This is a genomic window from uncultured Sphingomonas sp., from assembly GCF_946477935.1.
Classification (GTDB): Bacteria; Pseudomonadota; Alphaproteobacteria; order Sphingomonadales; family Sphingomonadaceae; genus Sphingomonas.
On record NZ_CAMLAC010000009.1, the window covers coordinates 1 to 40,776 of the forward strand.

A 40,776-nucleotide genomic window follows, 5' to 3' on the forward strand; every position below is an offset into this window, starting at 1 on the left:
GCGCCTGCAATATCTCCACCACCCGCTTGCCGATTCTGACCGCTGCCTCCTCCGGCTCCTCCCGCGCTCGCCGCGGCAAGGTCTCCGGATCGAAGAGGAAGATCGGATCGATATCAGACGAGTAATTGAGTTCGCCGCTGCCCTGCTTGCCCAGGGCGATGGCGACGAACCCTTGGGGCTCGGCATCCGGCACCCGCTCGCTGATCGCGGTGCGGATCGCGGCGTCCAGCGCGTGATCGGCAAAATCGGTCAGCGCACCGGTGACCCGGCTGAGATCCAGAACTCCGGCAAGATCGCCCAGGGCGACCGTCAGCGCCAGCGCACGACGCTCCAGCCGAAGCCGCCGCCCGATCGGTTCGTCCCCGGGCCGCAGGATGTCGAGGTTCAGTCGCCCTGCAAATGCCTCTGCCGCGCGCTCCGGCTCCCGCTCCATCAGCATGGCCAGAAAGGGCGAATGATCGCGCGCGCGCGCGGCAGCTTCGGCGATGGCTGCATGCTCGATGCGGTGGGTCATTCCTCGTCCCATGCTGTTTTATGTCTTGACATTCCGGCAGGAAACTTGCGCCGCATCCGACCGTTGAGCTGGTATGGCACCGCAAGCATCCGGAATGAAGCATGGGAACGGCATTGTCGTCGCGCGGCCACGTGTGACCGATGCCATCGGCGCGGCGTTGCGCGATGCCTATACCGCGCTGCCGACCGGCAATGGTGACTTCCTCACCCTCCTTCGCCAGCTCGACATCGCCTCGACCCGCGCGAACTGAAAAAGGCCACCGCACGAATGTGCAGTGGCCTTCCCTATCGACAACACCGATCGATCACCGGCCGCGGCTGAGTTCGTCCACATCGCCCATGATCGTGTCCAGCGCCGTCTTGCTGCTGTCCGTTTCATGCTCGCGACGCGACGGCAGCGTGCCATCGCTCAGAATCGATTCCAGTGCCACGCGACCACGCGCAACCCGGCTCTTGATCGTCCCGACTGCGACGTTGCAGATTTCCGCGGCTTCCTCATAGGCAAAGCCGCCGGCGCCCACCAGGATCAGCGCCTCGCGCTGCGGCTGCGGCAGATGCATCAGCGCGCGCTGCATGTCCCCCAACTCGACATGACGGTCTTGGCTGGCCGGCGCCGCCAGAATGCGATCCGCGACCAGATCGTCCCACTCGCCCTTGAAGCGCGCGCGACGCATCTGCGAAAGATACAGGTTGCGCAGGATGATAAAGGTCCAGGCGCGCATGTTGGTTCCGGCCTGGAAACGCTTGCGCGCCGCCCAGGCCTTCAGCAGCGTTTCCTGCACCAGATCGTCGGCCAGATCACGGCTACCGGACAGCGATCGCCCGAACGCACGCAGATGCGGGATGACTCGGGCAAGCTCCGCCTTGAACTCGGAGTCAGGTAGAGCAACGTGCTCGACCGGCGCGTCGCCTGGGAAATCGTCCCGCGGCTGTGGCTGGGTCATGGAAATCCGATCATCCGAAGACGCTCGCAATCGAACGCCGTCGCTACATAAGGAACCGGCCGGCCGAATGCCAGCGGTGTGCGTGAAGACGGTGGAAGTCAGCGCATCACCAGAAAGGCGAAGATGACAATCACCAGCACGAGCGATACGGGCAGGATATACCGCGTCATATGCGGTGTGCTTCCTGCCCGAGCGCGCTCGCCATCAACATGCATGGGTTCGTTCGGATCAGCCATGCACGGTCAACGCACAAACATCGTTTTGGGTCCGTAATCGTTTAAATTGCCGGAACCGTGCTTTCGTCGAAGAAAAGCGCCTGGCTGATCGCGGCCTTCACCGTCGACCGCTGGAACGGCTTGGTGATGAGGAACGTCGGCTCCGGCCGCTCGCCCGTCAGCAACCGCTCCGGGAATGCGGTGATGAAGATCACCGGCACTTCGAACTCGGCCAGGATGTCCTTGACCGCATCGATGCCCGAGCTGTCGTCGGCCAGCTGGATGTCGGCCAGCACCAGACCGGGACGGTCCTCCATCGCCAATGCCACCGCCTCGTCGCGGGTCACGGCAACACCCGTCACTTCATGACCCAGGTCGCGCACGATCGTCTCGATATCCATGGCGATGATCGGTTCGTCCTCGATGATCAGCACGCGCGCACGCGTCTGCTTCTCGATCTCGGCCAGCGCCTCCGCGACGAGCTTTTCGACCTCGCTGGGATCGACGTCGATCAGATAGGCCGCATCTTCCGGCGTGAACCCTTCCATCGCGGTCAGCAGCAAAGCCTGACGGGACAGGGGAGTCATACGGGCAAGGCGGGCGCGCGCGACGGCCTCGCCGCCATCGGCGCTGCTGGCGTCGTTATCCAGCTCGTCATAGTTCGCGGACGACCAGATCCCCTGGAACATGCGGTACAGGCCAAGCCGCGGATCGACGTCCCGCGGAAACTGGTCGGGTGCGGCGACGATCGCCTCCAGCGTGGCGCGGACATATTTGTCACCATGGCTCTGGCTGCCGGTCAGGGCCCGGCCATAGCGCCGCAGGAAAGGAAGATGAGGCGCAAGTTGCTGTCCAAGCGACATGGGTATTGGGTACTCCCTGACGTGATCGCGGGCCTGTCATGTGTCCGGGGGCCCGCCGGTTTTCAATCCCGTTCGTCGAAATTGCCGCCCGACGGCGGACGAACCATCGCCGCGCGGATTTTTCGCGTTGCGGCTGGAACCATCGACATCCAATTTGGTTTCCTCGCGTTATCAACTATGGCTCGCACACGTCGCGGAAGCACGGCGAGAACCGTTACCGCAACGTCTGTTGCCCAGTTCCTTGGGTCGTGCAGGGGGAATTTTTGAGTTTGGGCACCGAGACGAAGAAGACCACGCCGTCCAGCAAACCGCGCCAGCTCGGCGATTCAGGTCAGCAGGGTGCGGACAAGGACCGGGACATGGGGGGCGCGCTGCGCTCGGTGTACCAGAAGGCGGTCGATGAAAAAATTCCGGACGAGATGCTTGATCTCTTGAGCAAGCTCGACTGAACAGGGGCCTTATGGCCACTGACAACGCTATCGTATCGAACAACGATGCATCGCCCTCGCGTCTGCCGGCATTGGCCAGGTTGACGACGGGGTCGAAACTCGTCCTGATCCTCAGCGTGGCGCTGCTGCTGCTCGCGCTGATCGCCATTTTCGCGACGCTGCAGACCACGCGACTGGCCGATGCGGAGGCGCGCGGTCGCCTGCGCGTCGCCGCGAACGAGGATGCGCGTGCGCTGGCGACCGAATTGTCGGGCGACATGACCGCGCTGCGCGTTGCCGTCAGTGCCCTGGGCAACGACCCGCTGGATCTGCCGAGTTGCGCACGCGCCCAGGGTGTCTTTGCGCAGCAATCCATGTCCGGCGCCCGCTTCCAGATCGTCGACCGTCGCGGCCGCGCGCTGTGCGGGGACGCTCTGCCCGCCGCCATGCCCGTTCGAGACCGGGCATCGCCGGTCGGCGCCGACATTCTGCCCGACCAGGGTCTTGTTCTTTCGATCGAGGCCAGCGATCGCCGAACCGCGGCGCGGGCATTCTTTCCCCAGTCCTTCTTGCGCGCGCTGGTGACGCGCAATACGCGTACTGATCCAGCGGAGAACGTCCTGCAACGGGGAGAGGAGGCGCTGGTCCTCGACAGGATCGATGCCCGCGGTCCGCTCGATCGGATGGAGACGCTGACCACCGATCTGGGCATCGCCGGCCTGTCGCTGCGCACCAGCATGCGCAGCGCGCCGATCACCTCCTCGCTGGTCGTGGCACTCGCCCTGCCGATCCTGATGTGGATCGCGGCGGTGGGCATCGGCTGGCTCGTGGTCGACCGGCTGCTGATCCGTCCGCTGCGGCAGTTGCGCCGCACGGTTGCTGCCTATGAACCCGGCGAAGCGCTGGACATCAGCGCCGTGCGGGCCGCGCCGGCACAGGAAATTCGCGACCTCGCGGAAACCTTCCAGGCGATCACCCAGACGGTTGCGATGCACGAGGAGGGCCTGGCCGAAGGTCTGGTGCGCCAGACGAAGCTGACCCGGGAGGTGCATCACCGGGTCAAGAACAACCTTCAGGTCATTTCCAGCCTCATCAACTTCCACGCACGCGGCGCGAAGACTCCGGAGGCGACTGCCGCCTACTCTTCGATCCAGCGTCGGGTCGATGCGTTGGCCGTGGTACACCGCAACCATTTCGCGGAGCTCGAGGAAAATCGCGGGCTGAACCTGCGCACGATGATTGGGGAACTGGCCGCGAACATCCGTGCCACCGCGCCCGAGCAGTCTCACGGCCTTGGGATCACGCTCGATGTCGATCCGGTACTGGTCAATCAGGACGTCGCCGTCGCAGTGGCCTTTCTCATCACCGAGACGATCGAACTGGCCATGGGCTGCGACCCAACCGCGCAGATCCGCCTGGTGGTCAAGCCGATCGCCGACGAGCCCGACCGGGCCAGGCTGCGCGTCGTGTCGCGCGCACTGGTCGAGGACGACACGCTGCGAGACCTTGCGACCAATCGCTACGGCCGCGTCATGGAGGGGCTGGCGCGCCAGCTTCGGGCCAAGCTTCATCATGACCCGCTCAGCGGGGCCTACGAGATCACGATCGCCATTGTCGGCCGCGACTGATCACCGGCGTCGAAGCGCTAGAAATCCCGAACAGAATTTTTTCCGAAAAATTTTCGGCACTTCTGGAACCCTCAGCCTCGTTGCCTGTTCTACTCCCCGGATAGCGATCTTGTGCCCCCCCGCTCTCGCTGTCCACGACATGGGCCTGGAAGCGTCAACCCTCCCCCCCCGGTGGCGCTTCCAGGCCTACATTCGTTTAAGCAGCAGGGCATGGTCGGCGGGGCGAGTTTCCCTCGTACCTCCCGTTCATTTCTTCTTCTCGTAACATCGGCGGAACGAACGCTCCGGCTCAGGCATTTGCGCTGAGGCATTTACGCTGTTCAGGAGGTTCTTATGCGTAAGTTTGTTGGGCTGGCGCTGGTCGCTGGCGCGCTCATGGTCAGCGCTTGCAACACGGTGGAAGGCGTCGGCCGCGACGTAGGTTCGGCGGGCGATACGGTTGCCAAGACGGCGAACGACGCCAAGTAAGCCCTACCGGCTTCAAACAGAAACGGCCCCACCGCGAAAAGCGTGGCGGGGCCGTTTTTTTGCGTATCGAGTTCAAACAGTCGGCTGATTATCCGGCCGGTGCCTCAAACGGTTTCGATATCCTGCCTGGCTTCCTTGGCGCGCTTGCGCTCGGTAAACCAGATGCCGATCAGCGCCAGTTCGTACAGCAGGCACAGCGGCACCGCGAGCAGGATCTGGCTCATCAGATCGGGCGGGGTCAGCACCGCGGCGATCGCCGTCGCGCCGACAATGGCGTAGCGCCGCGCCCCCACCAATTGCTTGCGGGTGACGATCCCGGCCCGCTCCAGCAGCATCAACAGCACCGGCAGCAGGAACGCCAGTCCGAATGCGAACAGGAACTGCATGACGAACGACAGGTAGTTGCCGATCGCGGGCAGCGCTTCACGCCGCACGCCACCGACCATCCCGTCAAATCCCATCGAAAAGTGCAGCGCCATCGGGATCGCGACATAATAGGCCATCGCCGCACCCATCAGGAACAGCATCGGCGTCGCAATCAGAAAGGGCAGCAGCGCACGCTTCTCCTTGCGATACAATCCCGGCGCGACGAACTGCCAAAGCTGGTTTGCAATCACGGGAAACGCGATCATCATGGCCGCAAAGAAGGCGACCTTCACCTGCACGAAAAAGGCTTCGAATATCTCGGTATAGATCACCCGCCCCTGGCCGACCTTCAACAAGGGCCGGGCGAGGAAGCCAAAAATGGACTCCGAGAAATAATAGGACACGGCAAACGCCAGCCCGATGGCGAGCATGCAATATAGCAAGCGCCGGCGTAGCTCGATCAGATGGTCCAGCAAGGGTGCGCGGCTGGCATCCAGTTCGTCGGTCTCGGTCAAGACGGGGCTCCGTCCCGCGTATGCGCAGGCGTATCTGGCGCCGCGGGCACGATATGGGGCTTCTCGACAGTCACCGGGCGGTCGGTGGTGTCGTCATGAGCGGGATCGGTATCGCCGTGATGATCGGACGGCTTGTCCAGCGACACCGGTGACGCGGGCGTATCCTCGTCGAGTGCGACCGGCGGTGCCGGCGGATGCTCGCGCATGATCCGCTCATTCTCCGCGGCCCAGCGCTTCTCCATTTCTTCCAGCTCCGCCTCGCGGACCATGGTGTCGAAGCCCTGGCGGAACTGGCGCGCGACCCCGCGTGCCTTGCCGACCCAATAGCCGACGACCCGCATCGCTTTTGGCAGATCTTTCGGACCGATCACGACAAGCGCCACGAAGGCGACCAGCATGAATTCGGTCGGCGCGATATCGAACATGGCGGCGCCGGACTATCTGATAAGATCAGCGATCGTCACGCACGCGTTCGCCGTCACGGTCGAACGCAGGCTCGGCCGCCTTCTTGGCCTCGATGCGCGCCGACGGCTTGGACGAGGACTCGTCCTCTTCCGCCATGCCCTTCTTGAAGTTCTTCACGCCCTTGGCGACATCGCCCATCAGGTTCGAAAAGCGGCCGCCGCCCAGCAGCAGGATCGCCACGACGGCGAGGACGAGAAGATGGATCGGGCTGAAGCTGCCCATGGCACGTCTCCTGAAAACGAAGTTTCATGTAAGCGCTGCACGCGCCACGGGCAATGGCCGATGGGGCGCGGTTGGCGGATGAGGGCGCTTTCGCCGTGGCATCTTACATCTGCGTGACAGCGGATCAGCCATCGTCATCCTCGGGATCCTCGGCGCGCATCTCCATCCGCTCCGCACCCGGGTCGACGGGGTCGAGCAATCCCGCCGCACGCAGATCGGCAAGGCCGGGCAGGTCGCGCAGGCTTTCCAGCCCGAAACTAGCCAGAAAGTCGGGCGTGGTGACATAGGTCAGCGGTCGCCCCGGCACCTCGCGGCGCCGGCCGGGCCGCACCCAGCCCGCCTCCATCAGCACGTCCAGCGTTCCCCGCGACAGCGCCACGCCGCGGATCGCCTCCACCTCCGCGCGCGTCACCGGTTCATGATAGGCGATGATCGCCAGCGTCTCGGTCGCCGCGCGGGTCAGCCGCCGAGGCTCGTCGCGCTGCCGGCGCAGCAGATGCGCCAGATCGGGCGCGGTCTGGAACAGCCAGCGGTCGCCGCGCCGGGCAAGCTGGAAGCCGCGTTCGGCATAATGGTCCGCCAGTCCATCCAGCGCGTCACGCACATCCGCGCCGCTGGCATCGCCGCCGATATGTCGACGGATCGCCTCCACGGTCAACGGCTCGGCCGCAGCGAACAGCACCGCCTCCACCGCGCGGAGCAGGTCGCTCACGCCGACGCCTTCAGATACAGCGGCGCGAACGGCGCATCCTGCCGCATCGCCACCCGCCCCTGCCGCGCCAGTTCCAGCGCCGCCACGAAGCTCGACGCCAGCGCCGATCGCCGCAGCCGCTCGGTCCCGTCCGGCAGGAAGCGCTCGATCGCCGTCCAGTCGATCCGCTCGCCCACCATCCGCGACACCCGCGCCAGCGCCGTCTCCAGCGTCATCACCTGCCGATCCGCCACCACATGCATCACCGGCCGATTTCGCGCCGTGACATGCCCGTAAGCGGTTAGAAGGTCGTAGATTTCTGCGCGCCAGCACCCCTGCCGCTCGACGCGCAGCCCTTCAGGCGTGCCGCGCGTGAAAACGTCGCGCCCCAGCCGATCGCGCGCCATCAGCCGCGCTCCTGCCTCGCGCATCGCCGCCAGCCGTTCCAGCCGTAGCTGCAGCCGCATCGCCAGGTCTTCCGGATCCGGTTCCGCCTCGGGCGGCCGCGGCAGCAGCAGCGAGGATTTCAGTAACGCCAGCCACGCCGCCATCACCAGATAATCGGCCGCCACCTCCAGTTGCAGCGCCCGCATCCGGTTCACATAGTTCAGATATTGCTCGACCAGCGCCAGGATCGAGATCTGGCGAAGGTCCACCTTCTGCGCACGCGCCAGCGACAGGAGCAGGTCCAGCGGCCCTTCCCAGCCCTCCAGATCCAGCGTCAGCTGCTCGCCCGCCACGTCACTCCACCAGCGACAGGAACGCGTCGCGCGTCGCGATCAGCGCATCGAAATCGCCCTCCCCGGCGCCGACGCTCGCCATCGCCCGGTCCAGCCGCGTCCGCGCCGCCGCGCCGATCGGCTCCAGCCGCCCGGCAATCTCCACCATCTCGTCCATCCGCGCCCAGCAATCGAGCACCAGGTCGCACCCTGCCGCGATCGCCCCCGCCGCCTTTTCGCCGGCACTGCCCGACAGCGCCTTCATGTCGATGTCGTCAGTCATCAGCAACCCGTCGAACCCGATCTCGCCGCGGATGATCCGCTCGATCACCACCGGGGAGAGCGTGGCCGGTCGCTCCGCATCCCACGCCTCGAACACGATGTGCGAGGTCATGCCCATGGGCGCTGCCGCCAGTGCACGGAACGGCGCCAGATCGTCCTCCAATGCCGCGGCATCGGCGACGACAGTGGGCAACAGATGATGCGAATCGACCAGTGCGCGGCCATGCCCCGGCATGTGCTTGACCACGCCGACGACGCCGCCCGCCGCCAGCCCCTCCAGCATCGCCCGGCCCAGCGCCGCCACGCGCTTCGGCTCCCGGCCATAGGCACGGCAGGCGATCGCCTCGGTCGTGTCGGCCTGCACCACGTCGAGCAGCGGCGCGCAGTCCACGGTGATCCCCACCTCGCGCAGCATCAGCCCCAGCGCCTGCCCATTGGCGCGTGCCGCCTGGATCGCCGACATCGGCGCCACGTCGTACAGCGCATCGAAGACCGGACCGGCGGGGAAAGCGGGCCATTCGGGCGGCCCCATCCGGGCCACGCGCCCGCCCTCCTGATCGATCAGGATCGCCAGATCGTCGCGCCCGGCCAGCGCGCGCAGGGAGTCGGTCAGCGCGCGCACCTGCATCCGATCGACGATGTTGCGCTTGAACAGGATGTAGCCGGCCGGCTCGACGCTTGCAAAGAACGCGCGTTCGTCGGCGGTGAGAACGGGGCCGGACAGGCCGAAGATGACGGGCTTCATATCACGGGTCTAGCGTGACGACGAAGCCCGCGCCACCAACCTCAGCTTGCGACGAAGCAGCTTTCGCCCGCCACGCGCAGCCGCCCGCAGATATCGGCGGCCTGGTTCGCGCTGCCCGCATTCACGCGCAGCCGGTAGAGCGTGCGGCCGTTGATCGACACCGTCTCCACCGATTTGCCCAGCGCCGCGATATAGGAGAAGCGCTTGGAAAAGCGGCCCCATGCCTCGTTCGCCACGGCTTCGCTGGGATAGGCGCCAAGCTGTACCAGCGAACCGCCGGTGCCGCCCCCTTGTACCGGCGCGCGCTTCACCGTCACCGGGGCCGCGGCAACCAGCCGCCCGCCCGATTCCGGTACCTGCGCCACCGCATTGCGGCCACCGCCGGCCTCGCTCGGCTTCTGGACGACGCGCGTGCCGTCGACTGGCTTTTCCGGAACCGCCGCCAGGTCGATCGCGCCGTTCCCGGTGCCGCCCTTGCCGGCGCTGGTCGCGATGGCGCTGTTGCCCTCGCCCTTGACCTTCAGCCCGCCCGGATCGTTCGGGCGCACCTTGTAGTCGCCTTCCTGCGCGGCGATCACCGTACCGTCGCCGCCCTCGCCACCGCGCGTCTGCAAGCGGTAGATGCCGAAGACGATCGCGGCCAGCACGCCCAGCCCCAGCACGACCAGCGCGACGACCTTGCCGATGCCGACCCCTTCGGGCTCATCGGGCTCCACCGTCTCCAGCCACGGCAGGCGATCTTCCTCGCGCAGATCCATCTCGTCCGCCATTCACTTCATCTCCGAGACGGCCTCGACGCCCATGATGGCGAGGCCATTGCGCACAATCTGCCCGATCGCGGACGCCAAGAAAAGCCGTGCGCGCGTCGCCTCGGCATCCTCCACCACCAGGAAGCGGCGATCGGGGCGATCGTTGCCGACATTCCAGAGTGCATGGAAGGCAGCGGCCAGATCATAGAGATAAAAGGCGATCCGGTGCGGTTCCCGCGCCGCCGCCGCCGTCTCCACGATCCGGGGGAACTGCGCCGCCAGCTTCACCAGCGCCAGTTCCTCCGTATCAAGGCGGGACAGGTCGGCCTCGCCTTCCGCAATCCCCGCCTCGCTCGCACGCCGGTGCAGCGACGCGATCCGGGCATGGGCATATTGGACGTAGAAGACCGGGTTGTCCTTGGACGCCTCCACCACCTTGGCGAAGTCGAAGTCCATCTGCGCATCGGCGCGCCTGGTCAGCATGGTGAAGCGCACCACGTCGCGGCCCACCTCACGCACCACATCGGCCAGCGTCACGAAATTGCCGGCACGCTTGGACATCTTCACCGGCTCGCCACCGCGCAACAGGCGCACCATCTGCACCAGCTTCACGTCGAACCGCGTCTTGGCCTCGGTCAGCGCCGCCACCGCCGCCACGATCCGCTTGACCGTGCCGGCATGGTCCGCGCCCCAGATATCGATCAACTGGTCGGCGCTCTGCGCCTTCTGGAAGTGATAGGCCAGGTCGGCACCGAAATAGGTCCACTGCCCGTTCGACTTCTTGATCGGCCGATCCTGATCGTCGCCGTAAGCGGTGGAGCGGAACAGCGGCAGCTCCACCGGCTCCCAGTCTTCGGGTGTCTCGCCCTTGGGCGCGTCCAGCACGCCGTCATAGACGAGACCGCGCGCGCGCAGCTCGGCCTCCGCCGCCTCGGGCTTTCCCGCCGCCTGCAATTCGGCCTCGGACGAGAAGACGTCGTGATGGATGCCGAGCAATGCCAGATCCTCGCGGATCATCGCCATCATCGCCGCCACCGCGCGCGTGCGGAATGTCGCCAGCCACTCGGCTTCGGGCGCCGCCACGAAGCGATCGCCGAACTCCGCTGCCAGTTCGCTGGCAACCGGCACCAGATAATCGCCGGGATACAGCCCCTCCGGGATCGTCACCGTCTCGCCCAGCGCCTCGCGGTAGCGCAGGTGGACCGAGCGGGCGAGCACATCCACCTGCCCGCCGGCATCGTTGACATAATATTCGCGGATCACCTTGTGCCCGGCGAACTCCAGCAGACTGGCCAGCGCATCGCCCACCACCGCGCCGCGGCAATGGCCCATGTGCATCGGTCCCGTGGGGTTGGCCGAGACATATTCGATGTTGACGGTCACGCCGTTGCCTCGTGCCGAGCGGCCATAATCCGCCCCTGCCGCCGGGATCGCGGACAACTCGCCACGCCACGCATCGTCGGTCAGCGTCAGGTTGATGAAGCCCGGCCCCGCCACCGCGACCTGCGCGACATCGTCCAGCCGGCCGAGCTCGGCGGCCAGCGCCTCGGCCAGCACGCGCGGATTGGTGCCGGCGGGCTTAGCCAGCACCATCGCGGCGTTCGTCGCCAGATCGCCGTGGCTCGCATCGCGCGGCGGCTCCACCGTCACGTTCCGGCGATCCAGCCCGCCGGGCAGCGTGCCGGCGGCGACCAGCGTGTCCAGCGCCGCATCGATATGCGCGGCAAAGCGGGTGTAGAGCGTCATCACCAGGTCCGATCGAACAGAAAGCGGTGCGCTCTAGCCGAAAGCCCGCCGCGCTTCAAATCCCGCCCGGCGCGCTTCCTCGAAGCGTGCAAAAGCTGCAACCGCGCAACCGCGCCTTTGCATTTGCCGCTGATGCTGCACCGCAATATCCCGTCTGCAACCCTGCGGAGGCTGTTGCGGCCACCCGCACAACCAGGAGCATCGACGATGCGCAAGACCATCCTGCTGGCCGCTGCGACGGCCGCCACCTTCGCCACCGCCGCGGTCGCCGCCGACGAGCAGCGCTTCACCCATGACGGCCAGACCTATGTCTATACCGCCACGCCCGCCAAGTCCGGCCAGGTGATCGAGGGTCGTCGCTATCCCGGTGGCGAGCCGTTCCGCCTGGTGGTCCGCGACGGCCGTGTTTCGGGCTTCTCGGGCAAGACGCCCGGGTCCTTCCGCGCCGCCGACGCCAAGGGCGCGGTCAGCCGCGGCCTGGAAACCAGCGCACGCTGATCGTCACCCGGTCACCAACAGAAAAGGGCCGCTCCGGCGACGGGGCGGCCCTTTTTTTTGCTGGATCATCCTACGTTGAACCTGCGTCCGCACATCCGTTCGGCTTGAGCGAAGTCGAAGCACAGGTTCCGCACAGTGCGATAACGAAGCTCGGCTAAAACCCCTCCGGTAGATCGATCGGCCCCACCAGATCGCGGTATCGCGCCACCGCAAACCGGTCGGTCATGCCCGCGATGAAATCCGCGATATGCCGGCTGCGATCCGGCTCCTCTGCCGGCAACCGCTCCCGCCATTCGTCGGGCATCGCGGCGGGATCCGCCGAATAGGCCGCATACAGACCCGATACCACTGCATGCGCCGCCGCCGCCGCCTCCAGTTGCCGGGGGTGGTGATAAAGATTGGCGTACATGAAGCGCTTCAGGTCGCGCTCCTCCTCGCGCATCTGATCCGAAAACGCCGCCAGCGCGCGCCCGGCACCGCGTACGTCCTCCACACTGCGCACGCCGCTATCCTCGATGCGCCGCTGCGTTTCGGCCACAAGATCGTTGACCATCGCGCCGATCTGCGCGCGGATCAGTTCGCTCGCCAGTCGCTTGGCCGGCACATCGGGAAAGCGCGCGCACGCCGCCGTCCACCCCCGCGCGACCAGCGGGATCGCAAGCAACTGGTCCAGCGTCAGCAGCCCGGCGCGAAGCCCGTCATCGATGTCATGATTGTCATAGGCGATGTCGTCCGCGATCGCCGCCACCTGCGCCTCCAGCGAGGCATGGCTTTGCAGATCGAGCGGAAATTCCGCATCGGCTGCCTGCAACGCCCAGCCGGGATGCCGCACCGGGCCGTTATGCTTGGCCAGTCCCTCCAGCGTTTCCCAGCTCAGGTTCAGCCCGTCCCAGCGGGGATAGGGCCGCTCGATCGCCGTCAGGGTGCGCAGCGTGTGGCCATTGTGATCGAACCCGCCCACGCCGGCCAGTGCCGCCTTGAGTGCATCCTCCCCCGCATGCCCGAACGGCGGGTGCCCGATATCGTGCGCCAGGCACAATGCTTCGGTCAGATCCTCGTTCAACCCCAGCGTGCGCGCCACGGTGCGCCCGATCTGCGCCACCTCCAGGCTGTGGGTCAGTCGAACGCGGAAATGATCGCCGTCCGGCGCCATGAAGACCTGCGTCTTGTGACGCAGGCGGCGGAAGCTGATCGAATGGATGATCCGGTCGCGATCGCGCTGGAACGCGTCGCGCGGTCCCCGCTCCAGTCCGCTTGCCTCGCCGTGCAGCCGGCCCCGTGTGGCGGCGGGGTCCGATGCCCAGGATGCACGCACCATCATTTGGTGGGTAGCTTGGTGACGACCTGTCCGGCATCGCTGGTGAAGGTGAAGGCACTGACACCCTGCTTGGACAAGGTGTTGACGAACGCGCGCGCCTCAGCGTCGGTCTTGAACGGCCCGGTCAGCACGCGATTGGTGGCGCGCAGCGGCGTCGAATAGCCCTGTTTGCCGGCAAAGGCGCTCGCCGCCTTGCTCTTGGTCGCGCTCCAGGCCTTTGGCAGATCGTTCGCGTTCGCGCCGCCCGCCACCTGCACCCAGATGCGGGCCGGGTTGGCACGGGCCAGCTTCTTTTCCTCGGCCGCCTCCTTGGCCGCGAGCGCCTTCTTCTCCGCGGCGGCCTTCTTCTCGGCCACGGCCTTCTTTTCCGCAGCCGCCTTGGCCGCCGCGGCCTTCTTTTCCGCCGCCGTCAGCGGCTTGGGCTCTTCCGCTTCCGGCTTTGCGGGCTTTTTGGAGGCGGCCGCCGCGATCTTTGCCGGTGCGGGCTTCTCATCCTCGGCATCGGGGATCAGCGCTACCGCCTTCGCCCGCGTCGCCACATCCTGCGCCGAACGCGCCTTCGCTTCGGCCAGCACCTGCTCCGTCGCCTCGCCCACCGGCGACACCGCCCGCACCGGCCCCTCGACCCCCAGCTCCGCCGCCGGAATGGACAACCCCGCCACGATCCGCGCAAGCACCGAATCGTCACGAACCGCCGTCGCCGCACTGCTCGCCGCCGTTGGTGAGGCGGCCGCAGCCGTGCGCGGCGGATCGGCCCGCGGAAGCGGCTGCACCATGGCGGTTTGCACCGGCGCGGTTCGCACGGGTGCGACTGGTACCGACTGCGCCGCGGCGCTTCGCGTCCCGTTGGTAGAAACCGGAGCGACTGGCGCGGTCTGCGCCACCGGCGCGGGCGACGTCTGTGGCAGAGGCTGCACCGTGGCGAGTTGCGCGGGCGCCGTGGTGGTTCGAACCGGCGCCGATGGCGCGGCGATGCTTCGCGTGGCGACCTGCGGCAAAGGCTGAACTATCGTCATCGGCGTCGCAGCACGGGTGACCGGTGCCGCCGTTGGACGCGCCGTCTGGGCCGCCATCTCGACGCGACGGGCGCGCTGTTCCTCCCGTTCGCGGCGACGGCGCTCGCTGCGGCTTTCGGAGCGGGCGGCGGGCTGCTGCACGGCCGCGAGCGCGACGGGCGCCGGGGTCGCGACAGCCGCCGGCAGCGGGGTCAGCGCGGGCGCCAGGCGCGCGTCCGCGATCCGCTCCGGCGTCGGCAGCAGCTCGCCGAAATGGACGGCAAAGGCCCGGTCGACCGCGTTCAGCGTCGGCAGGCGCTGGAAGAAGGGCTGAATACCCTGCGCAAGTTGCGGCGGCATCATCGTCGTCGCGATCTTCACCGCGCCGGCCTGATCTCCGGTCATTGCCAGAATGAAGGCGCGGGCACGCCATGCCGCGCGGTCGCTGCTGCGGAGCAGCGGGTCGAGTACCGCCAGGGCTTCGTCACGCTTGCCGGAAATGCCGAGCGAAAGCGCATAGCGTCGCCGCGTCTCGTCCTCCGGATTGTTCTGAAGCGCGGTACGGTAATCGCGCTGCGCCCGCTCCTGCTCGCCGATCAGGTCATAGGCGAAGCCGCGATCGGCCGCCATCCGTGCGACGGGCAGTCCCATCGACTCGGCCTGTGTGAAGTAGCGCAGCGCCTCGCCCGGCCGCTCCGACCGCACCAGGATCGACGCCATGCCCGCCTTCACCCTTGGATCGCTCGGCGACACCTTCTGCGCCCGCGCGAACAACGATGCCGCCCCACTCATGTCGTCCAGGTGCAGCGACATCTCCCCCGCCTGCACCAACGCATCGACGTCCGTCGGCCGCGCCGCCACACGCCGCATCACCTCGCCCAACCGATCCGCCTCGGTCGTACCGGGCAATGGCTGGACCACTTCCTGAGCCAGCAGGGGAGACGGCGCCGCCAGCGCCAGCGCGAGCGCCAGAGCGGCGCGAGAGAGCATCGATGACGTCATGGGACCGGCATCGCTAAAGCATGATGCGCCTCGCTTGACCAGCCCGTCACCGTACCGGAGAACGGCCATCGGCCCGGTCCTCACGCCGAACGGCAGGCGGAGCAACAAGGAAGGGCCGGATCGCGCATTCGGCGCGCCCGGCCCTTTCCCCTGTCCTGTCCGGCAGCGGGTCCAGCCCGCGCCGATCTTACTGGTTGTTCTGACGGTGCAGGAAGCGCGGGATATCCATCGGCTCGGCATTGCCGTTATCGCCCTGGGCCGCACCGCGCGCAGCGTTCGACATCCGCTCGAACAGCGTGCCGCCCATCTTTACCCGCGGCGCCGGAGCGGCTGCCTGATCGGGGGTGCCCTCCCCACCCGGCGCCAGCCAGCGCCGGCGAGACGGATCTTCACCGGCGGCAGGCGCAATCGGTGCGGCGGGTGCCGGCGGTGCGGCAGGCGTATCCTGCGGCACGATCGTGTCGCTGCCCAGCACCAGTTCGTCCTCGTCGGCGGCGGGCGCCGGCGGGGTCGGAGCGGATGCGGTCCGCGGTGCCACGGCGGCAGCGGCTGCCGGTGCCTGCTCCGGAGCCAGCGGCTGAACCGCCTGTGCAGGTGCGGCGGGCTCGCTCGGGCGGAAGGACGGCGTCTCGTCCGACTTGCGGCCCATGCCGAAGCTGAAACCGCGCGACGATTCGGACGGAGCCGGCGTCGGCGCCGCCTTCACATCGGCATCGATACCGGTCGCCACCACCGACACGCGGATGCGACCCTCCAGCTCGGGATTGAACGCCGAACCCCAGATGATATTAGCGTCCGGATCGACCAGGTCGCGGATATGGTTCGCCGCCTCGTCCACTTCCAGCAGGCGCATATCGTCGCCGCCGGTGATCGAGATGATGACGCCCTTGGCACCCTGCATCGACACGCCGTCGAGCAGCGGGTTGGCGATCGCCTTCTGCGCGGCTTCGAGCGCGCGGTTGTCGCCCTCCGCCTCGCCGGTGCCCATCATCGCCTTGCCCATCTCCTGCATCACCGACCGCACGTCGGCAAAGTCCAGGTTGATCAGGCCGGGCATGACCATCAGGTCGGTAATGCCGCGCACACCCTGTTGCAGCACCTCGTCTGCCATCGAGAACGCTTCCTTGAAGGTCGTGTTCGCATTGGCGATCAGGAACAGGTTCTGGTTGGGGATGACGATCAGCGTATCGACGAACTTCTGCAGCTCCTCGATCCCGCCGTCCGCCGCCTTCGACCGGCGATTGCCCTCGAACGCGAACGGCTTGGTGACGACGCCGACGGTCAGGATGCCCATGTCGCGCGCCGCCTTGGCGATGACGGGCGCCGCACCGGTGCCCGTGCCGCCGCCCATTCCGGCGGCGATGAACACCATGTGACACCCCTCAAGCTGCTTGGCGAGGCTCTCGATCGTCTCCTCGGCCGCCGCGCGACCGATCTCCGGCCGGGCGCCCGCGCCCAACCCTTGCGTGATCTTTGCGCCCAACTGGATGCGGTTGGGTGCGTTCGACTGCTTCAAGGCCTGCGCGTCGGTATTGGCGACCAGAAAGTCGACCCCCTGCACATCGGCCCGCATCATGTTCGCAATGGCGTTGCCGCCCGCACCGCCGACGCCGATCACCGCAATGCGCGGCGTCAGTTCGTCGACTTCCGGTGCGATGAATTCGATGCTCATCCAAAATTCTCCGCCGTCCCGAAACGATACGCTGGGTTCGGGCCCCTGATTAACCTTTGTGCACTAAGCTATTGCCCGGTGCCAATCGAAAAGCACGCGATTCGCGCGATCGCGTATCAATAATTTGCGCGTGCAGCCTGTATAAGCTTCCGGAAAATTCCAATGCCGCTCGGCCGGTGGACGGTTTGCCCCGCCGGGGCAACGCTGCGCAGGTCGATCGGATCCGCCGCCGCATAGAAAGCCAGACCTGCAAGCGTCGCGAAAGCCGGTCCCCCATGCGCTTCGGGCAGTCCGGTCAATCCGCGCGGCCGGCCGACCCGGACGGAGCGTCCCAGCGCCTGCTGGGCATAGTCCGCCACGCCCTTCAGTTCCGCACCGCCGCCCGTCAGCACCACTTGGCGCCCCACCGGACCCTCGAATTTAAGATGCTGGAGCGCCTTGCGAATCTCCCCCATCTGATGTTCCAGCCTTTGGCGGATCACGCCGATCAACTGCGCCTTGGTGATCTGCATCCCCTCGCCCGCGCCATCCTCGGCCGAGATCGGCACGACCGGGATCATGTCGTGATTGTCGCGCGGCGACGCATTGGCCGAGCCGTGGAAGCATTTCATCCGCTCCGCCTGTTGGCGGCGCGTACCGAAGGCGGATGCCACATCGTCGGTGATGTCCGCCGCCCCCATGGGCAGCGAACACAGCCCGACCAGCATGCCGCCCGCGAACAGCGACACGTTGGTGATCCCCGCCCCCATCTCGACCAGCGCGACGCCAAGCTCGCGCTCTTCTTCCGACAGGCAGGCGAGCCCGGTGGCGACCGGCGAGGCGATGATCGACTTTACCTCCAGATGCGCCGAGCGTACGCACAGGTCGAGATTGCGCACCGGCGATCCGTCCGCGGCGACGACATGGATGTGTACGCCCAGCCGGTCGGCATGCAGCCCCAGCGGCTTCTTCACGCCGGTCAGCCCATCGAGCGTGTAGAGCGCGGGCTGCGCGTGCAGCACCATGCGCCCCTGCGGATCGATCGAGTTGCGCCCGGCCTGGAGCAGCGCGTCGATGTCGCCCTGTTCCACGCGGTGGCCGCCCAGTTCGAATTCCACCTCCGCCACGTCGGACACCAGCCCGCCCGCGGAGAATCCTACCCAGACATTCTCGATGTTCAGCCCCGCGATCCGCTCGGCCTGTTCCACCGCCTCGCGCACCGCGGCCTCGGTCGCGCCCATGTCGGCGATATAGCCGCGCTTGACGCCCCGGCTTTCGCGCTGCCCGGTGCCCAGCACGATCAGTTCGCCGCCATCGCCCTTCCTGGCGATCATCGCCGACACCTTGGACGATCCGATGTCCAAGGCGGTAATCAGGCCTTCCGGTGCCACCTTTGCCATTGCCGTGCCCCTTTATGCGCCATCGGCGCTTGCGGTCATCGCCGGGATACCCCCTTGCGGCTCGGCGATGGCGTGATTCTGATTCATTCCCGGCTTGCGCGCAACGAGCTTTGCGGGGTCACGCATGTCGAAGCGCACCCATCCCCGGCCCAATAGCGGCCGCGCGCCATCCATTTCGGCGAATTTGACCAGCGCGGTCCCCGCCCCTTCTTCGGGCAGCGCCAGCGTCTCGCCGCTTTCGAACGTCAGGTCCCAGCGGCGATTGCCGACCCAGGTCGCCGCCTTCACCCGGGGCTTCAGCGCGGGCGCCGCGGCGAGCAGCGCCTGATACGCCGCTTCCTGCCGGTCGGCGCCCGGCCCGATCACCAGCGGCAGGTCGGGGATGGCGGTCGCGCTCACCGGCTCCAGCAGCACGCCCTGCGCATCGATCAGCGTCAACTGGCCATTGTCCTGCCACACCGCCGCCGGCGTCCGCTCCTCGATATCGACCAGCAGCGTGTCCGGCAGGCGGCGCGAGACATGCGCGTCCTTGATCCAGCCATAGCGGAGCAGCTTCTGGCGCACCGCCTCCAGATCGACCAGCGGCATCGCCCGGCTCTGCTGGTCGAGCGCGACAGCATAGACCGACATCCGGTCCATCCGCTTCAGCCCGGTCACCTCGATCTGTTCGACCCGGAAGCCGGCACGTCCGACCTGTTCTGCAAGCGCGGTGCCGATCATCCCCGGCACGCCGATCCATGTCGCCAGCGCGAGCGCCGCGATACCGGCGCTCCCGGTGATCGTCCAGGTGACGACCTTCTTCACCGTCTCCTCGCTCACCGGCACGCGTGCCAGGATGCGCTGCGACAGCGGCACCTTGCGCACCGGCTGTCGGCGGCGGGGCGCCGGCCGCTTGGGCGGTGGCCCGCGCTTGATCGTCCGGCTCACGGCGTCTCAGCCCCGGTGCCCGCCCCCGTGCCGGACAAAGCCTCGTCGACGATCGCCTGCACCAGTTGCGGGTAACTCATGCCCAGGTGGCGCGCCTGTTCGGGCACCAGGCTGAGCGGCGTCATGCCGGGCTGGGTGTTCACTTCCAGCAAAAACAGGCCGTCGACGCCGCGCTGGTCGTCCCAGCGGAAGTCGGAGCGGCTGGCGCCCTTGCACCCGAGCAACCGGTGCGCCTCCAGCGCCAGCGATTTGCAGGCGTCCGCGATCTCGTCCGGAATCTGCGCGGGGCAGACATGCTCGGTCAGGCCATCGGTATATTTCGCGTCGAAATCATACCAGCCGTTCTTCGGCTTCAACTCGGTCACGCCCAGCGCGCGATTGCCGAGCACCGCCGTCGTCAATTCGCGCCCGCGGATATAGGGCTCGGCGAGCAATTCCTCGAACTCGCCCCACGGCCCCACGGCCCCACGGGCGATCGGGTTGCCGTAATTGCCCTCGTCGGTGACGATCGCGACCCCGACCGACGATCCCTCGTTCACCGGCTTCAGCACATAGGGGCGCGGCAGCGGGTCGCGCTCGAACAGGTCGGCAGACTTCACGATCCGGCCACCCGGCATCGGCACGCCATGCGGTACCAGCGCCTGCTTGGTCAGCACCTTGTCGATCGCGATCACCGAAGTGGCCAGCCCCGAATGCGTGTAGCGCAGGCCCATCAGGTCCAGCATGCCCTGCACCGTGCCGTCCTCGCCGGGCGATCCGTGCAGCGCGTTGAACACCAGATCGGGCTGGGCCTTGGCCAGATGCGCCGCCACGTCGCGGTCCATGTCGATCCGGGTGACGCGGTGACCGAGCGACTCGAGCGCATCCGCGACGCCATTGCCCGACTGCAACGACACCGATCGCTCGGCGGACCACCCGCCCATCAGAACGGCGATATGCATCACTTCACAACCCCTACGCGCTGGATTTCCCATTCGAGCGTCACGCCCGACTGCGCCCTTACCCTGTCCCGCACCGTCTCGCCCAGCGCCTCGATGTCCGCGGCGGTCGCATCGCCCAGGTTGAGCAGGAAGTTGCAGTGCTTCTCCGACACCTGCGCACCGCCCAGGGTCAGCCCGCGGCACCCGGCCGCGTCGACCAGCGCCCAGGCCTTGTGCCCGTCCGGGTTCTTGAAGGTCGAACCGCCCGTCTTCGACCGCAGCGGCTGCGACGCCTCGCGCGCTGCCGCGATGCGGTCCATTTCCGCGCCGATCGCGGCCGGTTCGCCCGGCTCTCCCCGGAATACGGCTTCCACCACGACCGCGCCCTCGGGCAGGGACGAGTGGCGATAGGTATAGCCCAGCCGCTCGGCGGGCCACACCCCCAGCGTGCCGTCGCGCGTCACCACCGTCGCCTCGACCAGCACGTCGCACACCTCGCGGCCATAGGCGCCGCCGTTCATCCGCACGAAGCCACCGACGGTGCCGGGGATCGAGCGCAGGAACTCGATACCCGCGATCCCCGCATCACGCGCGGTGGAGGATACCAATATGCCGCTTGCCCCGCCGCCACAGCGCAGCGACACGTCATCGATCCGCGCAACCTTGGCGAATGGCTTGCCCAGCCGCACCACCACGCCCGGCATCCCGCCGTCACGCACGATCAGGTTCGACCCCAGCCCCAGCGGATAGACCGGCACCGAAGGGTCCAGCGCAGCCAGGAAGTCGGTCAGGTCCGCGATATCCGCCGGCTCGAACAGCCACTCCGCCGCCCCGCCCGCCTTGAACCAGACGAGCGGTGCCAGCGGCGCGTTCGGGGTCAGCCTGCCCCGGACCGCGGGCGGCGTCACCATGCGCTCACCACGGTCCGGCACCCCATAGCCGTATCCACGCACTCCACGCAGCGACATTGGCCTCGGCCGCGCGCCGCGTCGCTTCCTGCGCCTGCACCAGCGCATCGCCCGCCGCGGTGGCATGACTGCCCGCCTCCAGCGCCTTGCGCTGCGCGTCCAGCATCTGCCGCTGGAGCCGGATCGAAGTGTCGAACCAGTCGCTCATCACGCTGTCTCCTGCTGCCCGGCGATCGCGGTGGCCAGCCCGGCCGCCCATTTGGTGATGTCGCCTGCGCCCAGGCAGACGATCATGTCGTCACGCCGGATCGTGCCCGCCAGTTCGGCCGCCAGCGCATCGGCATCGGCGACCGTGGCGGCGGAGCGATGACCGCGCCGCTTCAGCCCCTCGACCAGCGCATCGGCATCGACACCCTCGATCGGCGCCTCGCCCGCGGCATAGACCGGGGTTACCAGCACGCGGTCCGCATCGTTGAACGCGGTCTGGAAATCCTCCATCAGATTGCCAAGCCGGGTGAAGCGATGCGGCTGCACCACCGCGATGACCCGGCCCGCCGCGCCCTCGCGCGCCGCCGCCAGCACCGCGCGGATCTCGACCGGATGGTGGCCGTAATCGTCGATCACCACCGCCTTGCCGCCATCGACCGCGATCTCACCCACCTTGGTGAAACGCCGCTTGACCCCGCCGAACTTGTGAAAGCCCTTCTGGATCGTCGCGTCATCGATGCCCAGCTCCAGCGCCACGCCGATCGCCGCCAGCGCGTTCTGGACATTGTGGCGCCCGGGCATCGGCATCTCGATATGCTCGATCGAACGGGTGGAGCCATCGCGGTTGCGCACGATTGCCTCGAACCGGTTGCCGCCCGGGATGGGCGTGACGTTCACGCCGCGCACGTCCGCCTGTGCGGAAAAGCCGTAGGTCACGACGCGCCGGTCGCGCACCCGCGGCAGGACGTTCTGTACCTCGGGATGATCCAGGCAAAGCAGCGCCGCGCCGTAGAAGGGCACGTTCTCGACGAACTCGACGAAGGCGTCCTTTACCCGCTCGAAACTGCCATAATGGTCGAGATGCTCGGGGTCGATGTTGGTGACCACCGCGATCGTGCCGTCCAGGCGCAGGAAGCTGCCGTCGCTCTCGTCGGCCTCCACCACCATCCAGTCGCTGGCGCCCAGCCGGGCGTTGGAGCCATAGCTGTTGATGATCCCGCCGTTGATGACCGTCGGGTCTACCCCGCCCGCATCCAGCAGCGCGGCGACCATCGAAGTGGTCGTCGTCTTGCCATGCGTGCCCGCCACCGCGACGGTGGATTTCAGCCGCATCAGCTCGGCCAGCATCTCGGCGCGGCGCACGACGGGGATGCGCCGCTCCAGCGCCGCCTCGACCTCCGGGTTGGACCGGGTGATCGCGGTGGAGGTGACGACCACCGCCGCATCGCCGACATTCTCCGCCGCATGCCCGATCGCGACCGGAATGCCCTTGTCGCGCAGGCCCTGCACGACATAGCCCTCCGCCACGTCGGAGCCCTGCACGGCATAGCCCAGATTCTTCATCACCTCGGCGATGCCGGACATGCCGATGCCGCCGATGCCGACGAAGTGGATCGTGCCAATATCGGTGGGGACGCCCTTCATGCGCCCGCTCCCGCGAGCACCGGCTTGGCCCGTCCGACCGGCAGCTTCACGCGCGGCGCGTCCAGGCTCTCGACCAGATCGGCCAGATCGCTTGCCGCATCGGGGCGCCCGCACGACCGCGCCCGCCCTGCGGCATTCTGGAGTGCTGCCGGGTCCAGCCCCAGCTTCTGCATCTGCTTGGCCAGTTCCACGGCGGTGAAGTCCTTTTGCGCGATGGTGCGCGCGCCGCCCGCCAGCGTGATCTCGCGGGCATTGGCGGTCTGGTGGTCGTCGGTGGCAGAGGGCAGCGGCACCAGGATCGCCGGCCGCCCCGCCGCGGTCAGCTCGGCCAGCGTCGAGGCACCGGCGCGCGCGATCACCAGATGCGCCCAGGCAAGCTGCTCGGGCAGGTCGGGCAGATAGGTCGCCAGCTCGGCCGGGATCTGATGTTCGGCATATTTGGCGCGCACCGCGTCGATATCCTCGACCCGCGCCTGGTGCGTGACCTGCAACCGCCGGCGGAAGGTGACGGGCAGCATGGCAAGGCCATCGGGCACCACGTCGCTCAGGATGCTCGCGCCCTGGCTTCCCCCGGTGACGAGCACGCGGAAGATGCCGTCCTCCTCCAGCAGCGGATAGGGTTTGGTCCTGAGGGTCAGCACGGCATCCCGCACCGGATTGCCGATCAGATGCGTCTTTGCCGCGTGCTTGGCCGCCAGCCGCTCGGTCTTGTCATAGGAGGTCGCGATCGCATCCACCTTGCCCGCGACCAGCCGGTTGACGCGGCCCAACACCGCATTCTGCTCGTGGATTGCGGTAGGGATCTTGTCGGCGAACGCCGCCAGCAGCGCCGGCATCGCCGGATAGCCGCCGAACCCGATCACTGCGGCCGGGCGGAAGGTACGGTACAGCTCGCGCGCCATTGCCCGGCCCCGCCACATCTCGCGCGTCGCCTTGGCCCAACCCAGCGGCCCGCCTGCAAAGCGCCCCGCCGGCAGGACATGCGTCTGGATATCCTCGAACAGTCCCGGAAAGCGCACCCCGCGCGCGTCGGACACCAGCGCGACGCGGTGACCCCGCCTGGTCAACTCGGCGGCCAGTGCCGCTGCGGGGACCATGTGGCCGCCGGTGCCCCCGGCGGCGAGAACGAAATGCCGGCTCATTCCCCGCTCCACCGCACGACATAGGGGCTTCGCGTCAGGAACGGGTTACGCCGCGTAAAGGCGAGCAACAGTCCCATGCCGATCGACAGTGCGATCATCGACGAACCACCATAGCTGATAAAAGGCAACGTCATTCCCTTGGATGGGGCCAGCCCCGTATTCACCGCCATCGACACCAGCGCCTGCGCCCCGAACTGCACCGCCAGCCCGGATGCGGCATACAGCTTGAACTCGTCCTGCTCGTCCAGCAGCTTCACGAACACGCGCACCACGATCGCCAGAAAGACGAGCGCGACGATCGAACAGGCGATCAGGCCGAACTCCTCGCCGATGACCGAAAAGATGTAATCGGTGTGCGCCTCGGGCAGTCCGAACTTGGCGCTTCCGCCACCGGGGCCAGTGCCGGTCCAGCCGCCGGCGGTCAGCGTGTTGTGCGCGGCGTTCACCTGGAAATGGTCGGACGCGCCCTCGCCTTCCGCGTCGGGGAAGATGAACGCGTTGATCCGGTTCCGCGCGGTGCCGTAGAACATATAGGCCGCGACCAGCCCGGCCGGCGCCAGAGCCGCGATCCCCACCAGATAGCGCGTCGGCGTGCCGGAGATCATCAGCAGCGCCATCCACACCGCGCAAAAGATGATCGTCTGCCCGAAATCGGGCTGCAACATCAGCAGCGTGGCCACCAGTGCGGTCAACCCGCCGGTGATCCAGAGTACCGGCAGCGTCTTGTCCTTCGCGCGCAGCGACAGCAGCCACGCCGTTGTCACGATGAACAGCGGCTTCAGGAACTCGGACGGCTGGAACTCGGCCACGCCCAGGCTTATCCAGCGCCGCGCGCCATTATGCTGCGCGCCCAGAAACGGCGTCGCGAACAGCAGCGCGATGCAGATGCCCGCGCCGACCAGCGCCATTCGCCGCGCGGTCGGCACCGGCAGCATCGACACGCCGAACAGCACGGGCATCGACACGCCGACCCACATCAACTGCCGCCAGAAATAGTAAAGCGGGGTCAGCTTGTGATGCTCGCCCGAATAGCGGACGGCGGTCGCCGGGCTGGCGGCGGCAACCGCGATCAGCCCTATCGCGACCAGAAATAGCGTCAGCAGCAGCAGCACGCGGTCGATATCCCAGAACCAGGTGCCCAGCGGCGAGCGATCGCCGCGACCGCCCCGGCCCTTCATCGACGCGACCAGACCCGGCGTGCGCGTCTTGCCCCTTGCCATATCGGTCACGAAAGCGCCTCCACTGCCGCCCGGAACGCCGCACCCCGCGCCTCGAAATCGCGGAACTGGTCGAAACTAGCACAGGCCGGCGACAACAGCACGACATCGCCGGGCAGCGCCGCGGCCGCCGCATGCGCCACCGCCCGCTCCAACGTCACCGCCTGCTCCACCACCGGCACCCGCCCCTGCAACAAGTCGAAGAACAACGGCCCCGCCTCCCCGATCGTGTAGGCCGCCGCGACATTGCCGAAATACGGCGCGCACGGCTCCAGATCGTCACCCTTGCGCTTGCCGCCGACGATCCAGTGGATGCGGGCAAAGGCGCCCAGCGCAGGCGCGGCGGATTCGGGGTTGGTCGCCTTGGAGTCGTTCACGAAGATCACGCCATCGCGCTCGGCAACGCGCTCCATCCGGTGCGCAAGCCCCTGAAAGCTGGCAAGGGCCGCCGCGATCGCATCTTCGCCCACCCCCAGCGCACGCGCCGCGGCAATCGCGGCAAAGGCATTCTGCGCGTTATGCGGCCCCTTCAGCGAAGGCCAACCCGACTGGTCCATCGCCACGTCGGCCGGGATAACGGTCAACCGCTCCGGCGACAGCGTGGCCGCGATCGCGGCGGATGCGGCATCCCCCGTCCCGACGATCGCGACATGCCCGTCCGACTGCATCGCGAACAGCCGCGCCTTGGACGCGGCATAGGCATCGAACCCGTCATAGCGGTCGAGATGATCGGGCGTGACGTTCAGCAGCACTGCCACGTCGCAGTCCAGGCTCTGCATCAGGTCGATCTGGTAGCTGGACAGCTCCAGCACATAGACCCCGCCCGCCGGCAAAGGCTCCTGCGCCAGGATCGGCAGGCCGATATTCCCGCCCATCCGCGCCGGGACGCCGGCGGTGTCGAGAATATGGTGGATCAGCGCGGTCGTGGTCGACTTGCCGTTGGTGCCGGTGATGCCGACCACCTTGTGCGGCGGCAGGTCGGCCCGGCCTTGTGCGAAGAGTTCGATATCGCCGATGACCGGAACGCCCGCTTGTGCAGCCTTCGCGGCCAGCGGATGCGTATTGAGCGGGACCCCCGGCGAAACGACGAATGCGTCGAAGTCACGCAAATCCTCGATCGGAGCGATACGTAAAACCCCTCTCCCCCCCGGGGAGAGGGAGGGGCCCGTCGCGCCAGCGATGGGAGGGTGAGGGGCAGCCCCAAACGCCACGCTGCTTGGCACCTCCTCGCCGGCCAAGGCTTCCCGCTTAGCCGCGTCACTATCCCAGGCCAGCACCTTCGCCCCGCCGGCCAGCAGCGCGCGCACCGTCGCCGCGCCCGAGCGCGCCAGCCCCAGCACCGCGAACCGCTTCCCCGCCCAGGCGCGCGACGTGATCACCGCAGCTTCAACGTCGAAAGCCCGGCCAGCGCCAGCACGAAGGCGATGATCCAGAACCGGATGACAACCGTCGGCTCCGACCAGCCGAGCTGTTCGAAATGATGGTGGATCGGCGCCATCTTGAACACACGGCGGCCAGTGCGCTTGTAGAAGAAGACCTGCACGATCACCGACATCGCCTCGACCACGAACAGCCCGCCGATGATGCCCAGCACGATTTCGTGATGCGCCGACACCGCGATCGTCCCCAGCGCACCGCCCAGCGCCAGGCTGCCGGTATCGCCCATGAACACCGCGGCCGGCGGCGCGTTGAACCACAGGAAGGCCAGCCCGGCGCCGATCACCGCGCCGGTGAAGATCGCCAGCTCGCCCACCAGCGGCACGTGCGGAATGCCCAGATAGGCGGCAAAGCGCGCATTGCCCGCCAGATAGACGATCACGGTGAACGCCATCGAGGCAATGATGACCGGCATCGTCGCCAGCCCGTCGAGACCATCGGTCAGGTTCACCGCATTGCCGAACGCCACGATCGTAAAGGCCGCGAACAGTGGATAGGCATAGCTCAGGTCCAGATACATGCGCTGCGTGAACGGCAGGTACAGGTGCGGCCCGTTCTGCCCCATGATGATCCACGCCGCGATGCCGGCGATCAGAAACTCCAGGATCAGCCGCGTCCGCCCGGAAACGCCCGCCGTGGAGGCTTTGCGCACCTTGTCGTAATCGTCGAGGAACCCGATCGAACCGAAGCCCAGCGTCACGAACAGGCACGCCCAGACATAGGGGCTGCGCGGGTCCATCCAGATGAACACCGCCAGCGCCATGCTGGTCAGGATCATCAACCCGCCCATCGTCGGCGTGCCGCGCTTGGCGAGGTGGGTCTGCGGACCGTCGGCGCGGATCGGCTGCCCCTTGCCCTGCCGGACGCGCAGCCAGCCGATGAACTTCGGCCCGATCAACAGGCCGATCAGCAGCGCGGTCGCCACCGCGGCCCCAGTCCGAAAGGTCTGGTAGCGAATAAGGTTCAGGACCCCGGGAAACCCGAGTTGCTCCGCGATCCAATACAACATGCGTTACGTCCCGCCCCGCAGGGCCGCCACGATGCGTGACAGCCCCACCCCGTTCGATCCCTTGATGAGCACCGCGTCACCCGGTGCCAGCCTGTCCGCCAGCACCGCCTGGGCCGCGCGTGCGTCGGCCACATGAACGAAATCGACGCGTCCCTCAAGCGCGTCCGCCAACGGCGCCATCGCCTCGCCGACGAGCAGCGCCATTTCGACGCGCGCGGCGATCACCGGTTCGGCCAGCGCCGCATGGTAATCGGCGGACGCTTCGCCCAGTTCGCGCATCTCGCCCAGCACCGCCACGTGCCGGCCCGGTTCATGCGCCAGTACCGCCAGCGTGGCGCGCATCGACGCTGGATTGGCGTTGTAGCTTTCGTCGATGATCAGCGCGCTCTCGCCATCGCCCAAGGGCGCGATGAACCGCGCTCCGCGTCCCGCCAGTCCGCCGAGTTCCGCCAGCGCCAACCCGGCCTGCCCCAGATCTCCGCCCGCCGCGTCGACTGCGGCCAGCACCGCCAGCGCATTGGACACCCAATGCGCCCCCGGCTGCGACAGGGTAAAGCTCAACTCGCGCTCGCCCACGCGCGCGGTGACGAAGCTGCCGCCGGTCGCTGCCCGCATGCTTTCGATCGCCCGCACATCGGCAGCCTTGTCGAACCCGAAGGTGACGATCCGCGCGGCATAAGGCTGCGCCGCGGCGATCAACCGGTCGCGGTGCGGGCTGTCATAGGGCACGATCGCGACACCACCGGGCTCCAACCCCTGGAAGATCTCGCCCTTGGCATCGGCGATCGCCTCCTCGCCGGAAAAGAAGGCGGTGTGTGCGGGCGCAATGGCCGTGACGATCGCGATATGGGGGCGCACGATCCGGGTCAGCGCGGCCAGTTCGCCCGCATGGTTCATCCCCATCTCGAACACGCCCGCGCGCATGTCCTGCGGCATCCGCGCCAGGCTCAGCGGCACGCCGGTATGATTGTTGTAGCTCTTGACCGAACGATGCACCCGCCCGCGCCAGCCGCGATCGAGCGCGGCGAACAACGCCTCCTTGGCGCTCGTCTTGCCGACCGATCCGGTGACGCCGATGATCGTCGCATCGCTGCGTGCCCGGGCGGCGCGGCCGAGATCCTGAAGCGCGGCGAAACTGTCCGCAACGCGCACATGCGGATGAGTGGTCGCCTCCGACACAATCGCGCCGGCGGCACCCTGCGCAAAGGCTTGGGTCAGGAAATGATGCCCGTCGGTTTCCTCGCCCTTCATCGCGACGAACAGATCGCCGGGGCCGACCTCACGACTGTCGAAGGCGATGCCTGCCGCATCGAACGGAGCCGACGCGCTGCCGGCCGTCGCTATCGCAATCCCGGCGGAGGTCCACAGCGTCACGGCTTGTTCCCCGGCGGCGGAGACGGCTGCGTCCCCGCGGCACCGCCATATTTCAAGCCCAGCTTGGGGCGCACGGGCTTCGCATCGCCCATGGCGTCGGGCGCACGCGCCGGCGTTTTCGGCGCACCGCTCATGCCGCACACTCGCGCGCGACCGTCACATCGTCAAACGGCAGCACCATGTCGCCTACAATCTGTCCCTGTTCATGCCCCTTGCCGGTAATCAGCACGATATCCTCCGGCCCCGCCTCGCGGATCGCCGCGCCGATCGCGCTGCGCCGGTCGCCGATTTCCGCGGCACCCGGTGCCCCGCGCAGCAGCGCGGCACGGATCTGCGCCGGGTCTTCGGTGCGGGGATTGTCGTCGGTCACGATCACGCGTTCGGCATGCATCGCGGCCACCTGCCCCATCGCCTCGCGCTTGCCCGGATCGCGGTCGCCGCCGGCGCCGATGACTGCGATCAGGCGTCCGCCCGCATGCGGCTTCAGCGCGGCGATCGCCGCCTCGATCGCATCGGGCGTATGCGCATAATCGACATAGACCGGCGCGCCGGACCGCGCGATGGCGGCGCGCTCCAGACGGCCGCGCACCGGCTGCAACCGCGCCAGATTCGCGACCGTCTGCCCGATATCGCCACCGGTCGCGATCACCAGCCCCGCCGCCACCAGCGCGTTCGCCGCCTGATATCCGCCGATCAGCGGCAGTTGCACGCGGTGGGTGGCGCCATGTTCGTCCTCGATCACCAGCCCCTGGCCCAGCAGCGTCGGATGCCGCTCGACCAGCCTGAGCGTACTGCCGCGCGTGCCCACGGTGACCAGGGTGTTGCCCCGCGCCCGCGCCAGATCGATCACCCGTGCCGCCTCGACGTCGTCCGCCCACACCACTGCCGTACCGGCCGGGTCCAGCACCTCGGAAAACAGCCGCATCTTGGCGGTCAGATACGCGCCCATGTCGCCGTGATAGTCGAGATGATCGCGACTCAGATTGGTGAAGGCGGCCGCCGACACGGTCAGCCCCTCGGTCCGGTACTGCGTCAGCCCATGGCTGGACGCCTCGAACGCCAGATGCGTCACCCCCTCGCGCGCCAGCCCGGCGACGTTCGACAGGAACGTCACGACATCGGGCGTGGTCAGCCCGGTATGCACCCGCTCGTCCGCGGTGGTGACGCCGAGCGTCCCGATCGATGCGGCATGCTCGCCCGCCATGCGCCACAACTGGCGCGTCATCTCGACGGTGGAGGTCTTGCCGTTGGTGCCGGTCACTGCGACGTTGGTCGCCGGGAACGGCGCGAAGAACCGTGCCGCCAGCCGGGCAAAGGCAGCACGCGGCTCATCATCGGCGATATGCGCCGCGCCCTCGACCTTCACGCCGGGCCGCGCGACCACCGCCACCGCACCGGCGCTCACCGCATCGGCGATGAAATCCTCGCCGTTCACCCGCGCGCCCTGAAACGCGCCGAAGATCGTCCCCGGCGCCACCTTGCGATGGTCGATCGCGAAGCCGGTGACGATGCCCGTCTCGTTGCCGCCGGTCAGTTGCCCCAGCTTCATCGAACCATGCTCAATGTCCGCTCGCCGGTCGACGGCTGGGGTCGTCCCACAAGGTCGGCGTGATGTCCGATACGTCCACGTCGCGCGTCTCGTCGGGCACCACGCCCAGCATCGCGCCGATGCGCGTGATCGTCCGCCCGACAACCGGGGCCGCGTTCCATGCTGCGGTCTTCCATCCAGATGTCTCCTTCGTACCGAGCGGCGAATCGAGCATCGCCAGCACGACATAGCGCGGCGCATCCATCGGGAACGCCGCCGCAAAGGTCGCCACGTTGCGCGACCGGTCATAGCCGCCTGCCACAGCCGCCTCTGCCGTACCAGTCTTGCCCCCCACCCGGTACCCGGGCGCGTCACCCTTGCGGCCGGTACCGCGCTGCACGATCAGGCGCAGCATCTGCCGCATCCGCGCGCTGGTCTGCTCGCTGATGACACGGCGTCCGACCGGCACATGGCCGGGCTGTACCTTCAGCAGCGTCGCCGGGCGCCAGATGCCGCCATTGACCAGCGCGGCATAGGCATTGGCCAGATGCAGTGGCGTCACCGCGATGCCGTGGCCATAGGCGGTGGTCATCGTCGTCGTCCGCGCCCAATAGGTCGGCAACAGCGGCCGGCCCTTTTCGCGCAGTTCGATATCGGGCTTGGTGTCGAAGCCCAGCTTGCGGAACATCGCCTGCATCCGCTGCGGGCCGATCTCGTCGGCGACGCGCGCGGTGGCGATGTTGGAGGAATAGATCAGCGTTTCCGCCATGTTCAGCCAGCGCTTGGGATCGCCGCGCTCGTCATGGATGGTGTAGCCGCCGACATGCAGCGGATGCGTCGCATCGAAGCGCCGCTCGAACGAGGTGACGACGCCGGTGTCCATCGCGGTCGCCATGGTGATCGGCTTGAAGGTCGATCCCAGCTCGAACACGCTCTGCGTCGTGATGTTGCGCAGCTCCTCGCTGCCCGCCATGCCGACCCGATTGGGGTTGAACGTCGGCAGCGACACCATCGCGATCACTTCGCCGGTCGCCACGTCCAGCACGATGCCGCCGCCGGCACGCGCCGAAAAGGTGGTCATCGCGCGGCCCAGCTCGCTTTCCATCGCTGCCTGCACGCGCGTGTCGATGGACAGCGCCACGGGTTTGCCGCTGGTCGCGGGGTTGGTCAGCCGCTCGTCCAGCACGCGCTCCATGCCGCTCATGCCGTGTCCGTCGGTCGACAGGAAGCCCAGCGCATGCGCCGCCATGGTGGATTGCGGATACAGCCGCTGCGTTTCGCGGTCGAAGACGATCGCGGGTTCGCCGATCGCGTTCACCTGCTCGACCAGCGCGGGGCTGGCGCGACGCTGCAGATAGGTGAAGTTCACGTCCTTGGTCAGCAGGCCGTAGAAAAAGGCCTGATCGCCACGCTCGGGCATCAGCGCGGCCAGCTTGGCGGCGATCTCCATCGGATCGCCGATCAGCTTCTTGGGGTGAACCGCGATCGTCCACGCGTCGATCGTGCGCGCCAGCGGGGCGCCGTTGCGGTCGACGATATCGCCGCGCGCCGCCAGCGTCGCACTGCGCGTCGCCGCATCCGCCGGCCCTTCGAAGATCGCGAGCAGCGCCAGTCGCCCGATCACCACCAGCACCGCCGCGGCGAACAGCAGCATCAGCATCATCAGCCGCGTATGCGCCGTCGCGACCAGCGCCTGCCGCTGCCCCGACGACCGCCGCGCCGTATCGGGTCGGGCGACCAGTACGCTCAACGCAGGCGCTTCGATTCGGCGCGGGCACCGGTCAGGATGTCGCCGAGCGTCGTATCGGACAGCAGCTTGCGGTCCAGCATCGCCACCGCCTGCGGCCGCACCTTGGCAACCGCAGCGGCGCTGCGCACGACGGCCACCTCGCGCGCCTTGGTGGGGGCGATCGTATTGGCGACGGCCGCACGCACGACCTGGGGCTTGGGCGTGGGCAGCGACGCCATCTGGACGATCGCGGCGCGAGCGGCAGGCTTGGCAGCAGCAGGCTGCACGGTGACGGTTGCGGGAGCGGCGGGAGTGATGGCGGGCGGTGCGGGCAGGGAGGGGACGAGCAGCGCGGCGGTCTGGATCGCGCCACCGGGCTGGCCGCGCGTCACGTCCAGCGAGGCGAGCGCCACCTCGTCTGCCACGAACTGTCCGGCCACCGGTGCGGTCAGCGCCAGCGTGTCACCGTTCCACTTTTCCAGCTGGACGAGGTTCGCCCGCGTGTCGAACTCGGTCTCCAGCGCCCGGATGTCGCGCTCGGCATTGCGGATGCGCGCGTTGACGTCATCCAGCTTCTTGCGCTCGGCCGCGACCTGCAGCGACACCAGGTAGAAGCCCAGCACCACTGCCACGCAGCTGCCGAACCATCCCAGACCTTTCAACCGATACGCCGCCGTCATTCGCCCAACTCCCGTGTCCCCCAACTGCCCCATGCCGGCGCGGTCGTCCGCCGCGCCGCCCGCAAGGTCGCCGATCGTGCGCGCGGATTGCGGGCCAACTCGGCCTCGCTCGCGCGGATCGCCTTTCCAACCATTTCGAAACTGGGCGCTTTTGCCTGAACCTGCGCTGGCAGGTGGCGCGACCCGCCCGGCATGGCACCCGATCGTTCGCGCAGGAACCGCTTCACCATGCGGTCCTCCAGGCTGTGAAACGTCACCACCGCCAGCCGCCCGCCCGGGCGCAGCACACGCTCGGCCGCCGCCAGCCCCTCGGCCAGTTCGTCCAGCTCGCGGTTGATATGGATGCGGATCGCCTGAAAGGCGCGCGTCGCCGGGTCCTTCTTCTCGTGCGGGCGATGGCCCAGCGCACGGCGCACCACCGCGGCCAGCTCACCGGTGCGGGTCAGCGGCCGCGCCGCGACGATCGCGCGCGCCACCCGCCGCGACTTGGGCTCGTCACCATATTGGTACAGGATGTCGGCGATCTCGCCTTCGTCCGCCGTGTTCAGGAAATCCGCCGCCGATGGCCCGTTCTGCGCCATGCGCATGTCGAGCGGCCCGTCCGCCTGGAACGAGAAGCCACGCTCCGCCTGATCGAGTTGCATCGACGAGACGCCGATATCCATCACCACGCCGTCGACGGGCGCAGCGAGCGCGGCTTCCATGCCCGAGAAGTCGGCATGGACCAGCGTCAGCCCCGGCTCGGCCGCCTCAAGCGACCGGCCGTTTGTGATCGCATCCGGATCGCGATCGAACGCGATCACCGCCGCCCCGCGCCTCAGCATCGCGCGAGTATAGCCGCCCGCGCCGAACGTGCCGTCGACATGCGTCTCGCCGGGCAGGATGGCGAGCGCGTCGAGAACCTCGTCGAGCAGGACGGGGATATGCGGTGCATCGTGGAGCATCGCGGTCACAGCGCGATCCCCTTTTCCATGCAGTGATACTGCGCCGCGGAAATCATCTTGGCCGGCAGGCCCGGCGTGTCGACCAGCGTCTTGGGGTCCCAGATTTCGATATAGTCGAACGTGCCCCAGAAAAAGGCGTGGCCCTTTATGCCGGCATGGAAGCGCGGAAAGCCGGGCATGATGAAGCGACCGGACCCGTCGAACGGGACCGATTCGCCGTTCGCCAGATCGCGCTTGATGTTGTAGTCGATGCGCCCGTCGGCCCCGCGCGACAATTCGGTTCGGGCGTCGAGTTCCTTCTTCAGCACGGCAATATAGGCGGGGTCATAGGCGATCAGGCAGCGCTCGGTTTCGTGAACGGCGATGATGATGGTGCCGCCATCCTTGCCATCGGGGCGCGGCGCGTTCTGGGCCAGGGTGGAGCGCAGGGCGTTCGGAATCGCGACCCGGCCCTTGTCATCGACAAGTCCGATACCGCTTCCCTGATACAAACCCCTTTCGGACACGCGAACCTCGCACTGGCGCGCACGGCCTCACCATGCCGAAAACCGCGTTTCGACGTGTTGAAATAGCCAACAGTGAGCCTGCCCCTCTGCTGATCTGGATTTACTATGCGCGCTGCGGGGAAGCAACGGGATTTTTGGGGATGACCGGGGAAACGCCCTTAAAACGGGCTGGGATCAGACGGCATTTTGGGGAGGGCATCACAAGATGGGCAGGCAACAGACGTGCAGAAATGCGCAAACCGGCCAATTTTCGGCCACGATCCCGCGCTTTCCCCGCCTATCCCGCTTCTGTTGAGAGACAACCGACGCAACCGCTCGAGCGCGTCCGGTCGAACCGCGTCAACGATCGTCGACGGCGACCTGCGCGTTCACGCTGGGGGAGATACCCAGTTCGGCCAAGGGCTCGTTGGGCAGGGCCGTCTCGTTCCCGGCCGTGACGTTCGCCGCGATGTCGGGCTGCGCCGCGACACCGGCAGGCTGGTCGCGGCTGAGCGACGCAAGGATCGTGCTGGCAAGCGCGATCAGCAGCACAACAGCAGCCAGGCCGATCATGCCGACCTTGACGCGCTGCATCGCTTGATGGGGATCGGGAGACTTCATCTGGTCCGACCAGACTAACGCATCATCGCCTGTCTGTCGATTCTTCCAGCGATGCACGCAGGATCGCGCTCCTTCTTAAAGCCCTTTGGCAGCACGCCATGCCGGATCGTGCAGCGTCGACAGATAGCGGAAGCCGGTATCGCACAAAATGGTCGCGATTCGCTTGGCCGGTCCCAGTTGCCGCGCCAGCGCCACCGCCCCCGCGACATTGATGCCCGACGACAGGCCCAGGCACAGCCCTTCCTCGTCCAGCAGCCGCCGTACCCAGTGCCAGCCCTCGCCGTCCGAGATGCGGAACTGCGTATCGACGGGCGCGCCCTCCAGATTGGCGGTGATGCGCCCCTGCCCGATCCCTTCCGCGACGGACGATCCTTCCGCCTTCAACTCGCCACAGGCGTAATAATCGTACAGCGCCGCGCCATGCGGATCGCTGAGCGCGATGCACACGCCCTCGTCCCGCGCCTTCAAGCCCAGGCCGACACCGGCCAGCGTGCCGCCCGTTCCCACCGCGCAGGTGAAGCCATCGATCCGCCCCTCCATCTGCGCCCAGATCTCCTCGGCGGTGCCGACGATATGGGCACGGCGATTGGCGATATTGTCGAACTGGTTCGCCCAGACCGCGTTTTCGGTCTCCTCGGCGATCCGGCGCGAGGTGTGTACGAAATGGCACGGGCTGGAATAGGGCGCGGCCGGCACCAGCACCAGCTCGGCACCCAGCGCGCGCAGCGTGTCCATCTTCTCCCGGCTCTGCGTTTCGGGCATCACGATGATCGTACGATAGCCCTTGGCGTTCGCCACCAGGGCCAGGCCGATGCCGGTGTTACCCGCGGTGCCCTCCACGATCGTGCCGCCGGGGCGCAGCGCGCCGCGCGCTTCCGCATCCTCGACGATGAACAGGGCCGCCCTGTCCTTTACGCTGGCACCGGGGTTGGCGAACTCGCACTTGCCGAAAATGTCGCACCCGGTTTCCTCGCTCGGCCCCTTCAACCGCACGAGCGGAGTGTTGCCGATAAGTCCCAAAGTGTCGGATATGGTCTGCATGCCGCGCTAGATGGCGCCTCCCGCCCCGCCCGGCAAGCGAGCGATACTATTCTCGGGCAAAGCCGGCCCGCGTCAGGTGCGGCCCCAGCCGCCCGGTCAGCCATAGGAAAAACATGCGGAAATCGCTGATCAGCGACCACCAGGGATGGCGAAACGTCGCCGGCCGATTGCGCTCCACCAGGGCATGTGCGGTCCAGGCGAAACCATAGCCCGCCACCGGCACCGCCAGCCACCACCATCCCCCGATCGCGATGGCCGCGGCAAGGCAAAGAAAGGTCAGTGCCGTGCCCGCATAATGCAGCGCCCGCGTCGCGGGCCGTCGATGCTCGCGCAGGTAGAAGGGCCAGAACGCCGCATAAGTGCCGATTCGCTCAACCATGATCCGGTCTCCTAACGGGACGCTAAGCCCTTTAGCAGCCAACGGAAAGCGTCTGCCATCTTGACGTAACCATGTTGCATGCGCGAAGCAGCGGACCGCTATGAAGAGCCTCCTTCCCCTCTCCGTCGCCGCTGCCTCGCTGCTCGCGCTTGCCGCTTGCAACTCGCAGCCCGCCCAACCCGAAGTCGTGGCCGCCAATCCCGATCCCATGGCGACCCCCCTCGCCAACCGCGCCCCCGTCGAGCTGCCGCCGGCGATCAAGGCGGACAAGACCTTCCGCTGCAAGGATAACAGCCTGGCCTTCGTCACCTTCTTCGAGGGCGACAAACAGGCCAATGTCCGCCTGAAGGAAGGCGAAACGCCCGCCCGCCTGACCGCAGCCGAAGCCGGCCAGCCGCTGACCGCGGATGGCGGCTGGAAGCTGACGGGTGACGAGAAGAACATCACCCTGACCACGCCGGACAAGCCGGAGCAGACCTGCCACGTCTGATCGCGGGCACGAAACAGCTTGATCCACGTAAGGTCGGCGGGAGATAGCTTCCGCCGACCTTTTTCTTTGCCGGACGGGCAAAGGCATGGGCGTCAGGGGGCCTTGTGAAGACGATCGCGATCTACAGCCTGAAGGGCGGGGTGGGAAAGACCAGCATGGCGGTCAATCTCGCCTGGTGCGCGGCCAGTCAGGGACGGCGCACGCTGTTATGGGATCTCGATCCGCAGGCTGCGGCGACCTGGCTGCTCGGTGGCCCCGCCAGGGGGGACCGCGCCCAGGCGATCTTCTCGCGCGACATCGCCCCCGCCCGGTTGATCCGCACCACCGACACGCCGCACCTGGACCTGATCGGGGCCGATGCCTCGCTGCGCCTGCTCGACCAGTTGTTTCACGACCTGTCCAAGAAGAACCGGCTGGGCAAGCTGCTGGGCGGTCTGGGCGACTATGACCGCATCATCCTCGATTGCCCGCCGGGCCTGACCGAAACCACCGAGCAGGTGCTGCGCGCCGCCGATCTGGTCGTGGTGCCCGTGGTGCCCTCCGCCCTTGCCCAACGCGCGCTGGAGGTGGTGGACGGCCATGTGCGCGGCCGGGTGCCGCTTCTTCCGGTTCATGTCATGGTCGATCGCCGCCGCCGCCTCCATGCCGATGCGGTGGCGGCGCAACCGGACTGGCCGACGATCCCGATGGCCAGCGTGGTGGAGGCAATGGGTGAGCATCGCGGCGCCATCGGCCAATTCGCCCCGCGCAGCGCCGCCGGGCAAAGCTATGCCGCCTTGTGGCGCGAGGTCGAGCGCCGTATCGCCAAAGGCTGATGGAACGGCTCGATCCCCAGCTTGTGCTCGGTGCCTATGCGGTCGGCGTCTTTCCGATGGCGGATCGCCGCGATGCCGACAGCGTCTATTGGGTGGAGCCGCGCAAGCGCGCGATCATGCCGCTGGACGGTTTCCGCCTGTCCCGCTCGCTGCGCAAGGTGGTGGCCGCCGACCGCTTCCGCGTCACCTGCGATCAGGCCTTTGATGCGATGATCCGGCTGTGTGCCGAAAGCGCCGCGGATCGTCCGGAAACCTGGATCAACACCGGCATCGAACAGGTGTTCGGCCGCCTGCACGCGATGGGCTTTGCCCATTCGGTCGAATGCTGGGATGGCGACGAACTGGTCGGCGGGCTCTATGGTCTGGCGCTCGGCCGCGCCTTTTTCGGCGAAAGCATGGTCAGCCGCCGTACCGATGCGTCCAAGGTCGCGCTCGCCTGGCTGGTCGCGCGACTGCGCCGCGGCGGCTTCACCCTGCTCGACTGTCAGTTCCAGACGCCCCACCTCGCCTCGATGGGCGCGGTGGAGGTCAGCCGGGCGCGCTATATGGCGCTGTTATCCGATGCATTGGCCGGGGTCGTCGAGGGCGGCGCCTCTTCGGCCGGGGTCTCCGTCGCGGGTGACTTCCTTGCGCTGGACCGCGGCGCCGGTGCCGCCGACGACACCGTATCGGGGCCGGTCTCGGGCCATGACATCGTGCAGCTCTTGGTCCACACATCGTAGATCGGGTGGGGCACCACGTTCAGTTGCGGCCGCTCCTTGTACAGCCAGCCCGAAAAGGCGCGGCGCCAGTGCCGGTCGGTTCCCCGCACGTCCAGTTGCACGAACGCGCCGGTCAACTGCTCCTGCTCCCAGGATGCGGTGCGCTCGCAGGCGCGCAGGCGCACGATCGCGTCACCGACACGCACCGCCTGCCCGGGCCTGAGCTTCAGGTCGCGTGATTCACCATTCCGCTTGTTCAGCAGACCGATTACCGCCACGCGTTCCGCCATCGGCGTGCCGCCCTGGGGCAGCGTTCCCGCCTCGGGATCGACCGTTTCGATGCCGGGCGCGCCCGGCCGGTCGGGCACGAGCTGGCTGACCGACGGATCGGCCGGTTGCGGCTGTGCGAACGGGCCGGTCCAGGCCTGGTATCCCAGCCAGCCGCCCACACCCAGCGCCGCCGCCAGCACGCCGCCGGCGAGCCAGCGCGTCTTCACCCCTCGGGCGTCCAGGCTTCGTAGTCGCCGGTCGCCGGCGCCCGGCGGCCGCCCTTTTCCAGCGCACCGGACGGACGATAGGCCATCGGCGTGCCGGTCAGGTTCGCCACCGCCGGTTTCTCCCAGCGCCGCGGCTCGGGCAGCGAGCGATCGGGCACATCGTCAACCTGATGGTGCAACCAGCTGAACCAGTCGGGCGGAACGCGGCTGGCGTCGTTGGAACCGCTATAGATCACCCAGCGCCGCGGACGGCCTGCGGTGTCGGTGCCGCCCTGATAATAGACGTTGCCCAGCGCATCCTCGCCGACACTGGTCTTGCCGCGCAGGCCGAACCAGGTGCCGACGGTGGCGCCGTTCCACCAGGTGAAGGGATTGAGGTTGATGCCCATAATGGAACAGCGCTTAGCCCGCCGCGCCGCCACCTTCAACCGCGATCAACGCGGCCACGTCACCCGGTCGCCCTCGGCGATGCCCAGTTCGGCCGATCGCCCGCCCACCAGTTCCAGCACCGCGGCCACCGGCTCGCCCGACGGGATCTGCGCTTCGGAGAACGGCGCGGTGTTCTCCGCGATGCGCGCGATCGTGCCGTCGGCGCGGATATAGAGGATATCGAGCGGGGTCGGCGTGTTCTTCATCCAGAAGCTTGCCTCGCGCGGCGGGCCGCCATCCGCCGGATAGGGCGCGAACAGCATGCCGCCATCCGGGGTCAGATCGGTGCGATACATCAAACCTTGCGCCTGTTCTTCCACGGTGCGCGCCGTCTCGACCTGAAAGCGATGCTCGCCATTTTCCGATCGGATCGTGAGCGGGATCGTCTTTGCCGCGGCCTGCCCCGTACCGGTCGGCCCCGTACCGGTCTGCGCCGCACCCGAATTCCGCTCCTGCTCGCCCCCGCCGGCCGAACACCCCGCCAGCGTCAACGCCGCCAGCATGCCCAGACACCGGATCACGCCGTCGTCTCCATCACACCGCCCTCCACGACCACCGCCAGCGGCCCTTTCCGGCCATCGACGATGCGCGCGCGCAGCGGCTCGTCCGGCTCCACCGCCGCGATACCGCCCCGGCGCAGCGTCTCCATGTGCACGAAGACGTCACGTCCGTCGCTGCTCCGCACCAGAAAGCCATAGCCCTTCAGTCGGTTGAACCATTTGACGATCACCGGCTCGAACGGCCCGGCGCTGTCGACCAGCGTCACCGGATCGATCCGGTCGCCCTGCGTGCGCTGCGCCTTGGGCGCCGGCTCCTCGACCGCATCCGACAGGTCGATCGTCAGGATCTCACGCGCCTGATATCCCCGCCCGCGCTCCACCGCCAGCGCCTCGACCCGCGCGCCTTCGGGCAGGCTGCGCCGGCCATGCGGTTGCAGAACGGAGAAATGCACCAGCACGTCGCCGATCGCGCTATCGTCCGCCACCGCGAAGCCGAAGCCGCGGGTAACGTCGAACCATTTGATCACCCCGGCCAACCGAACGACGTCCCCTGTCGCTCCATCGGCTGCGGCGTGTCGCTCCTGTGGCGTCTCACCAAGCATAATCGCACCCCTGAGGTGCTGTGCTAGCATGCTTCTTCGCAGCCGCAACGAAAAGCCGCATTCCGGCGCACTCAAGCGTCCTCTTCAGGGACATCGCCGGGCGCGCACGCAACGATCCTGCGGGAAAGCGAAAAATCGTGCCCCGCGCGCAGCATCGCCGCCAGTTGTTTCTGGTGGATCGCCCGGTCCACCTCTCCGCGGCCGTACGGACCGATCCGCTTGCGCCGCGCAAAGGTCAGCGCCGCGGCCATCGCCTGTTCCTCGATCACCGGCGCCAGCGCCTCGCTGTCCGCCTCGCCGACATGGGCCTGGCGCAGTGCCCCCGTCACCCGCCTCGCCCCCAGCC

The 40,776-nt window shown here is 67.7% G+C and carries 45 protein-coding genes and 3 pseudogenes; 8 read left to right on the forward strand and 40 right to left on the reverse strand.

What is annotated here, in order from left to right; translation table 11 throughout:
- Positions 1–514: pseudogene (locus tag Q0U08_RS02080) on the reverse strand (glutamine-synthetase adenylyltransferase); the annotation flags it as partial.
- 94 nt (positions 515–608) lie between these two features.
- Here Q0U08_RS02080 and Q0U08_RS02085 point away from each other — a divergent pair.
- Complete coding sequence (locus Q0U08_RS02085; RefSeq protein WP_298089459.1) at positions 609–764, forward strand: hypothetical protein; 156 nt, start codon at positions 609–611, stop codon at positions 762–764.
- Positions 765–818: 54 nt separating this feature from the next.
- Here the strand turns inward: Q0U08_RS02085 and Q0U08_RS02090 are convergent, their stop codons facing one another.
- From Q0U08_RS02090 to Q0U08_RS02100, 3 genes are all read right to left on the reverse strand, one after another.
- Positions 819–1,457, reverse strand: a complete 639-nt coding sequence (locus tag Q0U08_RS02090) for a sigma-70 family RNA polymerase sigma factor (RefSeq protein ID WP_298089461.1) — start codon at positions 1,455–1,457, stop codon at positions 819–821.
- Between the two features lie 98 nt (positions 1,458–1,555).
- Positions 1,556–1,693 (reverse strand): hypothetical protein, encoded by a 138-nt coding sequence (locus Q0U08_RS02095; protein WP_162844014.1) that lies wholly within the window; start codon positions 1,691–1,693, stop codon positions 1,556–1,558.
- A gap of 41 nt (positions 1,694–1,734) precedes the next feature.
- Positions 1,735–2,535, reverse strand: coding sequence for a response regulator (locus Q0U08_RS02100; RefSeq protein ID WP_298089463.1), 801 nt, complete (start codon positions 2,533–2,535; stop codon positions 1,735–1,737).
- Positions 2,536–2,804: 269 nt separating this feature from the next.
- On the opposite strand from Q0U08_RS02100, the gene Q0U08_RS02105 reads away from it, so the two are divergent.
- From Q0U08_RS02105 to Q0U08_RS02115, 3 genes are all read left to right on the forward strand, one after another.
- Positions 2,805–2,984 (forward strand): NepR family anti-sigma factor, encoded by a 180-nt coding sequence (locus tag Q0U08_RS02105; protein WP_298089464.1) that lies wholly within the window; start codon positions 2,805–2,807, stop codon positions 2,982–2,984.
- A gap of 11 nt (positions 2,985–2,995) precedes the next feature.
- On the forward strand, positions 2,996–4,591 hold the full coding sequence (locus Q0U08_RS02110; RefSeq protein WP_298089465.1) for a histidine kinase dimerization/phosphoacceptor domain -containing protein: 1,596 nt from the start codon (positions 2,996–2,998) through the stop codon (positions 4,589–4,591).
- A 333-nt stretch (positions 4,592–4,924) separates the two neighbouring features.
- Positions 4,925–5,059, forward strand: coding sequence for an entericidin A/B family lipoprotein (locus tag Q0U08_RS02115; RefSeq protein WP_112383462.1), 135 nt, complete (start codon positions 4,925–4,927; stop codon positions 5,057–5,059).
- 104 nt (positions 5,060–5,163) lie between these two features.
- Here Q0U08_RS02115 and tatC read toward each other — a convergent pair whose 3' ends face one another.
- The 8 genes from tatC to argS all read right to left on the reverse strand — a co-directional run bounded on the left by tatC (position 5,164) and on the right by argS (position 11,559).
- A complete protein-coding gene (gene tatC / locus Q0U08_RS02120; RefSeq protein WP_298089466.1) occupies positions 5,164–5,940 on the reverse strand; it encodes a twin-arginine translocase subunit TatC in 777 nt (258 codons plus the stop codon).
- Positions 5,937–6,365: a Sec-independent protein translocase protein TatB gene (gene tatB / locus Q0U08_RS02125; protein WP_298089467.1), complete on the reverse strand. Its 429-nt coding sequence runs from the start codon at positions 6,363–6,365 to the stop codon at positions 5,937–5,939. The genes tatC and tatB overlap by 4 nt, the downstream gene beginning before the upstream one ends.
- A 25-nt stretch (positions 6,366–6,390) precedes the next feature.
- Entirely contained in the window at positions 6,391–6,627 is a 237-nt protein-coding gene (locus Q0U08_RS02130; RefSeq protein ID WP_298089469.1) for a twin-arginine translocase TatA/TatE family subunit, read from the reverse strand.
- 124 nt (positions 6,628–6,751) lie between these two features.
- Positions 6,752–7,339, reverse strand: coding sequence for an SMC-Scp complex subunit ScpB (gene scpB / locus Q0U08_RS02135; protein WP_298089470.1), 588 nt, complete (start codon positions 7,337–7,339; stop codon positions 6,752–6,754).
- Positions 7,336–8,058, reverse strand: a complete 723-nt coding sequence (locus Q0U08_RS02140; RefSeq protein ID WP_298089472.1) for a ScpA family protein — start codon at positions 8,056–8,058, stop codon at positions 7,336–7,338. The genes scpB and Q0U08_RS02140 overlap by 4 nt, the downstream gene beginning before the upstream one ends.
- 1 nt (position 8,059) lies before the next feature.
- On the reverse strand, positions 8,060–9,064 hold the full coding sequence (locus tag Q0U08_RS02145) for a glycoside hydrolase family 3 N-terminal domain-containing protein (protein ID WP_298089473.1): 1,005 nt from the start codon (positions 9,062–9,064) through the stop codon (positions 8,060–8,062).
- Between the two features lie 41 nt (positions 9,065–9,105).
- Entirely contained in the window at positions 9,106–9,834 is a 729-nt protein-coding gene (locus Q0U08_RS02150) for an SPOR domain-containing protein (protein ID WP_298089475.1), read from the reverse strand.
- On the reverse strand, positions 9,835–11,559 hold the full coding sequence (gene argS / locus Q0U08_RS02155) for an arginine--tRNA ligase (protein WP_298089476.1): 1,725 nt from the start codon (positions 11,557–11,559) through the stop codon (positions 9,835–9,837). It abuts the gene before it with no gap.
- Positions 11,560–11,766: 207 nt separating this feature from the next.
- Between argS and Q0U08_RS02160 the strand changes: the two genes are divergently transcribed.
- A complete protein-coding gene (locus Q0U08_RS02160; RefSeq protein WP_298089478.1) occupies positions 11,767–12,057 on the forward strand; it encodes a hypothetical protein in 291 nt (96 codons plus the stop codon).
- Positions 12,058–12,211: 154 nt separating this feature from the next.
- Here the strand turns inward: Q0U08_RS02160 and Q0U08_RS02165 are convergent, their stop codons facing one another.
- The 23 genes from Q0U08_RS02165 to Q0U08_RS02275 form a co-directional block, all read right to left on the reverse strand.
- Positions 12,212–13,378: a deoxyguanosinetriphosphate triphosphohydrolase gene (locus Q0U08_RS02165; RefSeq protein WP_298089479.1), complete on the reverse strand. Its 1,167-nt coding sequence runs from the start codon at positions 13,376–13,378 to the stop codon at positions 12,212–12,214.
- Complete coding sequence (locus Q0U08_RS02170; RefSeq protein ID WP_298089480.1) at positions 13,375–15,372, reverse strand: SPOR domain-containing protein; 1,998 nt, start codon at positions 15,370–15,372, stop codon at positions 13,375–13,377. Before Q0U08_RS02170 ends, Q0U08_RS02165 begins: the two co-directional genes overlap by 4 nt.
- Positions 15,373–15,559: 187 nt before the next feature.
- Positions 15,560–17,044, reverse strand: a complete 1,485-nt coding sequence (ftsZ, locus tag Q0U08_RS02175; protein ID WP_298089481.1) for a cell division protein FtsZ — start codon at positions 17,042–17,044, stop codon at positions 15,560–15,562.
- A 116-nt stretch (positions 17,045–17,160) separates the two neighbouring features.
- Complete coding sequence (ftsA, locus tag Q0U08_RS02180; RefSeq protein ID WP_298089482.1) at positions 17,161–18,423, reverse strand: cell division protein FtsA; 1,263 nt, start codon at positions 18,421–18,423, stop codon at positions 17,161–17,163.
- Positions 18,424–18,435: 12 nt separating this feature from the next.
- A complete protein-coding gene (locus Q0U08_RS02185) occupies positions 18,436–19,350 on the reverse strand; it encodes a cell division protein FtsQ/DivIB (protein WP_298089483.1) in 915 nt (304 codons plus the stop codon).
- Positions 19,347–20,291: a D-alanine--D-alanine ligase gene (locus Q0U08_RS02190; RefSeq protein ID WP_298089485.1), complete on the reverse strand. Its 945-nt coding sequence runs from the start codon at positions 20,289–20,291 to the stop codon at positions 19,347–19,349. The genes Q0U08_RS02185 and Q0U08_RS02190 overlap by 4 nt, the downstream gene beginning before the upstream one ends.
- Positions 20,291–21,181 carry a UDP-N-acetylmuramate dehydrogenase gene (gene murB, locus Q0U08_RS02195; protein ID WP_298089486.1) on the reverse strand — a complete coding sequence of 297 codons (891 nt, stop codon included), beginning with the start codon at positions 21,179–21,181 and terminating at the stop codon, positions 20,291–20,293. Before murB ends, Q0U08_RS02190 begins: the two co-directional genes overlap by 1 nt.
- A 4-nt stretch (positions 21,182–21,185) precedes the next feature.
- Positions 21,186–21,386: a hypothetical protein gene (locus Q0U08_RS02200; protein WP_298089488.1), complete on the reverse strand. Its 201-nt coding sequence runs from the start codon at positions 21,384–21,386 to the stop codon at positions 21,186–21,188.
- The gene (gene murC / locus Q0U08_RS02205) at positions 21,386–22,810 is read right to left on the reverse strand and encodes a UDP-N-acetylmuramate--L-alanine ligase (RefSeq protein WP_298089489.1); all 1,425 of its coding nucleotides are present in this window, start codon (positions 22,808–22,810) and stop codon (positions 21,386–21,388) included. Before murC ends, Q0U08_RS02200 begins: the two co-directional genes overlap by 1 nt.
- Positions 22,807–23,952 carry an undecaprenyldiphospho-muramoylpentapeptide beta-N-acetylglucosaminyltransferase gene (gene murG, locus Q0U08_RS02210; protein WP_298089491.1) on the reverse strand — a complete coding sequence of 382 codons (1,146 nt, stop codon included), beginning with the start codon at positions 23,950–23,952 and terminating at the stop codon, positions 22,807–22,809. Before murG ends, murC begins: the two co-directional genes overlap by 4 nt.
- Positions 23,949–25,172 (reverse strand): FtsW/RodA/SpoVE family cell cycle protein, encoded by a 1,224-nt coding sequence (locus Q0U08_RS02215; protein ID WP_298089513.1) that lies wholly within the window; start codon positions 25,170–25,172, stop codon positions 23,949–23,951. The genes murG and Q0U08_RS02215 overlap by 4 nt, the downstream gene beginning before the upstream one ends.
- Positions 25,173–25,177: 5 nt before the next feature.
- On the reverse strand, positions 25,178–26,548 hold the full coding sequence (gene murD, locus Q0U08_RS02220) for a UDP-N-acetylmuramoyl-L-alanine--D-glutamate ligase (RefSeq protein ID WP_298089492.1): 1,371 nt from the start codon (positions 26,546–26,548) through the stop codon (positions 25,178–25,180).
- A complete protein-coding gene (gene mraY / locus Q0U08_RS02225; RefSeq protein ID WP_298089493.1) occupies positions 26,545–27,615 on the reverse strand; it encodes a phospho-N-acetylmuramoyl-pentapeptide-transferase in 1,071 nt (356 codons plus the stop codon). The genes murD and mraY overlap by 4 nt, the downstream gene beginning before the upstream one ends.
- Before the next feature lie 3 nt (positions 27,616–27,618).
- A complete protein-coding gene (gene murF / locus Q0U08_RS02230) occupies positions 27,619–28,989 on the reverse strand; it encodes a UDP-N-acetylmuramoyl-tripeptide--D-alanyl-D-alanine ligase (RefSeq protein ID WP_298089494.1) in 1,371 nt (456 codons plus the stop codon).
- Entirely contained in the window at positions 28,986–29,123 is a 138-nt protein-coding gene (locus Q0U08_RS02235) for a hypothetical protein (RefSeq protein WP_298089495.1), read from the reverse strand. Before Q0U08_RS02235 ends, murF begins: the two co-directional genes overlap by 4 nt.
- Entirely contained in the window at positions 29,120–30,538 is a 1,419-nt protein-coding gene (locus Q0U08_RS02240; protein WP_298089496.1) for a UDP-N-acetylmuramoyl-L-alanyl-D-glutamate--2,6-diaminopimelate ligase, read from the reverse strand. Before Q0U08_RS02240 ends, Q0U08_RS02235 begins: the two co-directional genes overlap by 4 nt.
- Before the next feature lie 10 nt (positions 30,539–30,548).
- Complete coding sequence (locus Q0U08_RS02245) at positions 30,549–32,267, reverse strand: penicillin-binding protein 2 (protein ID WP_298089497.1); 1,719 nt, start codon at positions 32,265–32,267, stop codon at positions 30,549–30,551.
- Positions 32,264–32,926: a hypothetical protein gene (locus Q0U08_RS02250; RefSeq protein ID WP_298089498.1), complete on the reverse strand. Its 663-nt coding sequence runs from the start codon at positions 32,924–32,926 to the stop codon at positions 32,264–32,266. Before Q0U08_RS02250 ends, Q0U08_RS02245 begins: the two co-directional genes overlap by 4 nt.
- On the reverse strand, positions 32,923–33,870 hold the full coding sequence (rsmH, locus tag Q0U08_RS02255) for a 16S rRNA (cytosine(1402)-N(4))-methyltransferase RsmH (protein ID WP_298089515.1): 948 nt from the start codon (positions 33,868–33,870) through the stop codon (positions 32,923–32,925). Before rsmH ends, Q0U08_RS02250 begins: the two co-directional genes overlap by 4 nt.
- Positions 33,871–33,875: 5 nt before the next feature.
- Positions 33,876–34,376, reverse strand: a complete 501-nt coding sequence (locus Q0U08_RS02260; protein WP_298089499.1) for a division/cell wall cluster transcriptional repressor MraZ — start codon at positions 34,374–34,376, stop codon at positions 33,876–33,878.
- Positions 34,377–34,715: 339 nt separating this feature from the next.
- A complete protein-coding gene (locus tag Q0U08_RS02265; RefSeq protein WP_298089501.1) occupies positions 34,716–35,033 on the reverse strand; it encodes a hypothetical protein in 318 nt (105 codons plus the stop codon).
- Positions 35,034–35,051: 18 nt separating this feature from the next.
- On the reverse strand, positions 35,052–36,017 hold the full coding sequence (locus Q0U08_RS02270; protein ID WP_298089502.1) for a cysteine synthase A: 966 nt from the start codon (positions 36,015–36,017) through the stop codon (positions 35,052–35,054).
- Between the two features lie 46 nt (positions 36,018–36,063).
- Entirely contained in the window at positions 36,064–36,396 is a 333-nt protein-coding gene (locus tag Q0U08_RS02275; RefSeq protein ID WP_298089503.1) for a DUF962 domain-containing protein, read from the reverse strand.
- Positions 36,397–36,496: 100 nt separating this feature from the next.
- Between Q0U08_RS02275 and Q0U08_RS02280 the strand changes: the two genes are divergently transcribed.
- The 3 genes from Q0U08_RS02280 (at position 36,497) to aat (ending at position 38,423) form a co-directional block, all read left to right on the forward strand.
- The gene (locus tag Q0U08_RS02280; RefSeq protein ID WP_298089504.1) at positions 36,497–36,886 is read left to right on the forward strand and encodes a hypothetical protein; all 390 of its coding nucleotides are present in this window, start codon (positions 36,497–36,499) and stop codon (positions 36,884–36,886) included.
- A gap of 104 nt (positions 36,887–36,990) precedes the next feature.
- Positions 36,991–37,701, forward strand: coding sequence for a ParA family protein (locus tag Q0U08_RS02285; protein WP_298089506.1), 711 nt, complete (start codon positions 36,991–36,993; stop codon positions 37,699–37,701).
- Positions 37,701–38,423: a leucyl/phenylalanyl-tRNA--protein transferase gene (gene aat / locus Q0U08_RS02290; RefSeq protein WP_298089507.1), complete on the forward strand. Its 723-nt coding sequence runs from the start codon at positions 37,701–37,703 to the stop codon at positions 38,421–38,423. Before Q0U08_RS02285 ends, aat begins: the two co-directional genes overlap by 1 nt.
- Before the next feature lie 35 nt (positions 38,424–38,458).
- Here the strand turns inward: aat and Q0U08_RS02295 are convergent.
- The 5 genes and pseudogenes from Q0U08_RS02295 to Q0U08_RS02315 all read right to left on the reverse strand — a co-directional run.
- Positions 38,459–38,692, reverse strand: a pseudogene (locus tag Q0U08_RS02295) (DUF2155 domain-containing protein); the annotation flags it as partial.
- 203 nt (positions 38,693–38,895) lie between these two features.
- Positions 38,896–39,288 carry an NADH:ubiquinone oxidoreductase subunit NDUFA12 gene (locus tag Q0U08_RS02300; RefSeq protein WP_298089509.1) on the reverse strand — a complete coding sequence of 131 codons (393 nt, stop codon included), beginning with the start codon at positions 39,286–39,288 and terminating at the stop codon, positions 38,896–38,898.
- 45 nt (positions 39,289–39,333) lie between these two features.
- Positions 39,334–39,846, reverse strand: a complete 513-nt coding sequence (locus tag Q0U08_RS02305) for a DUF192 domain-containing protein (RefSeq protein WP_298089516.1) — start codon at positions 39,844–39,846, stop codon at positions 39,334–39,336.
- A complete protein-coding gene (locus Q0U08_RS02310) occupies positions 39,846–40,430 on the reverse strand; it encodes a cold-shock protein (RefSeq protein WP_298089510.1) in 585 nt (194 codons plus the stop codon). Before Q0U08_RS02310 ends, Q0U08_RS02305 begins: the two co-directional genes overlap by 1 nt.
- Before the next feature lie 71 nt (positions 40,431–40,501).
- Positions 40,502–40,776, reverse strand: a pseudogene (locus Q0U08_RS02315) (RecX family transcriptional regulator); the annotation flags it as partial.

What these genes read in the sequence shown, in the direction of transcription:
- rsmH (WP_298089515.1), bottom strand. Translation starts at nt 33,870, where the DNA reads ATGCTCCACGATGCACCGCATATCCCCGTCCTGCTCGACGAGGTTCTC.
- Q0U08_RS02240 (WP_298089496.1), bottom strand. Translation starts at nt 30,538, where the DNA reads ATGAAGCTGGGGCAACTGACCGGCGGCAACGAGACGGGCATCGTCACC.
- ftsA (WP_298089482.1), bottom strand. Translation starts at nt 18,423, where the DNA reads ATGGCAAAGGTGGCACCGGAAGGCCTGATTACCGCCTTGGACATCGGA.
- Q0U08_RS02085 (WP_298089459.1), top strand. Translation starts at nt 609, where the DNA reads ATGAAGCATGGGAACGGCATTGTCGTCGCGCGGCCACGTGTGACCGAT.
- murG (WP_298089491.1), bottom strand. Translation starts at nt 23,952, where the DNA reads ATGAGCCGGCATTTCGTTCTCGCCGCCGGGGGCACCGGCGGCCACATG.
- Q0U08_RS02100 (WP_298089463.1), bottom strand. Translation starts at nt 2,535, where the DNA reads ATGTCGCTTGGACAGCAACTTGCGCCTCATCTTCCTTTCCTGCGGCGC.
- Q0U08_RS02090 (WP_298089461.1), bottom strand. Translation starts at nt 1,457, where the DNA reads ATGACCCAGCCACAGCCGCGGGACGATTTCCCAGGCGACGCGCCGGTC.
- murB (WP_298089486.1), bottom strand. Translation starts at nt 21,181, where the DNA reads ATGGTGACGCCGCCCGCGGTCCGGGGCAGGCTGACCCCGAACGCGCCG.
- Q0U08_RS02310 (WP_298089510.1), bottom strand. Translation starts at nt 40,430, where the DNA reads ATGCTTGGTGAGACGCCACAGGAGCGACACGCCGCAGCCGATGGAGCG.
- Q0U08_RS02165 (WP_298089479.1), bottom strand. Translation starts at nt 13,378, where the DNA reads ATGATGGTGCGTGCATCCTGGGCATCGGACCCCGCCGCCACACGGGGC.
- tatB (WP_298089467.1), bottom strand. Translation starts at nt 6,365, where the DNA reads ATGTTCGATATCGCGCCGACCGAATTCATGCTGGTCGCCTTCGTGGCG.
- argS (WP_298089476.1), bottom strand. Translation starts at nt 11,559, where the DNA reads ATGACGCTCTACACCCGCTTTGCCGCGCATATCGATGCGGCGCTGGAC.
- Q0U08_RS02200 (WP_298089488.1), bottom strand. Translation starts at nt 21,386, where the DNA reads ATGAGCGACTGGTTCGACACTTCGATCCGGCTCCAGCGGCAGATGCTG.
- Q0U08_RS02145 (WP_298089473.1), bottom strand. Translation starts at nt 9,064, where the DNA reads ATGAAGCCCGTCATCTTCGGCCTGTCCGGCCCCGTTCTCACCGCCGAC.
- Q0U08_RS02110 (WP_298089465.1), top strand. Translation starts at nt 2,996, where the DNA reads ATGGCCACTGACAACGCTATCGTATCGAACAACGATGCATCGCCCTCG.
- Q0U08_RS02115 (WP_112383462.1), top strand. Translation starts at nt 4,925, where the DNA reads ATGCGTAAGTTTGTTGGGCTGGCGCTGGTCGCTGGCGCGCTCATGGTC.
- Q0U08_RS02190 (WP_298089485.1), bottom strand. Translation starts at nt 20,291, where the DNA reads ATGCATATCGCCGTTCTGATGGGCGGGTGGTCCGCCGAGCGATCGGTG.
- Q0U08_RS02130 (WP_298089469.1), bottom strand. Translation starts at nt 6,627, where the DNA reads ATGGGCAGCTTCAGCCCGATCCATCTTCTCGTCCTCGCCGTCGTGGCG.
- mraY (WP_298089493.1), bottom strand. Translation starts at nt 27,615, where the DNA reads ATGTTGTATTGGATCGCGGAGCAACTCGGGTTTCCCGGGGTCCTGAAC.
- Q0U08_RS02250 (WP_298089498.1), bottom strand. Translation starts at nt 32,926, where the DNA reads ATGACGGCGGCGTATCGGTTGAAAGGTCTGGGATGGTTCGGCAGCTGC.
- murC (WP_298089489.1), bottom strand. Translation starts at nt 22,810, where the DNA reads ATGAAGGGCGTCCCCACCGATATTGGCACGATCCACTTCGTCGGCATC.
- Q0U08_RS02235 (WP_298089495.1), bottom strand. Translation starts at nt 29,123, where the DNA reads ATGAGCGGTGCGCCGAAAACGCCGGCGCGTGCGCCCGACGCCATGGGC.
- ftsZ (WP_298089481.1), bottom strand. Translation starts at nt 17,044, where the DNA reads ATGAGCATCGAATTCATCGCACCGGAAGTCGACGAACTGACGCCGCGC.
- Q0U08_RS02170 (WP_298089480.1), bottom strand. Translation starts at nt 15,372, where the DNA reads ATGACGTCATCGATGCTCTCTCGCGCCGCTCTGGCGCTCGCGCTGGCG.
- Q0U08_RS02095 (WP_162844014.1), bottom strand. Translation starts at nt 1,693, where the DNA reads ATGGCTGATCCGAACGAACCCATGCATGTTGATGGCGAGCGCGCTCGG.
- Q0U08_RS02275 (WP_298089503.1), bottom strand. Translation starts at nt 36,396, where the DNA reads ATGGTTGAGCGAATCGGCACTTATGCGGCGTTCTGGCCCTTCTACCTG.
- Q0U08_RS02280 (WP_298089504.1), top strand. Translation starts at nt 36,497, where the DNA reads ATGAAGAGCCTCCTTCCCCTCTCCGTCGCCGCTGCCTCGCTGCTCGCG.
- Q0U08_RS02160 (WP_298089478.1), top strand. Translation starts at nt 11,767, where the DNA reads ATGCGCAAGACCATCCTGCTGGCCGCTGCGACGGCCGCCACCTTCGCC.
- aat (WP_298089507.1), top strand. Translation starts at nt 37,701, where the DNA reads ATGGAACGGCTCGATCCCCAGCTTGTGCTCGGTGCCTATGCGGTCGGC.
- Q0U08_RS02215 (WP_298089513.1), bottom strand. Translation starts at nt 25,172, where the DNA reads ATGGCAAGGGGCAAGACGCGCACGCCGGGTCTGGTCGCGTCGATGAAG.
- Q0U08_RS02300 (WP_298089509.1), bottom strand. Translation starts at nt 39,288, where the DNA reads ATGGGCATCAACCTCAATCCCTTCACCTGGTGGAACGGCGCCACCGTC.
- Q0U08_RS02270 (WP_298089502.1), bottom strand. Translation starts at nt 36,017, where the DNA reads ATGCAGACCATATCCGACACTTTGGGACTTATCGGCAACACTCCGCTC.
- Q0U08_RS02150 (WP_298089475.1), bottom strand. Translation starts at nt 9,834, where the DNA reads ATGGCGGACGAGATGGATCTGCGCGAGGAAGATCGCCTGCCGTGGCTG.